The 54,852-nt window shown below is 64.7% G+C and carries 57 protein-coding genes and 1 pseudogene (2 of these 58 running past the window's edge); 29 read left to right on the top strand and 29 right to left on the bottom strand.

The genetic code is table 11. The features are described from left to right. On the top strand, positions 1-468 hold the 3' portion of the coding sequence (locus tag VB672_RS19790; RefSeq protein WP_329785922.1) for a histone deacetylase family protein. 444 nt of this gene lie to the left of the window's left edge; 468 of the gene's 912 nt are visible here — the last part of the coding sequence; its start codon lies beyond the left edge, outside the window; its stop codon occupies positions 466-468. Between the two features lie 4 nt (positions 469-472). Here the strand turns inward: VB672_RS19790 and VB672_RS19785 are convergent, their stop codons facing one another. Further along, a complete protein-coding gene (locus VB672_RS19785) occupies positions 473-1,396 on the bottom strand; it encodes a pseudouridine-5'-phosphate glycosidase (RefSeq protein ID WP_329785921.1) in 924 nt (307 codons plus the stop codon). After that, positions 1,393-2,334 (bottom strand): carbohydrate kinase family protein, encoded by a 942-nt coding sequence (locus VB672_RS19780; protein WP_329785920.1) that lies wholly within the window; start codon positions 2,332-2,334, stop codon positions 1,393-1,395. Before VB672_RS19780 ends, VB672_RS19785 begins: the two co-directional genes overlap by 4 nt. A 201-nt stretch (positions 2,335-2,535) precedes the next feature. Here VB672_RS19780 and VB672_RS19775 point away from each other — a divergent pair, with 201 nt between their 5' ends. Further along, positions 2,536-2,931, top strand: coding sequence for a DUF6455 family protein (locus tag VB672_RS19775; RefSeq protein ID WP_329785919.1), 396 nt, complete (start codon positions 2,536-2,538; stop codon positions 2,929-2,931). A gap of 12 nt (positions 2,932-2,943) precedes the next feature. Here VB672_RS19775 and VB672_RS19770 read toward each other — a convergent pair whose 3' ends face one another. The 3 genes from VB672_RS19770 to VB672_RS19760 all read right to left on the bottom strand — a co-directional run bounded on the left by VB672_RS19770 (position 2,944) and on the right by VB672_RS19760 (position 7,502). Next, positions 2,944-4,143, bottom strand: coding sequence for an alpha/beta hydrolase (locus VB672_RS19770; RefSeq protein WP_329785949.1), 1,200 nt, complete (start codon positions 4,141-4,143; stop codon positions 2,944-2,946). Positions 4,144-4,951: 808 nt separating this feature from the next. Beyond that, positions 4,952-6,061 carry an alginate lyase family protein gene (locus tag VB672_RS19765; protein ID WP_329785918.1) on the bottom strand — a complete coding sequence of 370 codons (1,110 nt, stop codon included), beginning with the start codon at positions 6,059-6,061 and terminating at the stop codon, positions 4,952-4,954. Between the two features lie 313 nt (positions 6,062-6,374). Then, a complete protein-coding gene (locus VB672_RS19760) occupies positions 6,375-7,502 on the bottom strand; it encodes a DUF2778 domain-containing protein (RefSeq protein ID WP_329785917.1) in 1,128 nt (375 codons plus the stop codon). Between the two features lie 304 nt (positions 7,503-7,806). Here VB672_RS19760 and VB672_RS19755 point away from each other — a divergent pair, with 304 nt between their 5' ends. Then, positions 7,807-8,427 carry a class I SAM-dependent methyltransferase gene (locus VB672_RS19755; RefSeq protein ID WP_329785916.1) on the top strand — a complete coding sequence of 207 codons (621 nt, stop codon included), beginning with the start codon at positions 7,807-7,809 and terminating at the stop codon, positions 8,425-8,427. A 60-nt stretch (positions 8,428-8,487) separates the two neighbouring features. On the opposite strand, the gene VB672_RS19750 is transcribed toward VB672_RS19755, so the two are convergent. Beyond that, entirely contained in the window at positions 8,488-8,640 is a 153-nt protein-coding gene (locus VB672_RS19750; RefSeq protein ID WP_442932124.1) for a DUF1127 domain-containing protein, read from the bottom strand. 175 nt (positions 8,641-8,815) lie between these two features. Further along, positions 8,816-9,001, bottom strand: coding sequence for a hypothetical protein (locus tag VB672_RS19745; RefSeq protein ID WP_329785915.1), 186 nt, complete (start codon positions 8,999-9,001; stop codon positions 8,816-8,818). 342 nt (positions 9,002-9,343) lie between these two features. Here VB672_RS19745 and VB672_RS19740 point away from each other — a divergent pair, with 342 nt between their 5' ends. Further along, positions 9,344-10,000, top strand: coding sequence for a class I SAM-dependent methyltransferase (locus tag VB672_RS19740; RefSeq protein WP_329785914.1), 657 nt, complete (start codon positions 9,344-9,346; stop codon positions 9,998-10,000). Positions 10,001-10,103: 103 nt separating this feature from the next. On the opposite strand, the gene VB672_RS19735 is transcribed toward VB672_RS19740, so the two are convergent. Continuing rightward, entirely contained in the window at positions 10,104-11,114 is a 1,011-nt protein-coding gene (locus tag VB672_RS19735; protein WP_329785913.1) for a zinc-binding alcohol dehydrogenase family protein, read from the bottom strand. A gap of 139 nt (positions 11,115-11,253) precedes the next feature. On the opposite strand from VB672_RS19735, the gene VB672_RS19730 reads away from it, so the two are divergent. The 3 genes from VB672_RS19730 (at position 11,254) to VB672_RS19720 (ending at position 14,248) form a co-directional block, all read left to right on the top strand. Then, positions 11,254-12,030: a hypothetical protein gene (locus VB672_RS19730; RefSeq protein WP_329785912.1), complete on the top strand. Its 777-nt coding sequence runs from the start codon at positions 11,254-11,256 to the stop codon at positions 12,028-12,030. 320 nt (positions 12,031-12,350) lie between these two features. Further along, positions 12,351-13,244, top strand: coding sequence for an NAD-dependent epimerase/dehydratase family protein (locus VB672_RS19725; RefSeq protein ID WP_329785911.1), 894 nt, complete (start codon positions 12,351-12,353; stop codon positions 13,242-13,244). A 107-nt stretch (positions 13,245-13,351) separates the two neighbouring features. Then, positions 13,352-14,248 carry a DMT family transporter gene (locus tag VB672_RS19720; RefSeq protein ID WP_329785910.1) on the top strand — a complete coding sequence of 299 codons (897 nt, stop codon included), beginning with the start codon at positions 13,352-13,354 and terminating at the stop codon, positions 14,246-14,248. A gap of 13 nt (positions 14,249-14,261) precedes the next feature. Here VB672_RS19720 and VB672_RS19715 read toward each other — a convergent pair whose 3' ends face one another. The 7 genes from VB672_RS19715 to VB672_RS19685 all read right to left on the bottom strand — a co-directional run bounded on the left by VB672_RS19715 (position 14,262) and on the right by VB672_RS19685 (position 21,950). Then, entirely contained in the window at positions 14,262-15,260 is a 999-nt protein-coding gene (locus VB672_RS19715; protein ID WP_329785909.1) for an ornithine cyclodeaminase family protein, read from the bottom strand. 9 nt (positions 15,261-15,269) lie between these two features. After that, positions 15,270-16,028: an iron ABC transporter ATP-binding protein gene (locus VB672_RS19710; protein WP_329785908.1), complete on the bottom strand. Its 759-nt coding sequence runs from the start codon at positions 16,026-16,028 to the stop codon at positions 15,270-15,272. Next, positions 16,025-16,987 carry an iron chelate uptake ABC transporter family permease subunit gene (locus VB672_RS19705; RefSeq protein ID WP_442932123.1) on the bottom strand — a complete coding sequence of 321 codons (963 nt, stop codon included), beginning with the start codon at positions 16,985-16,987 and terminating at the stop codon, positions 16,025-16,027. Before VB672_RS19705 ends, VB672_RS19710 begins: the two co-directional genes overlap by 4 nt. Then, positions 16,980-17,939 carry an ABC transporter permease gene (locus VB672_RS19700; protein WP_329785907.1) on the bottom strand — a complete coding sequence of 320 codons (960 nt, stop codon included), beginning with the start codon at positions 17,937-17,939 and terminating at the stop codon, positions 16,980-16,982. The genes VB672_RS19705 and VB672_RS19700 overlap by 8 nt, the downstream gene beginning before the upstream one ends. A gap of 106 nt (positions 17,940-18,045) precedes the next feature. Continuing rightward, positions 18,046-18,906, bottom strand: a complete 861-nt coding sequence (locus VB672_RS19695; RefSeq protein ID WP_329785946.1) for a siderophore ABC transporter substrate-binding protein — start codon at positions 18,904-18,906, stop codon at positions 18,046-18,048. A 119-nt stretch (positions 18,907-19,025) separates the two neighbouring features. Then, positions 19,026-19,787 carry a siderophore-interacting protein gene (locus VB672_RS19690; RefSeq protein WP_329785906.1) on the bottom strand — a complete coding sequence of 254 codons (762 nt, stop codon included), beginning with the start codon at positions 19,785-19,787 and terminating at the stop codon, positions 19,026-19,028. Positions 19,788-19,856: 69 nt separating this feature from the next. Beyond that, complete coding sequence (locus tag VB672_RS19685) at positions 19,857-21,950, bottom strand: TonB-dependent receptor domain-containing protein (protein WP_329785905.1); 2,094 nt, start codon at positions 21,948-21,950, stop codon at positions 19,857-19,859. A 377-nt stretch (positions 21,951-22,327) separates the two neighbouring features. Here VB672_RS19685 and VB672_RS19680 point away from each other — a divergent pair, with 377 nt between their 5' ends. Together VB672_RS19680 and VB672_RS19675 are read left to right on the top strand one after the other, a co-directional pair. Beyond that, on the top strand, positions 22,328-23,770 hold the full coding sequence (locus VB672_RS19680; RefSeq protein ID WP_329785904.1) for a glycosyl transferase family protein: 1,443 nt from the start codon (positions 22,328-22,330) through the stop codon (positions 23,768-23,770). A 364-nt stretch (positions 23,771-24,134) separates the two neighbouring features. Then, positions 24,135-24,290, top strand: a complete 156-nt coding sequence (locus tag VB672_RS19675) for a hypothetical protein (protein WP_329785903.1) — start codon at positions 24,135-24,137, stop codon at positions 24,288-24,290. Positions 24,291-24,594: 304 nt separating this feature from the next. Here the strand turns inward: VB672_RS19675 and VB672_RS19670 are convergent, their stop codons facing one another. Further along, positions 24,595-24,744 carry a hypothetical protein gene (locus VB672_RS19670; protein ID WP_329785902.1) on the bottom strand — a complete coding sequence of 50 codons (150 nt, stop codon included), beginning with the start codon at positions 24,742-24,744 and terminating at the stop codon, positions 24,595-24,597. Between the two features lie 226 nt (positions 24,745-24,970). Between VB672_RS19670 and VB672_RS19665 the strand changes: the two genes are divergently transcribed. Then, the gene (locus tag VB672_RS19665) at positions 24,971-25,150 is read left to right on the top strand and encodes a hypothetical protein (protein ID WP_329785901.1); all 180 of its coding nucleotides are present in this window, start codon (positions 24,971-24,973) and stop codon (positions 25,148-25,150) included. A gap of 929 nt (positions 25,151-26,079) precedes the next feature. Continuing rightward, entirely contained in the window at positions 26,080-26,253 is a 174-nt protein-coding gene (locus tag VB672_RS19660; protein ID WP_329785900.1) for a hypothetical protein, read from the top strand. A 266-nt stretch (positions 26,254-26,519) separates the two neighbouring features. Here the strand turns inward: VB672_RS19660 and VB672_RS19655 are convergent, their stop codons facing one another. Continuing rightward, positions 26,520-26,756: a DUF6894 family protein gene (locus VB672_RS19655; RefSeq protein WP_329785899.1), complete on the bottom strand. Its 237-nt coding sequence runs from the start codon at positions 26,754-26,756 to the stop codon at positions 26,520-26,522. A gap of 116 nt (positions 26,757-26,872) precedes the next feature. Between VB672_RS19655 and VB672_RS19650 the strand changes: the two genes are divergently transcribed. From VB672_RS19650 to VB672_RS19640, 3 genes are all read left to right on the top strand, one after another. Then, positions 26,873-27,025 (top strand): hypothetical protein, encoded by a 153-nt coding sequence (locus tag VB672_RS19650; protein ID WP_153885282.1) that lies wholly within the window; start codon positions 26,873-26,875, stop codon positions 27,023-27,025. A gap of 78 nt (positions 27,026-27,103) precedes the next feature. Further along, entirely contained in the window at positions 27,104-27,238 is a 135-nt protein-coding gene (locus VB672_RS19645) for a hypothetical protein (RefSeq protein WP_329785898.1), read from the top strand. A 477-nt stretch (positions 27,239-27,715) separates the two neighbouring features. Further along, positions 27,716-28,297 carry a Crp/Fnr family transcriptional regulator gene (locus VB672_RS19640; RefSeq protein WP_442932122.1) on the top strand — a complete coding sequence of 194 codons (582 nt, stop codon included), beginning with the start codon at positions 27,716-27,718 and terminating at the stop codon, positions 28,295-28,297. Between the two features lie 35 nt (positions 28,298-28,332). Here the strand turns inward: VB672_RS19640 and VB672_RS19635 are convergent, their stop codons facing one another. From VB672_RS19635 to VB672_RS19625, 3 genes are all read right to left on the bottom strand, one after another. Then, positions 28,333-28,929: a transglutaminase-like cysteine peptidase gene (locus VB672_RS19635; RefSeq protein ID WP_329785896.1), complete on the bottom strand. Its 597-nt coding sequence runs from the start codon at positions 28,927-28,929 to the stop codon at positions 28,333-28,335. A gap of 288 nt (positions 28,930-29,217) precedes the next feature. Further along, positions 29,218-30,540 (bottom strand): HlyD family type I secretion periplasmic adaptor subunit, encoded by a 1,323-nt coding sequence (locus VB672_RS19630; protein WP_329785895.1) that lies wholly within the window; start codon positions 30,538-30,540, stop codon positions 29,218-29,220. Positions 30,541-30,690: 150 nt separating this feature from the next. Further along, complete coding sequence (locus VB672_RS19625; RefSeq protein WP_329785894.1) at positions 30,691-32,604, bottom strand: type I secretion system permease/ATPase; 1,914 nt, start codon at positions 32,602-32,604, stop codon at positions 30,691-30,693. A 261-nt stretch (positions 32,605-32,865) separates the two neighbouring features. Between VB672_RS19625 and VB672_RS19620 the strand changes: the two genes are divergently transcribed. Continuing rightward, positions 32,866-33,591, top strand: coding sequence for a Crp/Fnr family transcriptional regulator (locus VB672_RS19620; RefSeq protein ID WP_329785893.1), 726 nt, complete (start codon positions 32,866-32,868; stop codon positions 33,589-33,591). A gap of 3 nt (positions 33,592-33,594) precedes the next feature. Here VB672_RS19620 and VB672_RS19615 read toward each other — a convergent pair whose 3' ends face one another. The 3 genes from VB672_RS19615 to VB672_RS19605 all read right to left on the bottom strand — a co-directional run bounded on the left by VB672_RS19615 (position 33,595) and on the right by VB672_RS19605 (position 36,882). Continuing rightward, entirely contained in the window at positions 33,595-34,524 is a 930-nt protein-coding gene (locus tag VB672_RS19615) for an adenylate/guanylate cyclase domain-containing protein (protein ID WP_329785892.1), read from the bottom strand. 103 nt (positions 34,525-34,627) lie between these two features. Continuing rightward, positions 34,628-35,995: a serine/threonine-protein kinase gene (locus VB672_RS19610; RefSeq protein WP_329785891.1), complete on the bottom strand. Its 1,368-nt coding sequence runs from the start codon at positions 35,993-35,995 to the stop codon at positions 34,628-34,630. A 116-nt stretch (positions 35,996-36,111) separates the two neighbouring features. Next, entirely contained in the window at positions 36,112-36,882 is a 771-nt protein-coding gene (locus tag VB672_RS19605) for a c-type heme family protein (protein ID WP_329785890.1), read from the bottom strand. A gap of 183 nt (positions 36,883-37,065) precedes the next feature. Between VB672_RS19605 and VB672_RS19600 the strand changes: the two genes are divergently transcribed. Continuing rightward, positions 37,066-38,415 carry a peptidoglycan-binding protein gene (locus VB672_RS19600; RefSeq protein ID WP_329785889.1) on the top strand — a complete coding sequence of 450 codons (1,350 nt, stop codon included), beginning with the start codon at positions 37,066-37,068 and terminating at the stop codon, positions 38,413-38,415. A 132-nt stretch (positions 38,416-38,547) separates the two neighbouring features. Continuing rightward, positions 38,548-39,204, top strand: a complete 657-nt coding sequence (locus VB672_RS19595; RefSeq protein ID WP_329785888.1) for a protocatechuate 3,4-dioxygenase — start codon at positions 38,548-38,550, stop codon at positions 39,202-39,204. Between the two features lie 23 nt (positions 39,205-39,227). On the opposite strand, the gene VB672_RS19590 is transcribed toward VB672_RS19595, so the two are convergent. Beyond that, a complete protein-coding gene (locus VB672_RS19590) occupies positions 39,228-39,692 on the bottom strand; it encodes a hypothetical protein (protein ID WP_329785887.1) in 465 nt (154 codons plus the stop codon). A 124-nt stretch (positions 39,693-39,816) separates the two neighbouring features. On the opposite strand from VB672_RS19590, the gene corA reads away from it, so the two are divergent. The 5 genes from corA to VB672_RS19565 all read left to right on the top strand — a co-directional run bounded on the left by corA (position 39,817) and on the right by VB672_RS19565 (position 45,179). Then, positions 39,817-40,830 (top strand): magnesium/cobalt transporter CorA, encoded by a 1,014-nt coding sequence (gene corA / locus VB672_RS19585; protein WP_329785886.1) that lies wholly within the window; start codon positions 39,817-39,819, stop codon positions 40,828-40,830. Positions 40,831-41,585: 755 nt separating this feature from the next. Next, complete coding sequence (locus tag VB672_RS19580; protein ID WP_329785885.1) at positions 41,586-43,919, top strand: putative bifunctional diguanylate cyclase/phosphodiesterase; 2,334 nt, start codon at positions 41,586-41,588, stop codon at positions 43,917-43,919. A gap of 286 nt (positions 43,920-44,205) precedes the next feature. After that, on the top strand, positions 44,206-44,388 hold the full coding sequence (locus VB672_RS19575) for a NepR family anti-sigma factor (RefSeq protein WP_329785884.1): 183 nt from the start codon (positions 44,206-44,208) through the stop codon (positions 44,386-44,388). Next, a complete protein-coding gene (locus VB672_RS19570) occupies positions 44,385-44,783 on the top strand; it encodes a response regulator (RefSeq protein WP_329785883.1) in 399 nt (132 codons plus the stop codon). Before VB672_RS19575 ends, VB672_RS19570 begins: the two co-directional genes overlap by 4 nt. Then, positions 44,784-45,179, top strand: coding sequence for a response regulator (locus VB672_RS19565; protein WP_329785882.1), 396 nt, complete (start codon positions 44,784-44,786; stop codon positions 45,177-45,179). A 57-nt stretch (positions 45,180-45,236) separates the two neighbouring features. Here VB672_RS19565 and VB672_RS19560 read toward each other — a convergent pair whose 3' ends face one another. Both VB672_RS19560 and VB672_RS19555 read right to left on the bottom strand, forming a co-directional pair. Next, positions 45,237-46,610 carry an HTH domain-containing protein gene (locus tag VB672_RS19560; RefSeq protein ID WP_329785881.1) on the bottom strand — a complete coding sequence of 458 codons (1,374 nt, stop codon included), beginning with the start codon at positions 46,608-46,610 and terminating at the stop codon, positions 45,237-45,239. A gap of 417 nt (positions 46,611-47,027) precedes the next feature. Then, positions 47,028-47,483 carry a hypothetical protein gene (locus VB672_RS19555; protein WP_329785880.1) on the bottom strand — a complete coding sequence of 152 codons (456 nt, stop codon included), beginning with the start codon at positions 47,481-47,483 and terminating at the stop codon, positions 47,028-47,030. 250 nt (positions 47,484-47,733) lie between these two features. On the opposite strand from VB672_RS19555, the gene VB672_RS19550 reads away from it, so the two are divergent. The 3 genes from VB672_RS19550 to VB672_RS19540 all read left to right on the top strand — a co-directional run bounded on the left by VB672_RS19550 (position 47,734) and on the right by VB672_RS19540 (position 49,102). Continuing rightward, entirely contained in the window at positions 47,734-48,099 is a 366-nt protein-coding gene (locus VB672_RS19550; RefSeq protein WP_329785879.1) for a hypothetical protein, read from the top strand. 423 nt (positions 48,100-48,522) lie between these two features. Continuing rightward, complete coding sequence (locus VB672_RS19545; RefSeq protein WP_329785878.1) at positions 48,523-48,891, top strand: DUF6894 family protein; 369 nt, start codon at positions 48,523-48,525, stop codon at positions 48,889-48,891. Between the two features lie 43 nt (positions 48,892-48,934). Beyond that, entirely contained in the window at positions 48,935-49,102 is a 168-nt protein-coding gene (locus VB672_RS19540; RefSeq protein ID WP_329785877.1) for a hypothetical protein, read from the top strand. A 2-nt stretch (positions 49,103-49,104) separates the two neighbouring features. Here VB672_RS19540 and VB672_RS19535 read toward each other — a convergent pair whose 3' ends face one another. Further along, entirely contained in the window at positions 49,105-49,239 is a 135-nt protein-coding gene (locus VB672_RS19535) for a hypothetical protein (protein WP_329785876.1), read from the bottom strand. 435 nt (positions 49,240-49,674) lie between these two features. Further along, the gene (locus tag VB672_RS19530; RefSeq protein ID WP_329785875.1) at positions 49,675-50,112 is read right to left on the bottom strand and encodes a hypothetical protein; all 438 of its coding nucleotides are present in this window, start codon (positions 50,110-50,112) and stop codon (positions 49,675-49,677) included. 179 nt (positions 50,113-50,291) lie between these two features. Here VB672_RS19530 and VB672_RS19525 point away from each other — a divergent pair, with 179 nt between their 5' ends. From VB672_RS19525 to VB672_RS19510, 4 genes are all read left to right on the top strand, one after another. Further along, positions 50,292-50,765 carry a MarR family winged helix-turn-helix transcriptional regulator gene (locus tag VB672_RS19525; RefSeq protein ID WP_329785874.1) on the top strand — a complete coding sequence of 158 codons (474 nt, stop codon included), beginning with the start codon at positions 50,292-50,294 and terminating at the stop codon, positions 50,763-50,765. A 125-nt stretch (positions 50,766-50,890) separates the two neighbouring features. Beyond that, positions 50,891-52,459, top strand: coding sequence for an MFS transporter (locus VB672_RS19520; protein WP_329785945.1), 1,569 nt, complete (start codon positions 50,891-50,893; stop codon positions 52,457-52,459). 21 nt (positions 52,460-52,480) lie between these two features. Further along, the gene (locus VB672_RS19515; RefSeq protein WP_329785873.1) at positions 52,481-53,566 is read left to right on the top strand and encodes an HlyD family secretion protein; all 1,086 of its coding nucleotides are present in this window, start codon (positions 52,481-52,483) and stop codon (positions 53,564-53,566) included. 25 nt (positions 53,567-53,591) lie between these two features. Next, entirely contained in the window at positions 53,592-54,239 is a 648-nt protein-coding gene (locus VB672_RS19510; protein ID WP_329785872.1) for a TetR/AcrR family transcriptional regulator, read from the top strand. 227 nt (positions 54,240-54,466) lie between these two features. On the opposite strand, the pseudogene VB672_RS19505 reads toward VB672_RS19510, so the two are convergent. Beyond that, a pseudogene (locus VB672_RS19505) lies at positions 54,467-54,852 on the bottom strand (pyruvate kinase) (its annotated part continues 256 nt past the right edge of the window); the annotation flags it as partial.

Raw genomic sequence — 54,852 nt, 5'->3', positions numbered from 1 at the left:
ATCCAACACGCGCTCATCGTCGATCTCGACGTGCATCAAGGCGACGGCACGGCCGATTGCCTGCGCGATGCGCCGGATCTCTTCACCTTTTCGATGCATGCGGAGAAGAACTATCCGGTCCGCAAGATCCCGAGCGATCTCGACATAGGATTGCCGGACGCCATGGAGGACGACGCCTATCTCGAGGTCCTTCGTGCCCACCTTCCGCGCCTGCTCGATGCCGTCGAGCCGGATCTCGTGTTCTTCAATGCAGGCGTCGATCCGCACCGGGACGACAAGCTCGGACGGCTCTGCCTCTCCGACGACGGTCTGCGCCAGCGCGACGCCTATGTGATCGAGCAGGCGCGCAGCCGACAGATCCCGCTGGTCGCCGTGATCGGCGGAGGCTACTCCGCCGATATCGAGGCCCTGGCCCAGCGCCATGCCATCGTGTTCGAGGCGATGGCGGCTTGGAACGAGAAGGGGTAGGGCGCTAGCGCGTCAGCGACACGGCAAGCTGCGCGGCCAGGGCGGCGTTGTTCTTCACCAAGGCAATGTTGGTGGCAAGGCTCCGGCCGCCGGTCATCTCGAAGAGACGTGACAGGAGGAAGGGCGTCACGCCTTTTCCGGCAACGCCGCGGGTCTTCGCCTCCGCCACGGCGGCGTCGATGAAGGCCTTCATCTCGCCTGCCGGGATTTCATCGGCCTCCGGAACGGGATTGGCGACCAGAACGCCGCCTCCGAGCTCTAATGCTTCCTTGGTGCGGATGAGATCCGCCATGGCGTCCGAGCTGTCGAGGCGCAGGGGGATGGGAAGTTCGCTCGTCCGGCTCCAGAAGGCCGGGAAGCGGTCCGTCCGGTAGCCGATCACGGGCACGCCGCGGGTTTCGAGATATTCGAGGGTTCGCGGCAGGTCGAGGATGGCTTTCGCGCCGGCGCAGATCACCGCCACGGGCGTGCGGGCCAGCTCGTCCAGATCGGCCGAGATGTCCATGGTATCCTCGACACCCTGATGGACGCCGCCGATGCCGCCGGTGGCAAAGACGCGGATGCCGGCGAGATGCGCGCAGATCATGGTCGCGGCCACCGTGGTGGCGCCATGCCGCCCGGAGGAGACCGCATAGGAGAGATCGGCGCGGCTCAGCTTCATCACGTCCTTGGCCGTTCCGAGCCAATCGAGCTCCGCGTCCGAGAGGCCGATCTTGATGCGCCCTTCGGTGATCGCGATGGTGGCCGGGACGGCGCCGTTGTCGCGCACGACGGCTTCCACCTCGCGGGCCGTGGCGACGTTCTGCGGATGGGGCATGCCGTGGGTGATGATGGTGGATTCGAGTGCGACGACCGCCCCGCCTCCGGCGAGCGTGGCCTGCACCTCGGGAGCGATGTCGAGAAAACGGCTGGCGATGGCGTGCTTCATGGGAGCTCCCGTGCCGGAGTTTGATCGGCTCTAAGCGACAACGTGGATTCCAGCAAGGCAAGCGACAGATCGGGCCGGACGCTCACCGGGCTCTCCACGGTCAGGGCGGCCGCGACGGCGCCAAGCCGTGCTGCTTCGGCGAGCGGGGCATCCTCCAGCATCGCCACGAGCGTGGCGGCGATGAGGGCGTCGCCGGCCCCAGTGGCATCGACGATCTCGGCCTTGAGCGCAGCGATCCTCTCGATCCCCGAGGGATCCGCTGCGACGAGCCCCTTGCTTCCCAACGTCAGGACGACCTGTTCCGCTCCACGAGCGAGCAGGGCTTCTGCTGCTCCCTCCGGCGGAAGCTCGGGGCGGTCGAGATAGACCCTAGCCTCGTCGAGATTGAGGAAGAGCAGGCCGACCCCGCCGAGATCCCGCGGCAGGCGCATGACCTTCGGCGTCGAGACGGCGTCGAGCGCCAGCATCAGGGCTCTTTGCCGGGCAAGGCCGATGAGTTCATGGAGGGTTTCCGACGGCAGGTTGCAATCCGCGAAGAGCCAGGCCGACCCGAGCTCAGGTTCCAGCCGGCGCAACAGGGCAGGGGTGATCTCATCGAAGATCGCCATGTTGGCGAGCCCGACGGCCAACTCCCCGTCGGGCTGCAGCACGGCGACGTATTCCGCCGTCGCCTGTGTCCCGGACAGGGTCACGTGCCGGGTATCGATCCCGAGGCGCTTGAGGTCCTCGAGCAGTGCGAGGCCGTTGTCGTCGTTTCCGACGATCGAAGCCAGCGACGTTTGCGTTCCGAGCCTGGCGACGTTCTCGGCGACATTGCGCGCAACGCCTCCGAACGACCGCTCCGAGACGACGGGATTGGAGGTTCCCGGACGGATCGTGGCCAAGCCGCGGTACTTGCGATCGACGGCCGCCCCGCCGATGCAGACGACCCTGCTCATTCCCGGTTCCATGTCGAAGACCTGCCTTCCCGACCCTGTCGCTGCACGGACGGTATGCCGAAAGGCAGGCCCTGCCGCAATGGCGAATGGTCACTCCGGGGCATGATCGATCCGGTCGCACAGGGAGCGGACCCGATTTGCGATGGATCAAGGACGGGACGGCGCATCCCGGTAGATTCGTCCGGCAGGATGGAGGAAACCATGGATCTGGCGTCAGCGATCAAGCGATGGCAAACGAACTGGAGCCGAGCAGATGAGTTCGGCTCTCTCGATCAGGATCAGAGGGAGGCACTGGCCCGCGACATCGGCGTTTCGCCGGACATGCTGAGACTTCTTGTCGAACGCGGTCCGGAAGCGGCCCAGGAATTGCCTCGCCTCATGCATGCGCTCGCGCTCGATGCCGACCGCATCCGGCACGTTCATGCAGACCTGATGCGCGACATGAGCGTGACTTGCTCGGGATGCATGGCGGCGGTCCGGTGTCAGCACGATCTCGATCAAGGGCGATCATCTGCTCGTTATGCCGAATATTGCCTCAATGCCGAGACTCTTCGCGAGCTGCGGGGCGAAGACGCTTCGCGGTCCGTGCACGACTGATCTTGTCACCCTCTACGGTGCGAGCGTTCCCGACACGGCCTGCCCCAGACCCTCGACATGGCCTTGGAAATTTTCGCGCGTCCGGGGATCGACGACGGCCACCGGGGCCGAGACGGCGAGGCCCGCCGCGGTGCCCACGGCGGCTGCGGCACCGGCGGTGACCTGGATGATCCGGTCGCCGACGCCGACGCGGGAGTCGGTCAGGGTCTGACCCTCGGCCAGTTCGCGCCCGATGATGCGCACGACCTCCGGGCTTTCGGCGAATTTCGAGTGGTTCAGGGGATCGCCCGTCCTGAGCTTGGACAGGTTCAGGACCGTGATGCCGGATTTGTCCAACTCGCTGCGATAGGGCTCCTGATCCGGATCGATGGCGCCGAGCCGCACCGCATCGCCCCAGATGCGCCGCGAGATCGCCAGCGCCCGGTCGTCCTGCGACACGAAGAGCGTGAAGGCCGGGCGGTTCCTGCCCATGTCGACCACCGCCTCGCGGAACAGGTCGACGTCCACGTCGGGCGCGGCGAGCAGCACGTTGCGGATCTTGGGGGCGATGCGTCCGTCGCGGATCGCCATCTGGCGCAGGGCCTCCAGGGTGACCCAGTTGCCCATGGAATGCGCCAGGATCGAGATCTCCCCGACGGCCGGATCGCTCGCCAGCGTGCGCAGGGTGCTCTCGAGGGCGTTGCGGGAGTAGGTGTTGCTCTCGCGGTCGTAGCCGTAAGCCAGGACGCTGCCGCGCGACGGCCAGGTGAACAGCACCGGAACCACGGGCGTGGCGGCATCGTGCACGATCTGAGCGAAGCGGAAGACCGCATCGTCGAAGCGGTTGTTGAAGCCGTGGATGAACACGAGCACGCGCCGCTGCGGCACGGTGCGGACGGTGCGGTGGAACCAGGCGGTCGCCTGCTTGCGGTCGATCACCTCGGCCTTGAGCGTGACGAAATCGGTCGCGGGGTTGCCCGGGGTGCTCTGCGGCCACTGCACCTCGCCCTCCTGGCGGTTGGCGGCGGGCGGGATCGAGACCGTGAACTGGGCGAAGGACAGCTCAGGCCCGCGGCCGCCCGAGAAGAATTCCTGCGGGTCGCTCGCCCGCATGCGGGTGGTGGCCACCAGCATGTCCACCGTGCTCGCACCCGGCACCGTGCCGGCGACGGGCAGGAGGGTGCCCCTCGGGCTGGCGCACCCAATCAGCCCGAGGGCAATGGCGCAGGCCATGAAACGGCGGCCGATGGACGTGAGGGGACGCCGATCCCGTATCGTCTGCTCGGCTCTCCTCGCAGGCTTCGCGCGCAATGCGCGATTCTCGCAAGCGCGCACCGGATCGATCCCGAATGGGAATTCGGCTCTCGAGTTCGGGGCTCGAGCGCCGCCATTGTGCCCTGACCGTCGCATTCGGCTCCCGTTCCCCGTCTGATGTGCTCGGGCAATCTTCATCAGGTCGTCGCGCTTGTCGAGCGTGGAAAAGCAACACGCCTTGTCAAAGAGCCAGCACCTTGGGGCCCGCAGCTTGCGCTGCGAGCCTTGCGGATGATCGAGGGTGGCGCGAGTGGCAGCCCGGCTCGATGATGATGGGAAGATGGAAGAGCCAGGATGCCTCTTCGCACGCGGTACTTTTAGGCGTTTAGACTTGGCCGGTGACAGCCAAGGGCCTCCCGCCGGCCGGCTTGCGAAACCTGCCGCGGGACCGCTCCTGGCCTCACCCTTGCGACGCCTCGCGAGCGCGCCCCCGTCAGGCCGGGATGACAAACGATATAGCCCAGGTGCAACAGAGTGTCAAGAACAAAGTGAGAACATATCGTTGCGCTCTCACCCACACCCTCGACGCCATCACCGGCCCTGTGCCGGTGATCCCGATGGATTGAAGCGCCATGCCTTTCCGATCGGGATGGCCGGCACAAGGCCGGCCATGACGGGGCGGGGGCAGGCCTGCTGCCCCGATCGGAGGAGCGCCGCTCAACACAAGCGAGTTGGCCGGGACGCGCCCGGCCATGACATGGGCGATGTGACGAGGGGGGGTTACAGGTCAATCCACGCCGTGGAACAGCAGCGTGGTGTTGCCGCCGATGCCGCTGGAGGCGACCGGCCGTTTGGGGCCGAGAACCGCCTCGACCTTCGGCGAGGGATGACGGCTCTCGTGGATCTCGAGCCACGCGATGCGATGGGGCGGCACGGCGCCGTCGCCGGGATAGGGCTCCTGCGGCATGCCGGCGGCCTTTTCGAAGAAGGCAGGATCCTCCAGGGATTCCACCACGCGATTCACCAGCCGGGGCAGGGCACCGCCATGCTCCGCATAGAGATTGACCCCCTGGCTGCGCGCGAGTTCCGCGGTGGCGACCAGGGGCTCCGCGGCGAAGATATGATAGTCGCGTGCACGCTTGCCGCGCTTGATCTCGAGCGGCAGGGTGCCTTCCGGCGTGACCTGCGCAAGACCGATGCGGGCGCTGTCGATGCCCCAGTTGGTCAGCCTCTTGTCGCCGCTGGCAATGCCGGCCGCCGTGGCGCTCAGGCCAGCCCAGTACCGGTGGTTGTTGCGTCCCGAAACGCCCTTGCCCACATCCTTTGCGCCGACGATCTGACTGCCGAGCGCCTTGAGCCAGGATTCCACGCGCTTCTTCTGCTCGCCGTCGAGACCGGGTGCGTTGCGGATCTGCAGGTAGGCCAGGGCGAAGCCGCCGAGCGCCTGGCCCAGATTGAAATGCGCCTGCCGCGAGCGCAGATCGGTCATGGCGTTTGCCGAGGCCCAATGATCGAGCCAAGTGAGCGCGCAGGCTGCGGCTGCCGAGTTCTTCGGGCTGGACTTCACGTAGGCATTGGCGATCCGCACCAAGCTCTTGCCGTAGTCGCGCAGGGGCTCGACGGCTTCGGAATAGGCCTCCTCGGCTTCCTCGTCGATGGTCGCACGCCGGGCGTCGTCCTGCCGGTACTTGCTCTGCGTGTCGAGGGTGATCACCGGGGCGTCTGGTGCGTCGCATTCATATTTCGGCTTGGCCTGCACGTTGTCTGCTGCCGGCGCCGGAACGAGGTAACCGGCGCTCTCGGCCTGGGACGGAGCGGTGCTCAGGAACGTACCGAGAAAAACCGCGCTGGCGAGGGTCGACCTCCATCCGTGACGCGACACAGCCCGTTCCATCATTGCCCCCAAATCCCTGTCATGCCGGCCCCCACCGGCGGGGCCGATCATGAACTAGGCACTGGAGCGTGCAAAGCCAGACCACCGAACCTTCGGAGGTAGAGTGATCCATTGGGGGTAGACGTCCCGCCCTTTTCGGTGTCGTCCCCGGCGGTCCGCAGGACCGGGAAGGGGATCCACGCTCAGGCTCGACACTCTGGACTCCCTTCCTCTGCGATGGCTGCGCCATCTTTGGGCCGGGAATGACAACGTAATATTTCTCGCAATCGAGATCACCGGCACAAGGCCGGTGATGACGGGCGGAGACCGTTCGACGTCAAATCGCCCGAGCGGAGCGCCGGAGATTGCTCCTGTTGACCATGCGCGGCAGGAGATCCTGTCCGCGTCCGGCGGTGACGATCAGGCGCTTCACCTCGCCTCGGAGATAGGCCTGAAGGAACCGGTCGTAGTTCTTGAACGACACGCATCCGTTCGAATCCCCACGCGGGCCCAGCATGTAGGTGTGGGCGAGAATGCCGTCGCGTCCATAGATGGCGGGGCTGCCGCCGACCGGGGTGAGGCGAAGCGCCCGCACGCCGTGGAAGAGCCGTTCGCGCTCGGTGATGACGTAGGTTCCGGGCGGAGTGGCGCCTTTCATGCGCACGTTCACGTAGCGCGGGTTGTCCATCATGTCGCCGAGGCCGGAATGCGCTTCCAGCCTTTCGCCGTTCGGCATGATGACCACCTGCGCGGTGATGTCGTAGACGGCGGTTCCCGCGCCGGATTCGGGGGCAGGGACGAAGCGCGATGTCGGCGAGATGCTGCCGGTGCCGTTGTCGAGCGCGGCATAGCTGAGCGCGGCGTCGGGCGGAGAGGAGGGTTTCACCCCGAAGAGCTTCTCGATGAAGGAGCGGTTGTCGACGGGAGCGCTGACCGCAGCGCTGGCGGTAATCGCGGCCCTTTGGGTCATCGGCGAGCGCGCCGGCACGCTCGCCAACTGCGTCGGCACTGCAGGCTTCGATGGCAGCAGGTCTGCCGGACGCGGCGCGGGCAGGGGAACGGGCGCGATAACGGGCTGAGCCGCTTCCGCCACAACCTGAACAGGTGCCGGAGCAGCGGGCGCCTCGGGTGGCGGTGCCGACGGCGCGACGCTCGCCTGGCGCTGGACCGGCGGCGCGAACGCCGTGTGGAGCGGAGCATTGCGATTGAGGTGAAGAGCCTCTGTCTTCATGAGGGGCGTCGGATCCACCAGCGCCGGATCGTAGGTCGCCATCTGCCGAGCGGGCGCGGCGACGCTGCTCACATGCTCGACGGGCGGGTCGTCGCGTTCGTGATGGAAATCGACGAAATAGGCCAAGGGGCTCATGGAGATCGCCACCAGCACCGCCGTCGGAAAAAGATTGCGCCGCTTTCTGCGCGGAGAGCGCGGGGCGCGGCCGCCCGACGGATAGGACTTGTGCAACATGGCGAACTCTACGCAACAACTCGATCGCGCATGAGCGGCCTCGGGCTCGGAAGGGCGCGGAAATCGGACGCCGGAGCACTCGGGGCCTTCATGCGTGAAGCAATATCTTCACGAGAGCCGATTAAACGACGCCTTGGTTAAATTAGGGATAATCGAATGTGCGGCATTCGAAAGAACGTGGCGCCCGTGGGCATCCGTTCACACAAGCGAGACCGCGTGCGCTGGCTCACAGATCGCAGGCCCGGCAGAGCTTATGGATAGGAAAGGGGGCGACTTTTCCAAACATCAAACGGGAGACCTCGGCATGGGGTTCTACGCACGTCATATCGGCCCGCGCTTCGTCAGCTGCCTGTGTTCGATGGAAGGCATCACGGCCGAGCGCGAAAAGGTCGTACCGCAGGCCTCCGGCGTAGTGCTGGAGATCGGAATCGGTCCGGGACTGAACCTCCCGCTCTACGACCCGTCCCGCGTGACGCGCGTGATCGGGGTCGATCCCATCGCGGAGTTTCTGGACTTGGGACGCGAGCGCCGCCGTCACTCACCGGTTCCTCTGGAGGTCATCCGGGCTCCTGCCGAGTCTCTGCCTCTCGCGGACGGCATCATCGATACGGCGGTGATCACCTATACCCTGTGCTCGGTCGAGGATCCGGCGCAGGCCCTGCGCGAGGTGCGGCGCGTGCTGAAGCCGAACGGACGGGTGCTGTTCCTGGAGCACGGCCTGTCGAGCGATGCCGGCGTGGCGACCTGGCAGCACCGGCTCAACCCGATCTGGCGCAAGCTCGCCGTGGGTTGCAACCTGACCCGTCCCGTTCAACGGCTTCTCGACGATGCGGGATTCACGATCCGCCGCATCGAGCACTACTATCTCGACGGCGCGCCGCGGCCCGTCGGCTTTCTATGCCAAGGCGTCGCCGAGGCCGCCTAAGGCCTGCGTGAAATCTCGAACGCTTCGTGCGATCCGCTGAACCGTTCGCCCGTCGGGACCTTACCGGGCGGCCTCGCGGGCGACGGTGCGGATGTCGCGGCGGCCGAGACCAAGATCGGCCAGTTCGCGGTCATTGAGCGCCGCAAGCTCGCGGAAGGTCTGGCGATAGCGGCGCCAGGAGGCGAGGCGGGCGAGGATCATGGACGTGATCATGGGTGTATCTCCTTCAGCGGGATCCGGTGTTTCGGATCACCAATCGAGGTGGGGGTGACGGCGGGCGGCCTCGCGCTGCATCTGGCGGGCTTCGGACAGGATGCTGCGGAAGAGGCGGAGGAAGCTGACGATGATCATGACGGTCTCCTGAAGGCTTGTCGGGGTTGTGCAGGACTCAGATGCGGTCGGCCGCGATGCCGTAGCGCCGGGCGACCCGGGCGATCTCGCGCTCGGCTCTCCGGCGGTTGGTCTGGGCGAAGGCATCGACCACGGCACGAAGAATCCGCAGCACGGGTGCCGGACGGCTGGCGGTGGCTGGGCTCTGCAAGGCAATCGGGGTGCTGATCTGCAACGTGCTCATCGGGTCTGTCCTGGTCCGGCTCAACCGGTCTTATACTTTGGTCTAGGTAATATGACGTGTTTTGTGCGCCGCAACAGATGGATTGTTGGAATGCGACATATGCATTGATCGCATGCCACATTGGTAAAGGATTTATTGCTATGCGCTCAGCGCCCGGTTCTGCAGCAGATTGCCTGTGAAATGAGCAGACGCGCTCGCGGAGCATCTGAACGTGGTCGGCCCCTGACGAACTATGTGTCTGTCCACGGCGACCCGAGGGGCGCCTCCTGAACCATATCGCCGGGAACGCTGTTGATCCGGCATAGCAGGCAGCCTGCCCATCCATTCTGAGCGAGGCCGAGAATGACGAAAGTCCGTGAGGCGCTGGTGAGCAGGATGTGGCGCGGCCAGGATCCGTTCCTCAACTATCCTGGCCGTCTGTACCGGCAGGATCACCAGGGCTGGGGCTCGCAGCATCCCTATCTGACGGAAGCCATCGAGGCGCTGCGGCCATCGGTGGTGGTCGAGATCGGCGTCTGGAAAGGCGGCTCCGTTATGTCGCTCGCGTCCAGGATGAAGGAGATGAACCACGACGGGGTCGTGATTGCCATCGACACCTGGCTTGGCGCCTGGGATCACTGGAACAACGACGAATGGTTCGCACATCTGAACTTCGTCAATGGCTTTCCCGCGCTCTACCACACCTTCGCGGCCAATATCGTCGGCGAGGGGCTGCAGGACTACGTCCTGCCCCTGCCGCTCGACTCGGTGAACGCGGCGCATGTCCTGCGGCACAACGATGTGCGGCCGGACGTGGTCCACATCGACGGCGGCCACGACGTCCACGCCGTCACGTCGGATCTGCGCGAATGGTGGCCGATGGTCCGGCCGGGCGGCGTGCTCATCGGCGACGACTACCCGCACTGGCCCGGCGTGAAGCAGGCCTTCGACAGCTTCTTCGCCGCCGAGGGCAAATTCCCCTTCGAGTTCGAAGAGCCGAAATGCCGGATCTTCAAATAGGGCTTGCTTCGAGACCACTTGCGGCTTTGGCGGATCCTCGGCGGGGTTCCCGTGGGACAGTGCCGGAAGCGAGCCGCGAGGCCGAGTGGCATGCTCCGCCGCACTAGATCTCGACCAGCGCCTTGATCACGCCGGCCTCGGGCGCCGACCACACCGGAATGAGACCCGGCGCGTCGTCGAGACCGCCGCGGTGGCTTGCCAGCGCGGCGGTCGGCACTCCGCCGCCGCGCATGAGGTCGAGTACGGTCTCGAAATCCTCCCGCGTGGCGTTGCGGCTGCCGAGCAGGGACGTCTCGCGCTTGTGGAATTCCGGGTCGTTGAACGTGATGTCGGCGCGCACGATCGACAGGAGCACGTAGGTGCCGCCGTGGCCCACATAGGAAAAGCCCTTCATCATCGCCTTCGGGCTCCCGGTAGCGTCGATGACGATGTCGAAGAAATCGCCGTCCGTGATCGCCTTGAGGCGCTCGTCGACGTCCGACGACACCTCGACCACATGGTCGACGCCGATCTCGTCCCGGCAGAAGGCCAGCCGACGGGCGTTCATGTCGAGGACGGAAATCTCGGCACCGCGCGCCTTCGCGAAGATCGACGCCGCAATCCCGATCGGCCCGGCGCCCACGACGGCGACGCGGCTTACCGGACCGGCGCCTGAGCGCCGGACGCCATGGGCGCCGATCGCCAGGAACTCGACCATGGCCGCCTCGTCCAGGCTCAGGCCCGTCGCCGGCACGATATTGTGTTCGGGCACGGCGATGTATTCGCAGGCGCCGCCGTCCCGGTGAACTCCCAGCACCTGCAGACGCTGGCAGCAATTCGTCTTGCCCTGGCGGCACGCGCGGCACGTGCCGCAAGAGAGATAGGGTTCGATGCAGACGATGTCGCCGGTCTTGAACGCGCTGCAGCTCGGCGCCTCGGCGATCTCGCCCGCGAGCTCATGGCCGATCACCCTCGGGTATTCGAGATAGGGCTGGTTGCCCTGGAAGATGTGATAATCGGTCCCGCAGATCCCGACCCGCCGGATGCGCACCAGCACCTCGCCCGGGCCGGCCCTCGGAACGTCCCGCTGGATCACGCTCAGACGGCCAGGCTCGTCGCAGCGAAGGGCTTTCATCGGCGTCTCTCCCAACGGATGCCTCGGTTCGTGTCCTGTGAGCTTATGGCGAGGGCGGCAAAGCGCAATGCCGATGTTCACCTGCGGGCGTCTTGCCGCTACAGACGACGTGGCGATTCACACGAGGCGGCTGATCCGGATGTCCACCTGGCGAGACGAGAAGAACCAGAAGGCGCGTGCCCGGCTCGAGAAGCGTCTCTCGGCTCTCTTTCCGCCCTGCGTCCTGTCTCATGCCCTGCGGCAGCCGCTGATCCCGCCGACGCAGCGCCGCGCCGTGGAATCCTACTGGCGCCATCGCCCGCTCCTGGCGGACCGGCTCGCGCGGGCGCTGGCTGCCAAAAGCGGGCAGCCGGCCGGCTGGCAGTGGCGTCTTGGTTCGGACAAGGAATCCGGTCTGCCGATGTCCTTCCGCGTCCCGCCGGCTCCCTACCGGGAGGCGGCCTTCGCCCGTGGGCCGGGGCATTGCTGCGTCTGCGGGCAAGCGGTCTATCGGCTGGGCTGGCACCGGGATCTCTGGGGCGACGGCAAGCCGAACCGGAACGCCACATGGCACGCAGCCTGCGTCGTGGCCTGGCAGCTCTGGACGGCCCCGCCGGATCACCTCAGGGCCCTCAAGCTGCGCCAGCAGCGGCGCTGCGCGACGAGCGGGCGCCGCCTGCTCAGGACCGCGGAAGTGGACCACCGCGTCCCGCTCTTCGCCGTCTGGTCCGAGCACCGGTCGAAACCCTGGCCCGAACTGCTCGCCTTCTGGGGCGCTCCGAACCTCCAGGTGATCAACAAGACGGCCCACCTGGAGAAATGCGCCGAAGAGTCCGCCGGCCGGGCCAGGCGGCGGATTCTGTCGCCCGATCTACCTCAGGAAGAAGAGTTAGCCGCCCCCCTTGCGGATCGGATTTCGATCCCCATATCAGGCTGACCCAGCGGACATTGTTGTGGACTTCGACAGCGGCGGGCGTCACCGCCAGCGTCGATGAGTCCGTGCCAGGACGGATGTACTCCGGCATGGACCGTTCCTGCGCCTGCCTGACGATGCAGGTGCCCGACTGGACCCTATCAGCCCAGGCCCGTAGCAGGCGCGGCAGGAGATGCGGAGGCATCCCGCCCGTTCGCCCCGGAGCCTGGGCTTTTTCATGACCGTTGCAGATCGGTCCACCATCCGCGATCGGGCCGGTTTTCCGCGTCGAACAATGCTCTAGCTAAGAAGGCGCACGTTATCTTTGGAGCGCCAGTTCGATCATGACTTCCCACAAGCCGGTTCGATCGGTTCTCATCACAGGCGCGGGAGGCAATCTTGGCCGCAAGCTGATGGCGCATCTCCTGGCACAGGATTGGTGCGAGCGGATCGTGGCGCTCGATCGCGCGATCCCCGCCTCGCCGATATCTGAGGATCGGGTGCAATGGGTTGCCGGGAACCTTGCGGATCCCTCCGACGTGCAATGGCACGGGGCCTTGGCCGGGATCGGTGCGGCGGTGCATTTCGCAGCCCAGAACCCGTATCCCGATGCGGCGTGGAGCGATGCCTGCGCGTCCTTCGACATGACCCTAGCCCTGCTGGGAGCGGCCGGTCGGGCGGGCCTGCAGCGGATCGTGTTCGCCTCGTCCAACCACGTGATGGGGCAGTACAAGGACGCGCCCCTGGCCGACAGCCTGACGCCTGGCGGCTTGACGACCTCCCTCGCGCCGGGGCCGGGAACCCGCTGGTTCAACGGCAGGGAGATGCTCCAAGGCACGGCCTATGCGGCATCCAAGCTGATGGGTGAGCGCGCCTGCCTGGCCGAGGCGCATCGGTCGCGCGGCGCGCTGACCGCAATCTGCGTCCGGATCGGCTGGTGCCAGCCGGGAGAGAACAGGCCGGAGACGATCAACACGTCCGGCCTGCCGGGCGAGGAGACGAGTACCGGCCCGGACACGGAGCGCGATCTGCGGTGGTTCCGCAACATGTGGCTGTCGAACCGGGACTTCACGGCCGTCATGGAGCGGGCGCTTCTCGCGGATACGGAAGCCTGGCCGCAACCCGGCATCGTGGTCAACGGCATGTCGGCGAACCGCGGCATGCCCTGGGATGTCGAGACCACCCGCCGGCTCATCGGCTACGAGCCGCAAGACGACATCTGGGATCATGTCGCCTAAGTCTGGTCGTGGAAGGCATTTGACAGATTGTTCCGGACCGGCCGGAGCATGGCAGCCCTTCCGACCCGGCATTTGTGGCACCTTGCAGAGCCGGGTTATCCAGCACCATGGCCCTGCGTGATTTTTCCCTGATGATCCTCGTCTGCTTTCTGTGGGCGGCCCATACGGTGGTGAGCAAGATCGTCGTCTCCGACATGGCGATCCCGCCGCTGTTCTACGCGGCGATCCGCTACGGGATCGTCGCCTTGCTGGCGCTGCCCTGGCTTCTGCCCATGCCGCGGCCGACCTGGCGCATCCTCATGGTCGGGTTCCTGATGGGAGGCGGCGGCTTTGCCCTGTTCTTCTTAGGCATCAGGACGGCGAGCCCGTCGAGCGCCGCCATCGTATCGCAGCTCGGCCTGCCGATCACGACCCTCCTGTCGGTCGCCATGCTCGGAGAGAAGGTCTACTGGAGGCGGGGCTTGGGCATCGCGCTGACATTCATCGGCGGCGTGCTCGTGATGTGGGATCCTGCGGGGGGCTTTCCCATCTCCGCCGGGCTCGCTCTCATTCTGGGCTCCGCGGCGGCAGGCTCGCTGGCGGCCGTGTTGATGAAGCAGATGGAGGGAGTCAAGCCGCTGCGGTTTCAAGCCTGGATCGGTCTTGCCTCCGTGCTGCCGCTGACCTTCCTCTCGGCCGGCCTCGAAGCCGACCAGTTTCCCAAGGCCGTGGAGGCCGGGTGGTCCTTCCTGGCGGCCCTGCTGTTCTCGGCCCTGATCGTCTCCCTCGTGGCCCACACCATCTATTACGGGCTTATCGGGAAATACCCCGCCAACCTGATCGCGCCCCTGACCATCATGAACCCGCTGATGACCGTGACCCTCGGGCTTCTCATCACGGGCGATCATTTCGATCTGCGTATGGCGATCGGCACGGGGATCGCGCTCTGCGGCGTTCTGATCATCACCCTGAGGCGCAACCACGTGATGCCTCTGGCGGCCCTCGTGTGGGATCGTCAGCGGTAGCGGGCGCCCCCGCTCAATCGAGCGATGCCTCGACGCCGACGCCCCGGGCTCTCGCCTCATGAACGCAGTGGGTCGCGCAGGCGAGATCCTGGGCGGCGACGCCGAGCGAGCGGTAGAGCGTGATCTCGCCGGCCGTCTCCCGACCTTCCGCCTTGCCGGAGAGAACCTCGCCGATCTCGGCCCGCACGTGCTCCGGGCCGATGCGGCCGCTCTCGATGGCGCGGATGACCTCGCCGGCCTGAGCGAAGGTGGAGGGGCGGTAATCCACGTAAAGCCGCGAGCGCGCCACCATCTCCTCGTCGATCTCGCGCTTCGACGGGATGGAGGCCCCGACCACGTTCAGATGCGCACCCGGTGCCACCCATTCGCCCATCAGGATCGGCTCCGCCGAAGAGGTGACCGTGCAGACGAGGTCGGCGCCCTCGACGGCGGAGCGGACGTCGTCGAACACGCTGATGGCCAGACTGGGACGGCGTGCCGCGGCATGGGACGCGAAGGCCTCGGCCTTCTCGCGCCGGCGCCCGGCCACCCGGACCTCCCGAATCGATGGCCGCACGCAGAGCATGGCCTCAAGGTGATGCTCGGCCTGCTCGCCGGCTCCCACCAGCGCGAGCGTGCCGCAATCCGGCCGGGCGAGCGCCCGCGTCGCCACCGCGCTGGCGGCGGCCGTGCGGATGGCGGTCAGGAGGCCCGCATTCATCATGGCGATGGCCGAGCCGTGCTCCGGCTCGAAGAGGACGATCGCTCCCTGGTGCGACGAGTACCCTGCATCGGGATTGCCGGGAAACAGGCTCACCAGCTTCACGCCGAAGCATGCCTCGACCAAGCCGTTGCCCGGCATGAACGCACCCGGCATGACGCCCATCCTGTTGGGTTCTCCGACGTCGACGACCGAACGCAGCGGCAGGTTGGCCGCGCCGGCGGAGACGGCGATCATCGCCTTTTCGACGATTTCGATGGCATCCGTCATCGAAAGCAGCGAGCGGAGATCCCGGTCGGAGAGGACGATCATGTCGTGAACTCACAGATAATAGTTCGAGATCCTATAGCCGCGAATCTCCTGGATTTCGACATCCATGTCGTAGACGGCGCGGATGACGGGGCCGGTCATGATTTCGGCCGGTGTCCCGTGATGCACGACAGTGCCGTCGCGCATGGCGACGAGATAGTCCGAATAGCAGGAGGCGAAGTTGATGTCGTGGAGCACGAGGACGATCGTCTTGCCCAGGTCGTCGGCAGCCCGGCGCAGCAGCTTCATCATGCCCACCGCGTGCTTCATGTCGAGGTTGTTCAGGGGCTCGTCGAAGAGCACGTATTCGGTGTCCTGGCACAGCACCATGGCCACATAGGCCCGCTGGCGCTGGCCGCCGGACAATTCGTCGAGGAAGCGGTCGGCCAGCGGCTCGAGATCGAGGTATCCGATCGCCCGGGCCGCGTGGGCGCGGTCTTCCGGGGTGAGGCGGCCCTTGGAATAGGGATAGCGCCCGAACTCGACCAGATCCCGGACCGTGAGACGGGACGAGACTCGATTGTCCTGCCGCAGGATGGACAGCCGCTTGGCCAGGATGTCGGACGGCGTCTGCGTGACGTCGAGCCCGTCGACCGTCACGGTTCCAGCCGTCATGGGCAGGAGGCGGCTGATCATCGACAGAAGCGTCGACTTTCCCGCGCCGTTCGGGCCGATGATGGAGGTGACGCCGCGCCTCGGCAGTATGAGCGATACGTCGCGCACCACGATGGCGTCGCCATAGGCCTTGCTGAGTTTGGAGATCTCGATCAACGGGCCGTTCCTCTGATCAGGAGGGCCAGGAAGACGATCCCGCCCAAGAATTCGATGACGATGCTGAGCGCCGTGTCGAAGGCGAAGACCCGTTCGAGGACGAGCTGGCCGCCGACGATGCAGATGATGGCGAGCAGGCTTGCGACAGGCAGGATGAAGCGATGCTTGTGCGTGCCCGCGATCTGATACGCGAGATTGGCCACGAGGAGACCGAAGAAGGTCACCGGTCCCACCAGGGCCGTGGACACGGAGACGAGGATCGCCACCAGGATGAGCACGACAGTCGTCACCCGGCTGTGGTCGACGCCCAAATTGATGGCAGCCTCGCGGCCCAGGGCCAGCACGTCGTAAGCAGGCGTCAGCCGCCATGCGACGATCGATACGGCGACGACCGCAGCCGTGGAAATGGCAAGCAGGTTGGCGTCGACGCTGTTGAAATTCGCAAACAGCCGGTCCTGCAGCACCACGAACTCGTTGGGGTCGATGATCCGCTGCATGAAGCCGGACAGGCTGCGAAACAGCACGCCGAACACGATGCCGACGAGAAGGAGCAGGTGAAGGCTCCGGCTGCTGCCCGAGAAGAGCCAGCGGTAGAGCAGGCTGGAGAACGCCACCATCGCGGCGACCTCGATCCCGAACAGCAGGCGCGCGTCGAGGGCCGTGAGACCGGCCGAGCCCATGGTGAAGATCAGGCCGGTCTGGATCAGGACATAGAGGGCATCGAAGCCCATGATCGAGGGCGTCAGGATCCGGTTGTGGCTCACCGTCTGGAACAGCACGGTCGAGACCGCGACCGCATAGGCGACCAGGACCATGGACAGGACCTTCATGCCGCGGAAGGGGAGGATGAAGTCCCATCGACCCTTGGCATCGAGCGTCATGAACAGGACGATCACCGCGGCCGCGACGGCCGCGAGGATCAGGAGCACGCAGATCGGTCGCAGGTCTTTCTTACGCAAGGCGCTGCCGTCCCTTGAGCAGAAGGACCAGGAAGAGGGCGCTGCCGATGATCCCCATGATCGTTCCGATGGGAATCTCGTAGGGGTAATACACCACGCGCCCGACCACGTCGCAGGCCAGCACGAGGCCGGCGCCCAGCACGGCCACCCAGGGGAGGGTGTGACGCATGTTGTCGCCGATCAGCATGCTCGCCACGTTCGGCACGATCAGGCCGAGGAACGGCATCATGCCCACAGTGACGACGACGGTCGCCGTGACCATGGACACGATGACGAGGCCGAAGGACACGATGCTGCGGTAATGCAGGCCCAGATTGGTGGCGAAGTCGCGTCCCATGCCGGCGAGGGTGAGGCGGTCGGCCGCCCCGTAGGCCAGAAGGGTCAGGACGAAGGTCACCCACAACAGCTCGTAGCGTCCGCGCAGAACCCCGGAGAAGTCGCCTGTCGTCCAGGCGTTCAGGGATTGCATGAGGTCGAACCGGTAGGCGAAGAACGTGGTGATCGCGCTGATAATGCCGCCGAGCATGATGCCGACCAACGGCACGGTCAGGATGGAGCGCAGGGGCACGAGGCGGAGGATGCGCAGGAACAGGGCCGTTCCGGCGAGAGCGAAGGCTGCCGCCACGAGCATTTTCCCGATGACCGGGGCATCGGGTGCGAACAGCGTCACGACGAGAAGGCCGAGAGAGGCCGACTCGACCGTACCCGCCGTGGACGGCTCGACGAACCGGTTCTGGGTCAGCATCTGCATGATCAGTCCGGCCACCGCCATGGCCATGCCGGCCAGGACCAGGGCGACGGTCCTTGGAATGCGGGACACCACGAGGATCTGGGCGGCGCGATCCCCCTCCTGGCGGAAGAGATCGGCGAGAGACAGATCGCCGGCTCCGATCAGCAGGCTGATCAGGGCCAGGATGATCACGGCCGCCAGGGCAAGGGGGAGGGATCTCACGGTCGCTCGGGCTTCAGGCGGGCCATGTCCGGCCTGGGGTTTCACATGCAAAAGCGGATCGTCCAGGGGGCGATCCGCGTTCGATGATGATCTGGATCGAAGCGGCTTACTTCTTCGCGACCGCCTTGGCAATCTGGTCGACGCTGGCCTGCAGGGCCGTGAGCCCGCCGCCGACCAGGTACCAGTTGACCGGATCGAGGTAGACGACCTGACCCTTTGACCAGGCGGTGGTCTTGGCCACAAGCTCGTTGTCCAGCACCTTCTTGGCCGCACTGCCGCCGCCACGACCTGCGACCACGTCCCGGTCGATCACGAACAGCCAGTCCGGATTGGTCGTGAGAATGAACTCCGCCGTCACGGCCTGGCCGTGATTGGTGGTGGCGAGCCCCTCGACGGCGGGCACGACCCCGAACTCGCCGTGCAGGATCCCGAAGCGAGAACCCGGCCCGTAGGCGCTCATCTTGCCGCCGGTCGTCAGCACGAGCAGGCCCTTGCCGGCCTTGGCGGTCTCCTGGCGCAAAGCAGCCATGGAAGTTTCGAGCTTTGCGAGCTGCGCGTCGGCCTCGGCCTGCTTGTCGAAGATCTTGCCGAGAAGCCGGACGTTGCGCTTCACGCTGCCCATGAAGTCCTTCGGGTCGACCGTGAGATCGATGGTGGGGGCGATCTTCGCTATGTCGTCGTATTTCGCGCTGGAGCGGCCGCCCACGATGATCAGGTCCGGCTCGGTCGCGTTGACGGCCTCGTAATCCGGCTCAAACAGGGTGCCGACCTTCTGGTATTTGTCCGAACCGTACTTCGCCAGATAGTCCGGGAACCGTGCCGTCGGAACGCCTGCAACCTCGACGCCGAGCGTGTTCAGCGTGTCGAGGGAGGCCATGTCGAGGGCGAGAACCTTCTTGGGCTTTGCCGGGATGGTGGTCTCACCCTTGCTGTGCTGGACCTTCAAGTCCTGCGCCTGAGAGGCCATCGTGAGGGCGCCGAGGGTGAGGGTTCCGGCAACGAGAGCCGCCAGGGGGCGGGGGCAACGGGCAGTAAAAATCATCATCCATCAATTCTCCGGTTGGGGGTATTTCTTGTTGCGCGATTTCAGTCGTCCACGTGGTCGTGTCCACCGATCCGCCCAGGGCGCCAATAGCCTTCCGATGAGATCTGCTCGCGGGTAAGGCCCCGTGCGACAAGGGTATGGCGCTGGCGGCGAACGTTGCTGGTCTCGCCGATGATATAAGCGTGGCCTTTGCCCGAAAGCAGGGCGAACTCCGTTATCATGCCGTTCATCAGCTCGCTCGGGCCCGCCGGTGCGCCATTGCGATGCACCCAGCGGACGAGCGCATCCGCCTCCGTCTTCAGGTCGATCTCGCCGTTCCCGTCATCGACTTCGATGAAGACGAAAGCCTTCGCTCCGGCCGGTATCGTCTCGAGGATGTGGGCGATGGCCGGAATGCAGGTTTCGTCGCCCGTGAGAAGATGCCAGTCCGCGTCCGGGCGCAGCACGGTGCCTCCGCGGGGGCCTCGCGCTTCGAGTCTGTCGCCGGGCTTCGCCCGTCGCGCCCATGTAGGGGCGGGCGTATCGCCGTGGAGCACGAAATCTATGCTGATCGTTCCGGCCGCACGATCCATGCTGCGGATCGTATAGTCCCGCCGCCCGGTCTCGCCGCCGGGCCCGGGGATCATCAGGACGAGGGCTTGGCCCGGTTTATAGGTGAGATCGCCGATGTCGTCGGCCGTCAGGACGACGCGGCGCATGTTCGGCTCCACGTCGAAGCTGTCGACGACCTGAAGATCCCAGCTCCTCAGCGGAGGCCGCTGGCGCGGTCTCTCCTGAGTGATCGGCGTGCTGTCGTGTGTCATGCCTGTTCCTGTTCGTGGCTGTCGCATGGCCGAAGCGGCCGGGAAGGGGCCTCCACCCCCTCTCGAAAACTAGAAGGTTGAGGACATGCCCACCCAGAGGCGGCGCCCCTCGACCACCGTGTTGTAATCGGTGGGCTCGATCTCCTTGTCGAAGATGTTGTAGATGGCGGCGTTCAGGGCCAGCTGGTCGGTGAAGTTGTAGGTGAAGCCCGCGTCCATGGTGGCATAGGCGTCGTATTTCCGTCCGGCCGCGCCGTTGATGATGACCGGCGTTCCATTGGTCCCGATGCGGGCGCCGCCCACGATCTCGGAGCCGTGGTAGTTCACCGAGGTCCAGGCGGACAGGCCCGTCACCGGCGTGACCCAGTCCAGGCGCGCATTGGCCATGTGCTTGGGCGTGCGGGCGAGGGGGAAGCCGGCGAAGTCCCCGGTCTGCTGCTCGGAATCCGTGAAGGTGTAGCTGCCGCGGATCGAGATCTCGTCCGTTGCCTTCCAGCTGGCGGCCAGCTCGACGCCCTGGATGATCGCATCGTCGATGTTGTAGTTGTACCAGAGGCGGTAGTTCGGGTCCTCCGACCAACGCACCGGATTGCCGGCATCGTCCAGCACTAGCGCGTTGCTGATCTTGTCCTTGAAGTCGGTGTAGAAATACGTTGCGCTCGCCGTGAAGCCGTTGAGATTGTCCCAGAGAGCCGCGACTTCGTAGCTCGTGCTCGTCTCCGCCTGGAGGTTGGGATCGGCCAGGATGACGCCGCAGGTCCCGTTGGGCCCATAGGTGCAGCCTGCACCGCCCGTGGTATAGGCGTAGCCCGGCGCGATCTGGCGGATCTCAGGAGCCCGGAAGCCGGTCGAGACGCCACCCTTCAGAGTCAGGTTCTCGGTGGCATGCCAGACCGCGTAGCTGCGCGGGCTGTAATGGGCGCCGTAGATCTCGTGATGATCCATGCGCAGCCCGTTCGTGAGCGAGAAGGTGTCGGTCAGACGCCACTCGTCCTCTGCGAAGAGGGCCCATTGGTTGATCGTGAACGTCTCGTCGATGCCGGTGCGACGGCCCGGATTCTGATCGGTCAACGATGCGTTGAACCATTGGCCGCCGGTCACGAGGGTGTGGCTGCCGAGGAGATCGAAGGGCGTCGTGAACTTGCCGTCGACAATCGTGTTCCGGATCTCCGGAGAACGGGGGTTCTTGGCGAAGGCCGAGGTGCGCGGATTCTCCGTGTAGCTCCGGCGCTCCGCCCATTCCTGCTGGATGGAGAAGTTCGACGTGGTGGGACCCCAGCGCCCCTCGTGAGACAATGACCAGTATTTGCGGTCGTTGTCGTTGTACGTGTCGTTGCCGGTGGGCTCGAGCGTGCCCCATTTGGAGGCGTTGCGGCGGATGCGCGTGAAGCCGCTTTCCAGCATGATGTCGTGGTTCTCGTTGGGCGTGAAAGTGAGCCGCCCGCCGGCATTGCCTTCGCGTGCCCCCGTGATTCCGCTCAGGAAATCATCTTCATTGCGGCCGAAGCCGCGGCCCCAGAGCTGAAGGCCCAGCATGCGGTGGATGAGCGGGCCGCTCGTGTAGAACGAGCCCTGAAGCGAGTTGCCGAAATAATCGTGCTGCTGCAGGGTCCCGTCCGCCGTGAACGCGCCGGTCCAGCGGTCGGACACTTTGCGGGTGATGATGTTGATGACGCCGCCCATGGCGTCCGAGCCGTAGAGGGAAGACATCGGGCCGCGGACGACCTCGATCCGCTCGATCGCCGTAACCGGGGGGATGAAGCTCTGCTCGAAGCCTGAATTGCCGTTGGTCCGGGCATCGCGGGTGCTCTGCCGCTTTCCGTCGACGAGGATCAGAGTGTAGGTGCCCGGAAGACCGCGGATGAAGATGTCCTTCTCGTTGGCAGCGCCGGTGACCGAGACGCCCTGAACCTCCCGCAGGGCGTCCGTCAGGTCGCGGAAGGAGCCTTTTTCGAGCTCCTCGCGGGTGATGACGGAGATGCTGGCCGGCGCATCCTTCACGGTCTGCTCGAAGCCCGCCGCCGTCACGACCACCTGATCCAGGCTGATCACATCGTCGTTACCGGATGCCACCGCATTGTCGGTTGCCTGCGCGATGGCCGCGCTCGGGCAGAGGAGAAAAACGGTCGAGAGGCTCGTGCAGGCAAAGAGCGCGGCGATCATTTGGCTCGTCCGGCGTCCCGCACGCGGCAGATTCTGCGCAGCGGATTTCGAATTCTTAAGACAGCGTGCGCTAGCCGTGTAGGCTGCCATTTCCGTCTCGGAATTCTGCCGAACCGATGCTTCGATCCCTCTCATCTGTCTCTAAGCCCCTCACTTCGCTGAATGATGAGGCAGCTACTAGGTTTGGCGGGAGAGCAGGGTCAACGCCTATATTTGAGACTCATTCTGAGTTCAGAAAAACGCAAATTATAATGGCTCTAAAGTTGTTTCGTGGAGCTTGAAAGATTTTCCGGAATGGGGAATAGCCACTTCGACCGTGCGAGACCATCATTTGGTTGTCCGGCACTTTTCGAACGGGATTTGAAGACAGAACTATTGTGGCCACCGCACCCGAAGAACCGTCTCTGAAACTCGGTCAGCTTCGTCTCCTCCTGGCACTGGACGCTCTGCTCATGGAGGGCAGCGTCAGCAGGGCCGCCGAACGGATGGGGATGGGAACGCCCGCCATGAGCAGGCTCCTCGGACAGATCCGCGAGGTTTACGGCGACCCGATCTTCATCCGCTCCTCAAGACGCCTGATCCCGACGCCGTTCGCCGAATCCATGCGCCAGCGCATCCGCGCCCTGGCCGCCGAGGCGGAAGCGCTCCTTCGGCCGCAGGAACGAACCGCCGCTAACCCCACCGTCGATCCCGCATCATGGTCAGGAAGCCCAGTCATCGAAGCAGCGCCCCTGACGACGCGGCCGAGCGTCCTGCTCGAGGGCGAGCCGTTGCCCGAATCTTTCGCGCGCAAGCTCGCGGCCATCGGAAAGGCGGAGGATGCGCGCAAGCGGCTTGCGAAACATATCGCAACGATCGGAGCCGGGATCGGGCACAGCCGTCCTTTGACGACGGGAGAGGCGGAAGATGCGTTTTCCACTATTCTCGATGGGGAGGCGGATCCCGTGCAGGTGGGTGCCCTGCTGTCCCTCATGCATTTCCGTGGAGAGACCGCCGCCGAACTGGCGGGCTTTGCCCAAGCCGCCCACGCTCACATCGGACAGGCAGAGCTTGGATCATTGTCCGTCGATCTGGACTGGCCGGCTTACATCTCGCCGAAGTCGCGAAGGATGCCTTGGTTTCTTCAGGCCGCCTTGCTGCTCGCGCAGTCAGGCTGCCGCATCCTGCTTCACGGCAACGATGGTGGCGGCAACACCCGAGGCAGCCTCTTGTCCGCAGCGCGGGCCATCGGCATTCCGGTGTGTGCGACCCCCACGGCGGCTCGCGATGCGATTGCCGAGCGCGGGATCGCCTATATCCCGGTGGCGGCCCTGTCGTCGCAGATCCACCGCCTGCTCTCCCTCTACAGCGTGCTCGAGACGCGTTCGTCGATCAACTCCCTCATGCCGCTCCTCAATCCTTTCGGCGCTCCCGCGAGCATGATGGGCGTCGTGCGTCCGGCCTATCGTGACTTGCATCGCGACGCTGGGGTTATCCTCGGACGCGGCAACATGACCATTTTCGGCACAAGCCGCGACGCCGCAGAGGCCACTCCCTTCCGCTCGAGCACGCTCCTTCGCCTTGTCGGCGGAACAGCAGAGGATCTCTTCGTTTCAGCGCTGCCGGAGCCGAAGGCTTATCCTCTGACAGGTATGACGAGCCTCGAATATTGGTGCGCCGTGTGGGCCGGAACGATCCGCGACGAGCGTGCAACAGAGATCATCGTCGCGACGGCTGCGACGGGCCTTCTGACGTTCGCGGGAGGACAGGCGGACCGGTACGAGGCATGCCGGTCGCGGGCGAGAGAGATCTGGAATGCCCGGAAAAAATCCGTCCCCTGAAGACGACTCTGCCGTGCACGAAAGGATCGTCGGGGCAGGACGATCCGGATTGGCCACGCCGCAATCCTTTGACCGATCGGTCCGCCGCTTCCATTCGCACCCGTGCTAGGGGGTAAAAAGGAGCGCCTCGGTAGGAAGCCGAGGCGCTGAGGTGAGGGAGGACCACGAGGATGCATTCATCCTAGCAAACTTATCGCCGGACGCTGTGAGCCAGTTCACACGAGTCGCCGCATTGCGGGTGACGAGGTCGCCGGTGCCGCGGCGTTCTCGAACTCCGCTCAACGCAGCCTCGTGCGTTGTGTGACTTTCCTCGCAGATCGCTCCGCTCCTTCCGGGTACCATCAAAGGAATTCAGGAGGTCGACATGTGGGTCATCTCGCATATCGTGTTCGCGTATCTTCACTTTGTCCCGGGCGGCAACGGGGGCTGGACGCAAGGCAGCGACTATCCTCTGTTCTCGACGGAAGAGCGGCGGGGCATTGCAATTCCCTTCGAGGGCTATTGGCGGCGCGTGAGCTGAGGAATGGCAGACGGATCGGCCCGGGTCCTGGCGGGTTGTGTCGCCAGGCCCTGGTAAGGAGGCCCTGATCAAGGCTGGAGAATAACGTTAACGACGTGCTCCGCATTAAAAGGCGTTCTGCACGTCGCTCGTCCGTGGGAATGTGGCGCTGGATCGCCGTGACCCACGGAGTTTCAAAATCTGCGCGATCTGCAACCCTTAGAGATCCCGACCCCGTCAGGCCGGCTCGTCATTGATCGCCGGGGGATCTCGCCTGAGGGACCTGATGGTTCAGGTCCTGCTCGCATCAGCCGGGGAACGGTTCTCAACCGTTCTTTCTCGGCAGAATTCCAGCCCTGACGTCTGCCGCCGTTACGACTTTGCGGAACACGGCTTCCCGGAGATAGATCGAGTCGAAGACCGACTTGAAGTCTCTTTTACGAATGGACACGAAATGCTTCCGATTGTGCTTCATGAAATGCTCCCATGTCAGGATGAGACATTGGTATCCTGAATCGGTCTGGAGGACTGTGCCGGGTGTCACAGTGCCGGGTTCGGAACATATTTTGCGGGCACGTCTTCCGGTTTCGGCGGTCACTGCGATGATTGTTATCCCGGCTCTGTGACGCCGGTTACAGATGCCGAAGCGGCTTTGTGGCATCGATATCGGGACTGGACTCTCGCACGCAGGAGGGAAGGCCATGGACAAGTGCAGCCGATGCTGGGCCCGCTATATGTATACGATGGCCCTGTCGCGTCAGGTCACTGACCTGTCGAAGCGCCGGGCCTTGATCAGAGAGGCCTACATCTGGCTCCAGCGTTATTTCGATGCCGAAGAGCACGAACTGTCCCGGCGACGCAGCGTGCTGGTGCAGAGATAGGATCAATCGAGGGACAAGGCAGACTCATCCATGATCCAGCGGGGCTGCGCCGTTCGCCGGACCGTCATGGCCGGACAAGCGTCAACGTCGGTTAGGGGAAATCGGTCCTGGACGCGTGAGGGGCCAGGACCGTGAGCTGCTCAATGGCAAGGCTCCGGTCCTGGCGAAGGCGATTACCGGCGGTGATCCCGCACGATCGGGCGGGAGCGGTGGTCTCGTATGATGGGACCGCGGGAGGTCTCGGTCACCATCACGCCTCCTGGATAGGAGCTGACGGGTCGGCGATGGTCTCGCACCACGGGGCTGGGCCTGCCCCACAGGTCTCCAGGACGTGTCGTGACCCGAGGATCGCACGCCTCGGCGGTTGTAGCACCATATCCGCTCAACAGAACGAGGGACAGCATGGCCCCAATTCGGGTTCGAGAAGTCTTCGTCATTTCAGGTCTCCTGTGAAAAGGTTACTGCACCTTTCGACCTTACACAGAAGGATCTTCGGTCAATGTGAGGCGGGTCACACACATACAAATCGACCGAGTCGAAGCCGCAGAAGAGCCTGATGAGCAAGGGATCTCGCGTCGCCGTCCGCCTGCTCGGGAAACCGGCCAAAAGAAAAGCGCCCGGAAGTGGATCAGGGCGCCAAGTTGACAGGGAGGAAGGCTTTCAAACTATCCCGGTCGTTTCCGATGCGCTGTGCGCTGCATCACATCGGAATTGTGTGATGCAGGTCACGGAACGACGGCAGACTTCGGGTCATCATGGACTCAATTGCAGGAGATCATCATGACCATCACCATTCTCGACCCGCGGTCCGGCCAGCACGTGACCATTTCGCTTCCCGATAAGCCGACAGGCTGCGTGAAGACCTGATGCACACATGTACCGAGCGCTCGGCCCGAAGGCTGGCCGCTCGTGCCCTGCGGGACAGTACGATGAACCTCAAACAGCACTACCAGGAGAAGGCCGCCAAGGCTGACCGTTTGGCGGACGAGCCGTATCAGAGGGCTGAGCTGCGCGTGGAGCTGCGCTCGACGGCGCGCAGATGGCGGCATTTGGCCGAGCAGGCCGATTGGCTCACCCGCCGGATCCGCAATCCGAAATCGTGAGGCCGCTGACACGAATTTTTCGAACGGGACGATAGCGTCTTTCTGCGCCACGCAGCTGTTGCCAAGAGTGCGGCCGGCTTCGGGAATGGTCGCGCTTGTCAGGAAATTTCAGCTGCTGATCGTGAGCCCTGGTGGCATCGCCGCGTAGAGGAGGTCGGGCTCTCGCGACGCGTGACGCCGAAATGGGCTTGAAGGTTTTGTCGGCCGCCAGTGGCGGGGCAGGAGCCTTGCGAGCCTGCGCTTGCGCCGGATCCTGCGGCCCCTTCCTAGTGGATGGTCGGCATGACGTCCGAGAATGGGATCAGCAGCACTTCGTCATCATCGTCATCACTGACATAGACGTGCCAGTCGGCGAAGTCGCGCGTGCCATAGGCTTTCTCGACGAAGGTGCGTGCCAAGGTAAGAGCCCGATCGCGGGCCTCGATCAGGTCCAGAACCTCGGCTCCCTGACGGTCGATCAGAAGCTCGCCGGGGCCTGCGCAGTGAAAGTACAGATGGAACATGTGAGCCTCCAACTTGATGGCCCCACTGTGACACGCCGGGGTCCAGGCTTCTGTGCTCATGATCACGGTTCCCGCGCCCATCCGGTGGCATGGTCGATCTCACACGGAGTTCGATCATGTCCCGTCGCATCCTATGCCTCCTTGCTCTTCTGTTCGTGGCCGACGCCATCGCTGTGAATGGCCGTGCCCCGCGACCGGTCGTGCTGTCCGGCAAGGAAATGCTCGATGTGACCCGGCTCACGCGTCTCCAGGTCTCGCTCGCCGTCTAATGGTCTCATCTGTGTGACTCGCGTCACAGAAACGGGAACGAGTTTCAGAGAGCATGGTAAGGAACAGAGGAGGTCGTCATGGTTCTCATCGTCCTGGATCGCTTGACCGATCAGCCGGTGATCGTCTCCGTCCCCGTCCGGCCAGCCGTCCGGAAGTCGGAGCCCGCCATCGTCATCCATCCCCGCCAGTTCGCCAGCAGGAGGCCCTCATGAAACCGTCGAAACTCTCCGCCATGCGTAGGGCGCGCCGCCGGATTCTTCAGGAGCTGGCAGATTCCAAGCGCTAGCCGAGCCGAGCAGGGTCGATCCGTCAGGCTCGCACGCCGCTCCGACTGGATAAGAATGCGGCTTTTGCTCCTCGCCGTAGGATAAGATGCCGATCCCCTACATCACGGGCGGAGACGCAGACCTCGCTTCCGGTACTGTTTTCCGTTCCGATCCAAGGGTGATCGGAACAGTGTCCTCTCAGGTTGAGACAATCCCCCCATTCGTCTATAATTGCTTGGCTTTCGGCTCGAATGACGCGTTCTTTCCGCGAAATCACGCAAAGGAGGCGCAAAGGTGCGTCTCGGTGGGGAACAGATCCAAAAGGATTTGCCGTTTCTCTCGGCTCTCTCCGTGAGTTCGTTCTTTTCTGCGCTCGGGCATGATGCGATCGCACAGATCGCATCCTTGTGTACATCCCGGAAGATGACGAACGGAGAAACATTGTTTCTAAAGGGCGATCCGGGAGATGCCCTCTACGGGGTCAGGAGAGGCCAGATCGTCATCACGACGACGACGGATGCAGGCCGGCAATTCACGCTCAATATCCTGGGACCCGGCGACATCTTCGGCGAGATTGCCTTGCTGGACGGGCGGCCCAGGAGCGCCGATGCGGTCGCCTCGGGCAGCGTCGAATTGTACATGATCCGGCGAAGCGACTTTCAGGACCTTCTCAAGAGGCAGCCGGAGATCACCACCCGCATCATCGAGCTGCTGTGCGAGCGCCTCCGCTTCTCGAGCGAGCGCTTGGAAGAGGCCTCTCTCCTGTCCCTCAAGTCCCGACTGGCGCGGCGCCTGCTGAAGCTTGCCGAGGATTTCGGTGAGGAGATCGACATCACGCAGGAAGAGCTCAGCGTCCTTGTGGGCGCGGGTCGGGAAACGGTCAACCGGCAGCTGCAGAAATGGCGGAAGACCGGAGTCGTGGAGCTCGGACGAGCCCGGGTGAGGATCATCGATCCTCGACGCCTGCAGCAGGAAGCCACCGAGCGCGACCGGGACACCGGCTAGGTTGATCCTTCGGCGGTGGTGCCGAAGTCTGCATGCTACCTGTCGGATGAGGACGTGAGCGACGTGCCGGCGGGTTCGAGGGTCAGGAAGACCCAGCCCGTGGTCTCGGCGCTCTCCCGCTTGATGTACCGGTAGTTCGTCCTGAACCACTCGAGCACGTCGTCCGTCTTGTTGTCCAGGATGAGATCACCCCGGTCCGTGCGGACGGTCAGGACCGCATGACCCTCGCCGTTCTCATCGATGACGACGGTCATGCGCAGGGCCCGTCGCGGAAGGCCGGCCTCGATCAGCAGCTTGCGCTTCAGGAGCTGGTAGTCTTCGCAGTCTCCCATGCCGTCGGTCGGGTAGCTCCACAGATCGACGACGCCCCAATGATTGCGATCGGTGACAGGGATCAGGCCGCGGTTGACGGTAAGGTTCACGGAGGAGAGGAGGTCGGCAAGTTCCTCAGTCATCGGGAGGGTTTCGGGTTGCCGCGGATCGACGACGCATTCCTCCGGGTTTCGTCTGCAGAACGCGACCCAGCCCGGGAGGGGCGGAGCTTCGTCATCACGAAAGAGATGCGGGCCAGCCGACACGCACTCCATCGCCGATAGGAGAAAGGCCAGGACGATCCAAATCCGTCTTCCCATGTCAACCTCCGGCGGGAGATGGTGATGTCAGACCGGGGAGGGGCATTCCCTTTGGCCTGAACGGCTCATGGGATTAGATTGACTTGTTCCGCTTGGTCCTTCTGTGCACGTGGTCACAAATTCCAGTTTGGGCTGATGGACGGCAGTGCTCACGCCGGCTGCCGTTAGAGGTGGCTCAGGACACTGTGGGTGCAGGATCGCCTTTCCTGCGCGATCCGCCATGAGCGCAGATGACGATGCTCATCGTCCCTGCTCTCATGGCGCTGATGCTGTCGGTTGAGGGTGAGATCACTCTTCGCGGAAGGTGACGGCGAGCCGGTCGGTGAGCGGCTGTGTCAGGTAAGAGATGATGCGCCGGGAATCGCCGCGGATCAGCACGTCGGCGGGAAGCCCCGGCGTCAGTTCCTTCCCTTCCAGCTTGCGCCGTTCTCCCGGAGCGATCGCGATCTTCACGGTGAAGTACGCCTGTCCGGACTGGCCGCTGACGACCTGGTCCGGCGAGACATTGGTGACCACTCCTTCGAGTTCCAACGGCGTCGGGAGCTTGAACGAGCTGATGTGGATGGTCGCCGGCTGGTCGATATGCACCTGATCGACCTCCTCCGGCCGGATTTTCGCATTCACGATCAGCGGTTCAGCGCTGGGGATGATCGACATCAGCTTCTGGCCTGGGCCGACGATGCCGCCGATCGTATGGACCATGAGTTCGTGAACCAGCCCTGTCCTGGGCGCTCGGATGTCGAGCCGCTGAAGCCGGTCCCGCGCGGCCGAGAGCTGCTCCTCGGTTTCGGCAAGCCCCGCCGTGACGGATTGAAGCTGTCGCAGGACCTCAGAGCGCGAATTTTGCGTGAGCTCGGCGATTTTGAACTGGATTTCGGTGAGTTGGGAGCGTGCGCCCGCGATACGGGCGTCGATATCGCCCATCTCGCCTTTCAAGCGGCTCACCTCGCGTTCCGTCTGACGCAGCACCGGACGTCGGATCAGCCCTTTGCTGTCGAGCATGCGCTGATCGGCAAGCTCGGCCGTGACCTGGGCGAGTTCTTCCTTGAGCGCCCTGTATCTCTCGTTGAACCCATCGATCTGCCTCTCGACCTGATGCTTGCGCTCCTGATGCTGGGAGAGCTGGCTCATCCGCGTGAAGCGTCGCTCGTTCATGAGGCTTTCCTCGGCCGCGAGGGTCGCTCTCAGAGCGCTCTCTGCCTGCTTGGACGGGACAACAGCGAGCTCGGGCCGGGCGATCGTCGTGCGGTCCATGTGCTCGGCCTCGAGGCGTGCCTTCTGGGCGGTAAGCTCGATCAGCTTGCGCTCGAGAATGCTCGCATCGGCCGTGACCTTGGCGGCGTCGAGACGGACGAGCACTTGCCCCTCCTGCACAAGCTCTCCCTCCTTGACGAGGATTGCCCCGATGACCCCGCCCTCCAGATGCTGGACGGCCTGGGCGCTGGATTGCACCGCGAAGGTTCCCGACGTGACGACCGCGCTGTCGACCTTGGCGGCGACCGCCCAGCCGCCGACCCCGAAGAATACGACGAACGAACTCAACATGAACCAGCGCATCAGCCGGCGCATGGAGGAGGAATTGGCGACGAGATCGGCTTCGAACTCGGTCATGGCGCGCTCCGCTGTGTGGTTCCCGTCGCCTGACGGGGCCGAGGAATCGGTTGTCGGGATCCCGCGCCGATCCGAAGACCGACGCTTGGTCCTGCATCAGGTTGGCATGCGGCGCCTCCCACGGCTGTGGCCCAGTTCACACTTCCCGGCTCAGGAGGCGCTTGATCGTTGCGCCCGGGTGGCATCCAGGCTGGTGACGGTGGCGGTCGCCGGGCTGTCCGTTCGGCCTTCTGGTTCCGCAGATGTCCCGCTGGGATCGGACTGGGTGGACGGGGCAGCCTGAGGCTCGGACATGATTGCGCCCGGCCCGGGCTGGGCGGCCGGTGTTCCGCCGGTCGATTGTCCGCCGGTCACCTGGGACGGTTTGTGCGGCTGCCCGATGCGAGGGAACAGGGCGGCGAGAACCTGCTCCTTCGGCCCGAACATCTCGGCGCGGCCGCCGCGGACCGACAGGATCTTGTTGGCGGCGAAGATGGCGCTCGGTCGGTGCGCCACGATGACGACGATTTTCCCGGCCTGACGCATCTGGTGAATGGCGTCGTTGAGCGATTGCTCGCCGAGCGGATCCAGATTGGAATTGGGCTCGTCGAGTACAACCAGGAACGGATTTCCGAACAGCGCGCGGGCAAGGCCGATGCGCTGGCGCTGGCCGCCCGACAGGATCGCGCCGCCTTCTCCAACCGGCGTGTCGTATCCTCTCGGGAACGACAGGATCATGTCGTGCACGCCGGCCATCCGCGCGGCCTCGATCACCTGGTCAGAGGTTGCATCCTTTTGGAACCGCGCGATGTTCTCGGCAATCGTTCCGTCGAACAGCTCGATGCTCTGGGGAAGGTGGCCGATCGCATCGGCAAGGGCATCCGGCGAGTACTGGCCGATCAAGGCATTGTCGAAGCGAACCTCGCCCCGGGCCGTCGGCCAGGCGCCGACCAGGGCGCGGACGAGGGTGGACTTTCCGCATCCGCTCGGTCCGATGATCCCGAGGGCGTCGCCGGCCTCGATCTCGAACGAGACCCCGGCGACGGTGGCGACGGCCCCACCGGGAGGCACGATCGCGATGTCCCGGACCGACAGGGTGTGGCGCGGGCGCGGCATTCCGTGCTGCTGCTGAACGGCTTTCGGAAGCTTGGAGGAGAGGGTGCGCAGCCGCCGAAGGGCCTGCCAGGTAGCCGAGGTGTTGCGCCAGTTCCCGATGACCTGATCGATGGGCGTAAGCGCCCGTGCGAGGATGACCGAACTCGCGATCATGGCACCAGGCGACATCTGCGCCTCGATGACCAGATAGGCTCCGAGCGCAAGCATCGCGGATTGCAGGACGTGCCGAACCGTCTTGGAAATCGCGCCGAAGACGCTGGCGTGATCGGCGAGGTCGCGTGCATGCGAGATCGAATTCACGTAGCCGGTGCCCCAGCGCTTGCACAGATCGTCGCCCATGCTCATGGCGGCCGCCGCCTCGGAGTTGCGCCTGGCATCCAGCAGAAGGGTCATGGTGGCAGCGTGCACTTGGTTGGCGGTCTTGACTGTGCCTTTGGTGACCAGTTCGTTGACCAGACTGAGGATGACGAGAAACAGGGCGCCGGCTCCGGCGGCGACAAACAGGATCGGATTGACCAGAAACAGGATTGCGAAATAGATCGGCATCCAGGGAAGGTCCAGGAGGGCGCCCGGCCCCGGGCCCATGAGGTAGTTGCGAATGGACGCAAGATCCTGGAGCGGGTCGTGATTGCGTGCATGCGGTCCCAAATGGAGCGGCAGCTTCAGCGTCGCCTCGAACAGCGTGGGAGCCAGCCGGTGGTCGAAGGTGATGCCGACACGGGCCATGAGCTTGCCGCGCAGCCCTTCCAGGAGCCCATAGAAGGCATAGAGCAGCAGGGCGAGCAGGGAGAGGGCGGCCAGCGTCGGAAGGCTCTTGCTCGACAGAACCTTGTTGTAGACCAGCATCATGAACATGGGTCCGGTCAGCATCAGGACGTTTCCGAGGCAGCTGATGGCGCTGATGCCGATCAGCGGCTTCTTGAGCGTGCGAAGGGCGGCATGAAGTTGGACTTCTGCGCTGTTCCTCATCCCATTTTTCATCGCAAGCGTCCTTGTTGCGGCCGTGAGCGCCGAGGCCGGCAGTAAGCGGGGCAACGGCGAAGCGGTGTCTGTGGCATGATCATGGGCAAGCGCAGCGCCGAAGACTGTGACGTGGGTCACAAACGTCCGTGTTGGCGTCCTCTCTGCCCTCGGGTCGCCCGAACGCCATCGCAGATAGGCTACCTTTGCACCTTCCCCGTCGACCGTTATGCTGAGGGGCCTCGTGCTCCACTCTGTGGGAAACCGACCATGGCGTATGTTCAGTCGTCAGGCGCAGCGACCGATGCAGACAGGTCGGTCAAGCTCGAAACGCTCGACATCTTCAAGGGCATCGATCCGTCGACCGTCGAGCAGATTGCCCGCAAGGCCCAGAACCGCACGTTGGACAAAGGCGAATTGCTGTTCAACGTCGGAGACACTTCCGATGCGCTCTACGTCGTCGCCGACGGCCGGATCCGGATCTGGACCGTCTCGGCTGCGGGTGCCGAGGTGACGCTCAACGTTCTGACGAATGGCGCAGTGTTCGGCGAGATCGGCATGCTCGACGGAGGCGTGCGGACGGCAGGCGCGTCCGCCATGCTGCGGACGCGCCTGACAAGTATCGCCCGTCGTACCTTTTACGAGGCGCTGGACCGGGACCCGCAATTGGTGCGCAACGTGATTGATCTGCTGTGCCGCCGCCTCCGATGGACCAGCGCCCGGATGGAAGATGCAACCCTGCGCCAGGCGCCGCAGCGTCTCGCGCGCATTCTCGGCCATCTCGCCCGAGATCACGGCAAAACCACCCCGAGGGGGATCGAAGTCGTTCTCAAGCTGACTCAGAGCGAGATGGCCCAGTGGACGGCGATGTCGCGCGAGGGCTTGAACAAGGTTCTGAACCGCTGGGCCGAGGAACGCCTTCTGATCCAGGATCGAGGCGGGCTGATCGTTCGCGATCTCGAGCGGATCGACGAAATCGCGGAATTCGGCGAGTAGGAGTCAATGGCGCCGCCGCGCCACGATCTGCTGAGCGCGACTGAGAAACTGCAGGCGCTCATCCTTTGCCGGGATCTCACGGGCAAGGTCCTCAACGAGCTTGGCCAGATCCGTCAGGTCGGCCGCATGCCGTTTCACGAGCAATCCCGCGACAGGACCGAGATAGGTGGTCAGTGTCTGGGCAAGCTCGGCAAGGCAGGCCTGAAAGGCCGCGGAATTTGCAGGAGCAGGATGGAGAGAGTGGCTCGCTTGCGCAACGCGTTCGTCAGATGGCGATGTCGCAACCGTCGAATGGACTGGAACGACCAAGGGGGCGGCCTTGGGCAGTGAGATGGTTGGTGGCTCCGGGCAGGCGGGGGAGGGCGATGGAGCGCTGCCACTTCCTTCGGTCCGTACGGAAGCCACCGACAACACCGTCCGGTCGAGAGGCTCGATCAGGCTGAGCGTCGCGTTCATATCCGGTGTCGAAGGCGGCATCGCCACGCTGAACGTCGTGATCCGCCGCGGGCTGTGCTTGAGGTCGAACACGCCACGCTCGCCGAAGGTCGCCGAAATGCGCGGTGCCACGGCCTCCATGACGGCAGCCGAGACGAGGATGCCTCCGGGATCCGCGAGACTTTCCAGTCGTGCCGCTATGACGAGAGTTTCGCCGAAGGGCAGGTCGTCCTGGAACAGGACGTCGCCGAGATGGATGCCGATCCGCAGGCGGACCGCGTCCAGTTTCGTCATCGATGCAAGGCGGGCCTGGGTCTCGAGTGCGCAACGAACGGCGTCGACGGCGCTCTCGAAAAGCGCGAAGATTCCGTCGCCCGGCATCCCGAAGAGCCATCCGCCATAGGCGGCCAGCTCCTCTCGGGCGATGCGCCGGGTCGCCCAAAGGACGTCGAGGGTATTGGTCTCGTCGACGGAAACCAAGCCGCCGAAGTTTGCCATGTCGGCCGCGAAGACCGCCCGTAAACGTCGGACTCGTTTGCCTGAAGGCTGTGGTGCATCAGGTGCCGGATCGTCCATCACTCTTACATCGAGTACCTACATGTCACTGTTTGGTCTCACCGATTTTACCACGGATCTCGAGAAAGCGCGCCCGATCCCGTTCGCTAGGAATGAAGTCGGAAAGACGGCGATAGAAATCGTCCCGCCCGACTGATTTTTCCGCCTGGCGGGCGACGAGCGTCGGGGCAACCGGGCCGATGAGCGGCAGAAGCACTTCCGTCACGGCTCGAACTTCCGTCTGCGAGATGACGGCTTCCATCTGGGCAATCTTGAAGCCCTTGTCGTCCCGCAGCATCTGCTGCGCCACCTTCCGGAACGTCGCCGCTTCGGCCTCGGTCTTGATCTGCTCGACCAGCAAGTCGAGGAAGGTGTCCACGTCCATGGTCTCGTGGGAGGCCTGCTTCACCAGGAGGTGCCCGATCGGGCCGAGCGAATGGGCGAGCGAGCGCCCAAGCGCATCGATCGTTGTGGGCGTAAGCACTTCGGCCATCGTCTGGTTGAGTTGCTCTTTTGCAGGCGCCGGCTGCTCCTTGCTCGGCAAGTGAGAGAGCTCTGTCAGGTCGAGCGGCGGGAGATCAGCGCTCGGGCGCATCTCGATCGATGCATTGAGCGCGACGATGAACTCATCCGCAGTCTGAAAACGGTCCTCGGGATTGCGGGCCAGGGCCCGCTGCGCCACGTCGTCGATCTCGGGCCAAAGCTCCGGCCGATAGGTCATGATCGCCGGCGGCGGATCGTTCATGAGCTTGCGCATCAGTTCGGGCAGGTCGGCGGCAACGAACGGTTTCGCTCCGGTCAGCATCTGGAAGAGGATGACGCCGGCGGAGAAGAGATCTGCGCGAATATCGGCCGGACGCCCGAGAAAGCGCTCCGGAGCCATATAGTTCGGTGTGCCGATGGGAATGCCGCCGGGCTTCGTCAGGTCGAGTGCATCCACATGGGCGACGCCGAAATCGGAGACTTTGATCGAGGCCGCCGAAGGACAGAGGATGTTGGCCGGCTTGACGTCGCGGTGAATGACGCCCTTGGAATGAGCATAGCCGAGGGCGAACAGGAGCTGCGCCATGATCTCGCCGACCTGCCGGATCGGCAGCAGCGTGCCTCGCCGGATCACGTTCTCCAGCGTGCCCGCGTTGACATATTCCATGATGATGTAGGGAGCGCCATCGTGCTCCACGAAATCGAACACTGTGACGATGTTCGGATGCAGGCATCGCGCGGCGGAGCGTGCCTCGGTGGCAAAACGACGGAGAAGCTCGTCGTTCTCGCTCAGGTTCTCCAAGATCTCCGGACGAAGCGTCTTGATCGCCAAGGGCCGGTCGATCTGTTCATCATAGCCTTTGTAGACGACTCCGATTGCTCCACGGCCAATGACATGGTCGAGACGATACTTGCCGACTCTGACAGGCATGCCTTTTGATCCGCCTTGGCTACTGCCTGTCCTCAGATCCTTGTCTGCAGTCATCGGATGCAATTCCATGACGAGCGGTAAACTGGTTCTGTTGGGCCAGGGATCAATCGCGTTGCTCACTTTTCAAGCATCTTCAATGCACTATCCAGGCTCCTGCGCATCCGGTTGAAGGAGCGCGATAGGGATGCGATCTCGTCCGAACCGGGATATTCGAACTCGGCAACGGATGCGTCGCCCATGCTGACGGCCTCTGCCGTCTTCGCCATGCGGGTCACCGGGCTGATCACATAGCGGTTCAGCAGGATGTTGAGCAGGACCAGAAGGACCAGGAAGATGACGCTCGAGGTGCCGACGAACAGAAGCAGGTTTCGCCAGATCGATCCTTCGGCGATGTCCATGGGCACAGATATGATCTGGGCGCCGATCGTCTCGTTAAGCTTCCAGCCGAAGCCATTCTTGTTGCCGTAAAGAGCGACCATCGAGGGAGGAGCCCTGTCCGGTGTCGAATGGCAGACCAGGCAAGACTCGTCCTTGATCACCAGCGGGTAGGTCGCCGTGTAGTGAGAACGATTGTCGATCGTCTGGAAGCTGACGTCCTTGGTCAGATCAGGATTGGTCCGGAGCTTCTCGATGACATCGCGCTCCCAATCGCGCGCAAGATCGGCCGGATTGGTGGGGTTGAGCGCAGCTTCCTTGTAGAAGAACTGCGGGTAATAGGTTCTGAAGTTCCGGAATGCGGTCTGCGCCGAAAAGGACGGAATCGTCTGCGGCAGGAACTGGACGCTTGAATGTTCAGCGAGCAAGGGCTGAATCTCTTCCGAGGTATAGCGACGTATGGACAGAGCTTGCGCTCGCAGAACGTCGATCTGCGATTGGAGTTGGTCCATGGCTTCCTGTCGGGAAATTTGATAAAATGGATAAATCGACAGGCTGAGCCCAAGCAGATAGCAAACGGCGAGAATGATATTGAATTTCAGCCGTAATCCCACGGGAGATCTCCAACGGCTCGTGAGGTAAGTTCGCGTTACAACTACCGGATTTCATAATAGTGCAAGTCTTGGAGACGTGCCATGCATTTCGGTCAGACAAGTGGATCTGCAGGCAGGTCTACTGTGCGCAAAAGCACATGGGGACAGCTTAGTCGGACGCACGCGATACTCATTATGGGGAGGGTTGTCTTTGCATTCTCCTTGCTGCTTGCGAGCGTCTTTACTGCTCACGCGGCCGGCAGGGTTGCTTTAGTCCTAACGGCGGAAGATTATCAGAAGCTTCCGAAGTCCAACATCGGCACGAAACGCGGCGCCGAGATTGCTGAAGCCCTCAAGGCCCGCGGTTTCGAGGTCATCGTCAGCCCCAATCCGACCAATGCCACGGCCAGAGCCAGCCTGCGAGATTTCGCGGCAAAGGCCGAGGGCGCCGATCTGGCCGTCGTCGTTCTGATCGGGCACGGCGTGGCCTGGGGCGGACAGACGTTTTTCCTGGCAACCAACACCGAACTCGGTCGAGCGACCGACCTGCTGTCGCGCGCACTCTCGACAACCAATATCGTGCAAATCGTCGCGCGAGCGCAGACGGGAGGCGTATTCTTCTTCCTGACGTCGCCGAGTTTCGAAAGCGCCATCGAAGGGTTGGACGCCAGGCCGCAATTCGCCGGCGATGTTCCAAAGAACGCCGTCACGACATTTTCGAGCTCCGCTCGAATTCCCGTGTCGCGCATCGATGCGGCGGGCGAGCAGGCTGCGGAGGCGCTGACCAAGCTCCTCCAGCAGCCCAGTCCGTCGTTGAGCGAAGCCGTCAAGGCCGCCTCGAACGGCAGCATGGGGGCTGTGTTTGGGCGCGTCGACGAGATCAGCCTCGCAAAGCCTGCGCCCGCACCTGTCGCGCAATCGGTCGCGTCGACCTCCCCACAAGCTGTCCCCGTGGTCCAGAAGACGGAAGAAGCTGAGGGAAGGCTGGAAGCGGAGCGTCGCGCGCGGGAGCAGGCGGAGGCCCGGGCCCGCGATGAACAATTGCGGGCCGAGCGGGCCCAAGCTGAGGTGCTGAAGGCACAGGCTGAGGCCAAGAAGGCGCAGGCGGACGTCGAACGGGCCCAGGCCGACGCCGAAAAGGCGAAGCAGGAGGCCAAGCGCGTTGAAGCCCAGGCACAGATCGCGGCCGCTCAGGCAGAAGGGCTGAGGCACGCATCCGTGGCGACGCCTGTGACTGCTTCCATTGAAGATGCGCAGCTGGGGCAAAAGCAGCGCCGCCTGATCCAACAACGGCTCAGGGATCTTGGTCTCTACACGGGCCCGCTTGATGCCATCATGGGGCCGCTGACCCGGGAGGCGATCATGGGTTATCAGAGGAGCCGCAATGCCGCCGTCACGGGATACTTGACGCCCGAGCAGTTCGACGCTCTCCTGCCGAAGGAGATGCAATAAGCGATCTCTCCTGCCGTCTCCTCGTTTCGCGCGGAGCCGCTCATCACGTTCATGCGATATCGGCTCCGATGACCTGGCATGCGGACGGACCTGGTTTATCCTGGAATCCGTCAACTGACTTTCGAGGAGCCCATGGCCGATCCGTCCGTTGGACCTTTCAATCGGCGATCCGTTTTGCTCCAGGCCGGAGTGGTGGCTGCAGCGGCAGCTGTTCCGAGGATCCTGAGCGCTGCCGAGCTTGTCGCAACGCCGGGGCAGACCGAGGGGCCTTTCTATCCGGTCGCGTTTCCCACCGACCTGGACAACGATCTCGTCCGGGTGACGGGCCAGGCCGCGCGGGCGCTGGGGCAGGTGATCCATGTGTCGGGACGCGTGCTCGATCTGCGTGGGCAGCCCCGGCCCGGAAGCGTGGTCGAGATTTGGCAGTGCGACGCCAACGGCATTTACCGTCATCCCCGGGCGGCCGGGCAGGGGAGCATCGACCACGCTTTCCAGGGTTATGGCCGCACGCAGGTCGACGAACAGGGACGTTACCGCTTCCGCACCATTCGGCCCGTGCCCTATCCCGGCCGGACGCCGCACATCCATTTCGCCGTGCATGTGCCGGGGCAGGGGCGCCTGGTCACACAGATGTATATCGAGGGCGAGCCTCTGAACGCCCGCGACGGCGTTCTGAACGGCATCCGCGATCCGAGCGCCCGGCGCAGCGTCATCGTCCCGCTGCTGGCCGGCCCGTCGCCGGAGCCCGGTGCCCTCCATGGACAGTTCGACATCGTCGTTGCCGCGTGATCGCAGGCGGGCAGCCGGTGCGTCTATTCCTGCGCCGGGTGCTCCGCCTTGCGCGGCTGGATGCGGATCCGGCCATGGGTGATCTCGACCACCCGGTCGGCATCCGCCCTGGTCTGCGTCCTTTCGGGGGATTCGATGAGATCCCCTGCCTGCTCCGCGGCTTCCGTCCCCTCCCATCCCTCTGAACGCCAGGCGACCTGCTGCTCGTCGAGATCCAGAACGCCTTCCCGGTCCAAAATGCCCACGACCTCGTCGACCCGGGATGCGTCGCATTTCACGATCACCACGGAGCCGCCGCGGATCACGCCCTCCGCATAGGCATAGGCATCGGCGCGCGACACGCCGAGATCCTCCAGGAGAGGAGCGAGATTGTGCGGCGTGGTCCAGATGTCGATGTCGTCTGCCGGGATGCCCGCCTGCTTCAGGTGGTTCGCAGCCGTATTCGCGTGATGGTCGCTGTGGAAGAGGGATGTGACGGTCTTGGTCATCGGACGATCCCCTGCAAGAGGCCAATCTACCACGGCCGACCAGGATCGACCACTTGTCCGTAGGAATGCCGCGTGAGCGGCAAAGGTCCCGGCACCAAGCCGGGCGGTTGTGCGTTGGATCGGCATGGCAAAACCGCTCAAGCTCGTCTCCGTTCCGTCCGTGGACATGCCCGGCATCGTCGCTTCGGCGGTCTATGCCGGCGGCCGGCGCGTGCGGGAGATCCCGATCGAAGAGGCCGGGGACTGGTCCAAGAAGCCCGGGCACGTGGTCTGGATCGGCCTGCACGAGCCCGGTCTCGATCTCCTGAGAAGGGTTCAGGCGGAGTTCGGCCTGCATGAGCTCGCCATCGAGGATGCCCTCAAGGCGCACCAGCGGCCCAAGCTCGAGCAATATGGCGAAGCGCTGTTCGTCGTCGCCCGGACGGCTCAGATGGTGGAGGGGCGCATCGCGTTCGGCGAGACCCATCTGTTCGTCGGGCACGGCTACGTGGTCTCGGTCCGCCATGGCGCCTCGACGAGCTACGCGCCGGTGCGGGAGCGCTGCGAGGCGGCGCCGACGGCGCTTTCGGAAGGCGAGGACTTCATCCTCTATGCGATCCTCGACTTCATCGTCGACAACTACATGCCGGTCATCGAAACGATCCAGGCGGAGGTTGAGGAGATCGAGGACAGCATCCTGGGGACGAACCAGCCGCAGGAGCGGATCAGCCGGCTCTACCAGCTGCGTCGGGATCTCCTGCGGCTGCGCAATGCCGCCGTTCCGCTGGTGGAGGTCTGCCGCCGTCTCGAGCAGCCGGGGCTGCCCGGGATCGACGCAGCGATGCAGCCGCTCTTCCGCGACGTGTCCGACCATATCCGCCGCGTGCAGGAGGAGATCGAGTCCCTGCGGGAGATGCTGGCCTTCGCGTTCGAGACCAGCCTGATGACAGGTCAGGCGCAGCAGAACGAGATCACCCGCAAGCTGGCAGCCTGGGCGGCCATCCTGGCCGTCCCTACCGCCGTGGCCGGCATCTACGGCATGAACTTCGACGTGCTGCCCGAGCTGCATTGGAAATACGGGTATCCCTTCGTGCTGACGGTGATCGCGGTGGTCTGCGGCTGCCTCTACTGGCGCTTCCGCCGGAAGCGCTGGCTTTGAAGGCGCCAGCACCTGTGGGCCCGGAGCCGTGAGGCTCCGAGCCGAAAGGTGATCGAGGGTGGCGCGAGTGGCGGCCCGGCTCGATGGCTATGGGAAGATGGAAGAGCCGGACGGCGCCTCGCGCACGGTTTCTTTAGGCGGACAGGAGCGGCAGGCTCAGTCAACCGCCGCAGGCGTGGTCCGTCTCGTGCAACGGGGGCCTGCGACCGGTCCCGACCACCCACCGGGCATCCTGGGCCTCCTGTCGGGGCGGCGTGCGAGACCACCCCACAGGACCGTGCCTGCTCCCACGCTGCGACGCCTCGAGCGCGCCCCTCACAGGAGCAGATCTGAGCAAGGGTCTAACCCATATGCAACACAGTGTCAAGAACAAAGAGCGAACATTGTCCACATCCTCAAGGTCATCACCGGCCCTGTGCCGGTGATCCCGATTAAGTGCGATGCTCCAAAAAGATCGGGATGGCCGGGACTGATCCCCGGATCACGTCTGGGGACGGCCATGATGTCCAGGGTGTCAGGGCCGCTGATCGCGACCGGACAAGCATCCCGCTTCACGGTGGGCCGGTCCGCGTGGATCCTCGACTCACGTCCAGCCCGGCCATGACGAGGAGGGTGCAGACGGACGTTGTCTCCCTTGAATCCAACGCGGGAGAAGCGACAGAACCAGTGCCGCGCGAATCGAAGCTTGGCCATTTATCGCCAGCAGACAGAATTCCTGTCGGAATTAACCGAATAACGACGACTGACGAGGAAATGTGGCGGAGATCGTCGCGAGGAACGAATCGAAGCCCGTTGTGCCGGATTATGTGATCATCACCCTCAGCATCCTGACCGCCACGACGGGGATCCTCGGCGCAGCGTTCCTCTTCGTGCGCGGGTACAACGACGATCTCGCGAAAGCCGAGGGCGATCTCGCCAATCTGGCCCTTGGCCTTCGGGAGCGGGCGGACGCCGCGTTCCAGTCCATCGAGAACGTCCTGCGCGACGTGGTTAGCCGCATTCCGCAGAACTGCCTTCAGGCGCACGAGTTCGACGGGTTCGCCGCGGCACAGACCACGAAGGCCATTCTTGTCGGCGCCTGTCATTCGCTGCCCCAGATCGTCCGCATCGATCTTCTCAACGCCCGGGGGCGGATCGTCGGCACGTCCACGCCGCGTCCTCTGTCGGAACCGATCTACCTGAAGGATACATCCTACTATCGGACCCTCGCGACGGATCCGTCGCTCACCCTGTATCTCGGCGAGCCGATGAGGATCCGGGCGATGGAACGAAAGGTTCTCTCCCTCGCCCGGAAGATCGAGGACACGGACGGAAACTTCCTCGGCATCGTCGTGGCCACGATCGACCTCAGCCACTTCGAGCGGATCTTCAAGGATCATCTCAGGACCCGCTCCCAGGCGATCACGCTCTACAGGCGCGACGGCACCATCCTGGTCCATTGCCCGATCTCGGAGCGGGCGCTCGGACGGCGCATGTGGCGACCCAACACCCCGCTGCAGCGCCTGATCGCGAAGAACATCCCCACGCTGATCCGTGACGTGAGCTGGATCGACCGGAAGGAGCGCGTGGTCGCTCTCCATCCGCTCGCCCATTACCCAGCGGGCATCGCCGTCAGCAGGACCGTGGCGGAGCTCATGGCGGGACGGCGCCTCGAAAGCCGCATGGTCGCGTTCTTCGCCTACCTGATGGATATCGGGATCGAGGCCGCCACCCTGCTCGGCCTGCGGCATGTGAGAACCGGCATCCTGAGGGCCGCGAGCGAGAGCTACCTGTCGCGCCACGACGTGCTGACCAAGCTGCCCAACAGATTGCACTTCGTCGAGGACCTGAAGAGAACGTTCCTCGCCTCCCAGAGATCCGGCACGGATTTCGCCCTGCTCCTGCTCGATCTCAACCGGTTCAAGGACATCAACGAGAGTTTCGGCCACGGGGTGGGTGACGAGATCGTCCAGACGGTGGCGCGGCGCCTGCGCGAACGGCTGAGGAAGACCGACCTCATCGCCCGTATCGGCGGCGACGAGTTCGCCATCATCCGGCGGCCGGTCAGGACCCGCCAGCAGGCGATCGACCTCGCCACGGCCATCCAGGCCGCCATGCGGGTCCCGTGCACGGCCGGCAGCACGGAGATCGAGGTCGGGCTCTCCATCGGCATCGCCATCGCGTCCACCGACGGCAAGACCTCGACCGAACTCATGAAGGCGGCCGATATCGCCCTCTATGCGGCGAAGTCCGATTCCAGCAGCAGCTACCGGCTCTACGATGCGAACATCAAGGATTCCCGCGCGGAGCGCCGCGCCCTCGAAGGAGCCCTGAAGAGTGCCCTGGAAAACAGGGAACTCGACCTGTTCTACCAGCCCATCCTCGATCTCGCCACGAACCAGATTTGGGGCTGCGAGGCGCTGGCGCGGTGGAAGCACCCGACCAAGGGCATGATCTCGCCGCTGCAGTTCATCCCCACGGCAGAGGAATCGGGCCTCATCGGCCCGATGGGCGACTGGATCCTCGAGGATGCCTGCACGACGGCCATGACCTGGCCGCAGCCCCTGAAGGTCGCGATCAATCTCTCGCCGGTGCAGTTCAGGAGCCGGGACGTGGTCGCGAGCGTCAGGAAGGCCCTGGAGGTGTCCGGCCTGCCGGCCCAGCGCCTCGTCCTGGAGATCACGGAGTCGGTCAAGCTCACCGAGGAGGCCACCACGGCGCTGAAGAAACTGAAGGCGCTGGGGGTCTCGATTGCCCTCGACGATTTCGGCACGGGCTATGCCTCGATGAGCTATCTCAGCAGTTTCCCGTTCGACAAGATCAAGATCGACCAATCCTTCGTGCGCAACATGCTGGCGTCCGCGGACAGCCGCGCGATCATCAAGGCCACCATCGGCCTCGCGAAGGACCTGAACATGAGTACGACCGCCGAAGGCGTCGAAACCGAGGAGCAGCTCAACGCCCTGCGCCTCGCCGGCGCCTCCCAGGCCCAGGGCTATCTGATCGCCAAACCGATGCCCCGCGAAGCCATCGCGGCCTTCATCGCGGAAACTCAGAAGCCTCAGTCGAGGAAGCGGGACGACCAAGCTCCAGCCCGGGCCGTGGCGTAAGGGATCGGGTCGACGCGAGGACCGATTGCCCGTCGTCTCCGGTCCCAAGGGCACGGACGAAAAACGACACAGTCCTTCAGCGGGTCCATAACAGGAGAGGGCGGACACGATGCGCCAGCCGCCTCCTGATCGTCGAAAAATCGACCTGAAGGCATGGGGCCGTGGCCGAGGATTTCTGCCGCCACGCTGAAACCAGCCGGCGCGTCGGCGATTCCCCTTTAACTTATGATATTTTGACCGCCCCGATCTGCTGCGGCTGGCAGGGGACCCAACCAGGAGAACACTGATGCCTCATGGCGCCCCAGATGACGTGCGCCTGCCGCATGTCGACGAGCTCCCTTCGGACGTCGCGACCATGATGATCGCTCGCGCCTTCGCGGAGATCTACCGGGATGTGCTGGAGGAACCGGTGCCCGAACGGCTGACCGCCATCCTGCGCCGGATGGACCGCCGGGGAGGCCGATCATGAACGAGAACCAGTTCGAACCGCACATCGCCCTGGTGGTGGAGGACGATCCGGACGTCCGGACGCTCGCGGCTGCCCTGCTCGAGGAGACGGAGCTCGACGTGGTCGAGATCGAGCGCGCGGAGGATGCCCTGAGCTATCTGCAGGAGCATGGCAGCGATGTGGCGATGATCTTCGCCGATATCCGCCTGGCCGGCCCGATGGACGGGGTGCAGCTGGCCAAGGCGGCCTGCACGCTCTGGCCGACGGTCCGGATCGTGCTCACGTCCGGTGCCGGGAACGACGGGCTCGACGACCTGCCGGATTGCGTCACCTTCATGCCGAAGCCCTGGCGGGGCCTCGACGTGCTGGTCCAGGCCGAGAAGGCCGTTCACCATCCGCAGCCGCCGGTGGCGTGAATGGGAGGCGAGGGGCAGGGCATTCCGGCGCTCGTCCTCGTCGTCGACGACGAGCCGCTGGTGCGCATGACCGCGGCCGACGAATTGGAGGAGGCCGGGTTCCGGGTGCTCGAGGCGGCCAATGCCGACGAGGCCCTGGCGATGCTGAAGACGCATTCCGACGACGTGCGGGTGCTCTTCACCGACGTGAACATGCCGGGCTCCATGGACGGCATGGCCCTGGCCGCCCAGGTGCACCGGCGCTGGCCCCATGTCCGGCTGCTGATCTCCTCCGGCTATGCCCGGCCGCATCCCGACCAGATCCCCGACGACGGACGGTTCGTGCCCAAGCCCTACCGGAGCGCCACGCTGGTGCGCCACGTCACCGAGATGCTCGGGAGCGCCCCGGAGGCCTAGAGCGGATCGAGCGCCCGCCGGGTGGACCGGCGGGCTCTCACGCTGGTCGGCGTCCTCTTACGCCGCCTGCTGCGCCGAGAGCTTCTCGGCTTGCTCGTCGGCCCGTTTCGCGGCGGGCCGGTTGACGTGCCTTTCGCTGTAGATCTCGAAGACTCGGCGCTTCTCGATCATGCCCGACATCATGCCCCATTGCAGGTGGCTGGCGAGCACGACGTCGGCGGCGGTGAAGCGGTCGCCCGCCACATAGGTCCGGCCTTCGAGCCAGGCGGAGAGCGTGTCCAGCACGCGCGCATAGGAGCCGTAGCCGAAGCGGCCCTCCATGTCGGGCGAGGGATCCCAGCCGATCACATGGTTCGAGGCGGCGGGCTCCAGGCAGCCGGCGGTGAAGAAGAGCCAACGGTAATAATCGCCGCGATGTTTCGGCTCGGGCGCAAGGCCTGCCTCGGGGAAGGCGTCGGCGAGATAGGCGCAGATGGCCGCGACCTCCGTCACGACGGTCTCGCCGTGCCGGATCGCCGGCACCTTGCCCATGGGATTGATGGCGAGGTAGTCCGGCGCCTTCATCGTGGTCGTGAAATCCAGCACCTTGAGGGTATAGGGACGGCCGATCTCCTCCAGCATCCAGTGCACGATGGCGCCGCGCGATTGCGGATTGGTGTAGAAGACGAGGTCGTCGCTCTTGCTGTGCGTGCTCATGGGTGTCTCCCTGGTGTTGCGTGAACGGGAGACTGAATAGCGCACGCCGCTGTCAGATTCTGGCAGCAGTGTTTGCTGCCACTCCTTCATGAGCTGGCGGCGGGGCCGGGGCACGCGCTCGGGCAGGATCTCGGCCGCCTCGATCCGGTCGGTGCGGAAATGGCGGAAGCCGCCGCGCAGCTCGCACCAGGCCACCAGCACGCGGGTGGTCTCGAAGAAGCCGAGCGACACGGGCCAGATGATCCGCTCGGAGCGCGCGGCCTTCTCGTCGGTATAGGCGATGGACAGTTTCCGGCCCTCGTTCAGCGCGCGCCTCAGGACTGCGAGGTCGACCGCCTGCGGCCGGTCCCAGCCGTGGCCGATCACCAGGGCGTCGTCCTCCATGCGCTCGCGCAGATCGGCGGGAAGGACGGCGGCGACCTTGGCCATGACGTTGCGGGCGGCCTGTCCCATGTCCTCGTCGGTGCGCCGCCCGACCCATTGCAGGCCGAGCGCCAGCGCCTCGATCTCCTGGCCCGAGAACATCAGGGGCGGGAGCAGGAAGCCGGGCTTGAGCACATAGCCGAGCCCCGGCTCGCCCTCGATCTCCGCGCCGAGCGCCTGCAGCGAGGCGATGTCGCGATAGAGCGTGCGCAGCGAAATCCCGGCCTCGCGCGCCAGCACCGCCCCGCTCACCGGGCGGCGGTGACGGCGCAGGATCTGCAGCAGATCGAAAAGGCGTTCGGCGCGGGACATGGGGGGAGCTTAGCACGGGATGGTGACAGCCTGTGACAGCAGGGGCCGGATGAGCGGTGGATGACGGGAGATCCCGGCCCTCGGCAGCGGCGTTTTCGACGCCTTGCCGCCTCCCGTCCTGCAGCAGCCGCCGGACGGGCTGACGATGCTTCAAGGATTTCTGATCATCAGCACGTAGACCGCCACAACGACGGCGATCAGCATGACCGCGTAGAGGGACTGGGACAGCATCACAGGAATCCCAGGATCACCGCCGCGCAGAACAGAAACGCCAGACCGGCCACGGCCAGTGCTTCGTTCTCGAAGGAGAGATAGGCTCTGATCCGCGTCATCATGGCAGCCTCCTGGGCTGCCGGCATTATGCGCGCATGGGGGCCGGAAAGATACGACTATCCCTGAAGCCCGGCCTTGCGCCACCTATCGCGATCCTTGGCCCAGAAGCCCGTTCAGGAACGCGATGTGCTCGGAGGCGGGCAGGGGCGTGCCGTTCGGCCCCTTGGGTCTGATCTCCCCGACGAGCAGGGTATCGGGATGCCGGGTCGGGATCGCTTCCAGATCGATCAGAAGCCGCTCCTCGCCTGTCCCGCAGGCGATGTTCACGCCATGGGCATACGTGTCGGCCCGGCAGGCCCGACCGGCCCGCTCCAGCGCCGCCATGACGGCGCGCAGCTTTCCGAAGGAATGCCGTTCGTAAGGCTCGCTCGCCTCCACGACCATGTCGAGCGCCCAGAACGGATGCCGGCGGGGCGACAGGGTCTGGGCGTCGGCCGGGCCGGCGAGGGCCGCGAGGGCAACGAGGAGGAGGCGGTGCAGGGGCATGGTGCTGGACGAGCCTTGGAGCGTTGCGGCGGTGGAGCGAGGGGCGTGAGGCATTGACCCTTTACCACATCCGCGTGTTATCTCGTCACCGGAACCGGGCGCACCCGGTTCCGGGGCGTCAGAACCTCAACCCGAGGCGGCCGGTATCGGCCGTCAACGATGCCTTCCCAACCTTACGGTCGGGGAGGCGCTGTCGCATGTCCAGGGCGAAAGCCTAAAGGGCAGCGCGGTCGTCCTCGGGCGACTTCTGAACTCCCCGGCCACCAGGGCTCCTGGTGGTCGCTTCATTCGAGGGAGTTGCCGCATGGACCAGCCTTACAGCCTGTGGGCCGATTGGCTCTCGAAGTTCCACACCTGGCCCGAGCCGATCCAGGCGCTCTGGCTCGTCGCCGTGCCGCTGACGGTTCTCGGCCTTACATGGCTGGTGCTGCGCGGCCTGCGCGAAATCATCCGCCTCTCGCGCGGCGAGCGCGGCCACAGCGGGTGGCGCGGCCACGGCGCGTGGCGCGGTCACCTGGTCTACGGCGTCTACCAGGACCCGCAAGGCCGCTGGATGGTCTACTGGCATGGGCGCGCCCCGCAAGCGGTCGATTGGGAAAACCCGCCGCCGGAGCTGATCGGGCGCGGCACGGTGGTGCAGGGCGTGTTCAGGCGCCCGGAGAACGGCTGATGGGTCTGATGTCAAAGAGCCTGCTCCGTGAAGCCAGCACCTTGGGGCCCGCAGCTTGCGCTGCGAGCCTTTCAGGAGATCGAGGGTGGCGCGAGTGGCAGCCCGGCTCGATGGTGATGATGGGAAGATGGAAGAGCCGGACGGCGCCTCGCGCACGGTTCTTTTCAGGCGGACCAGCTGGGACGACACCCAAGGTCGGCCTCCTGCGCTCCCAGGCGTGCGAGGCCTGCCGCAGGACCGTGCCGGCTCCCGTCACTGCGACGCCTCGCGAGCGCGCCCCTCGCAGGAACCGATCTGGGCACCACCCTAGCTCAGGTGTAACCCTGTGTCAAGAACAAAGTGAGAACATAGCGTTGCATTGCGCCCCTGGCTCCTTGTCCGCCAAGCCATCAAAAAGCCTGTAGGGCGCGCTATTCTCCCATCATGAGCAAGGCCTCGAAGCATCCGGGCCCGCGTGAGGCTCTCAGGCGGTGGGACAACGAGGGCGGCGCGCCCCGATCCGGGCGTCCTTTGCCTGGGTCCGCACCTGTCGGGGATCAGGGCGAGCATCACGAGCTCTACTACTTCAACATCAGGACGGCAGGCGGCGTGATCGAGGATCCGGAAGGATCCGCGCATCCCGATCTCCAGGCCGCCCGGGAGCAGGCTCTCTCCGAGGCCCGCCGGATCGTCGCCGAGGGGGATCGGCAGGGCGAGGATCGGCGGAGCTGGAGCTTCGAGATCATGGATCGAGCCAACCGGCCGGTCCTGACGATCCGTTTCTCCGACCTGGGAAGAGCCGCCGGCCGGTGACCGGGACACCCTCTGCCGCACGCACAGGAAAGCGAGTTCGATCATGAGCAGGAAACCCTTCGAGGTCGCCCAGGGCATCGTTCAGGCTATCCGGAAAGCCGCGCAATCCTTGAAAGGCGCGCCCGTTCCGCCGGAGCGGGTGAAACTCAACGGGCGGCGCGGCTACGGGGACAACGACATCCCGTCGCCGGACCGGGAGCACGATACCTGATTCTAAGCCGGTCGGAGCGCTCGCAGAGGCGCCACCCGCTTTTCCCATCCGATGCCTTTGGGATTTCCGATCATCGGAATGCAGACCGCCAGAACCACGGCGATCAGCATGACGGCATAGAGGGACTGAGACAGCATCACAGGAATCCCAGGATCACCGCTGCTCGGAACAGGACCGCCAGACCGGTTACGGCCAACGTCTCGTTTTCGAAGGAGATGCAGGAATTGATCCGGCCATCCACGCCTTGAACCCGCCGTGCCGAAAAAGGCGTGGATACCCGCGACAAGCGCGGGCATCACGATGGAGGATACAAGGCCACTCAGTATCATCGGCCGATGCACAAGGGCGGCTGGGTGTAAATTGACTGAATAATAATCACAACGGGCGGCTAGAACCCTTATTTTCTGGGACCTGACTTCGGCCTCTGACGCATTACCTCTTCGATTTGACTCGCCAACACGTCATCGATTTCAGCGTCGAACGGGGACGCGGCACCCATCGTCAAGCCAACAAAAAACCCCCGAGGAATTCCTCGGGGGCTTGCCGCTTGATCGGTTGTGAGTGCGTTTAAGTCATGCGGGAACCGCGTCGCGCCGGAACAGCAGTGTCCGCTTCGCGGCCTCTATCACGATGGCCGGCTTTATGCCGCGCGCGGCAAGCATCCGTTGCAACGCCTCCCGCGACTGTTGCCGCTCCCGGGCAAGCCGCGACAGGGTGACGGTCTCGGCCTCGAACCGCGTCATCTCCGCCTCGGTCACCACCGTCTGGGGACGGCGGTTGACCGGGTTGACGGCAATCTCGGTTGCGAGATGCCCGCCGGCGATCAGACCCCTGAGGGTGGAGGTGTGAATGCCGAGGCGACGCTCGACCGCGCGCAACGAGAGGCTGCCGTGATCCGGACGGCGCACCGCTGCTCGGGCCTCCTGCACATTCACAAGCACCAATAGGTAGCCGCGCGTGTCCGTCTTCTGGCCGATGAACGACAAGCGCCGCTCGAAGATCGCTGTCACGATTTCCCGTGCCGAGCAGTTCGCCCGCTTGGCGGCGTCGGGAGAGGGTATGGGATCGTCAGTGCGTGACCCAAAGCGGCCGTTCGGCCAGCGGGTTATGCTCCAAGCAAATCCAACCCCTCTTGCAAGCTTACGCGTCAACGAGTATATAGCTGCCATATAGATAGGAACCTATCAATATGGTACCTAAGCAAGATGAGCTGACCGCCCTGCGGGCCGGGTTCTTGGAGGAGCTGTCGATTGCCAGTCGCAAGCTGCGCACCCTGTTCGATGCCCGGGTCCGCGCCAAGGGTCTGACGCTCGCCCGCGCCCGCACTCTGATCCACCTCGCCCGCAAGGACGGCATGACCCAGACGGAGCTTGCCGAGATCCTCGAAGTCGAAGGCCCGACCCTGGTCCGTCTGCTCGACGGGCTCGAGGCTCAGGGTCTGACGGAACGCAGGCCTGTGGAAGGGGATCGCCGCGCCAAGCATATTGCCCTGACCACCGAGGGTCACAAGCTCGCCGCGGAGGTGACCCGGCTTGGCAACGAGCTGCGTGAGGAGGTACTCGCCGACATTCCGGAGGCCGACCTGATCGCGGCCGCGGCGACCATGCGCGCGATTGCCGGGAAGATTTCGACCGCTGCCGGCTGCCAGACGGACGCCGCATGAGCGCCGCGCCTGCCGTCCGCCAAACCAGCTCTCCTGTGACCGACGCCGAGGACGAGACCCCTTCACAAGCGCCGGAACGCCAGGAGCCGCAGGCGCCGCCCCAACCTCCGGCGGCGCCTGCCCCCATGCCCCCACTCCGGGCGGCGAGCTACATGCTGGCCTCGGTGCTCCTGGCGATGACTCAGGGGCTCGGGATGAACCTGATCTCGGCCAACCTGCCCCAGATCCAGGGAGCGCTCGGCGCGACCACCAATGAGGCTCTGTGGTTGATGGCCGCCTACATGGCGCCCTACGCCAGCCTCTCGCTGATCCTGATCAAGGTCAGGACCCAGTTCGGCCTGCGCAACTTCGCCGAATTGGCCATTCTGGCCTTCCTGCTCGTCGCGCTACTGCATCTGTTCGTCGACGACCTGCGCTCGGCGATCATCGTGCGCTTCTTCAGCGGCGTCGTGGCCGCGCCCCTGTCGGCGCTCGCCTTCCTCTACATGCTGGAGCCGTTTCCACCGGCCAAGAAGCTCAATCTCGGGCTCAGCCTCGCCCTGACCAACTTGGCGCTTGCCCCGAGTGTGGCCCGGCTGATCTCGCCCACGCTCCTGGATATCGGCGGGTGGCACGGCCTCCATGTCCTGGAGATCGCCATTGCCATGGTAGCCTTCGGGGCCGTCTACCTGCTGCCCCTGGCGCCCCAGCCGCGTGCCAAGGTCATCCAGCCCCTCGACGTCGTGAGCTACCTGTTCATTGCCGCCGGCTTCGGACTGGCCGCCATGGCGATGACCGTAGGCCGGTTCTATTGGTGGTTCGAGGCGCCATGGCTCGGGCTCATGCTCGCCGGTGCGATCATCGCGGTGACCTGTGCGGCGATCATCGAGCTCAACCGCGTCAACCCGCTCTTGGACATCCGCTGGCTCACCAGCCGGGAGGTCTTGCACTTCACTGCGGCTCTGCTGATCTTTCGCATCGTCCTATCCGAGCAGACCAGCGGCGCCTTCGGCTTGTTCCAGGTGCTGGGTCTCCAGAACAGCCACATGGCGAGCCTGTCCTGGATCATTCTCGGCACGACCATCGCCGGTGGATTGACCTGTGCTGCTGTGATGAAGCCCGGCCGCGAGCCGGCCATTCATATGGTGGCCCTCACCCTGCTGGCGGCCGGCGCGTACATGGACAGCCAGGCGACGAACCTGACCCGTCCGGCCGAGATGTATCTGAGCCAAGCCCTGATCGCATTCGCCGGCGCCCTGTTCCTCCCGCCCGCCCTGGCCTCGGGCCTGATGTCGGCCCTGAAGAAGGGCCCCAACTACATCCTGAGTTTCGTGATCGTCTTCCTCACGACCCAGAGCATCGGCGGCTCGCTCGGCTCGGCGGTGGTCGGCACCTTCGTCACTTGGCGCTCCAAGGTTCATTACCAGGCCGTGGCCGAGCGCATCACGCTAACTGATCCCATCGTAACCCAGCGCTTGGGCCAGCTCTCGGGCGCCTATGGTCGCGTGCTCACCGACCAGGCGCAGATGAGCACCCAAGGGCTGACCCTGCTCAACCAGCAGGTGATGCGGGAAGCCAACATCCTCGCCTACAACGACGCTTTCCTGGCCATTGCCCTGCTCGCCGCGTTCGCGCTCGCTGCGCTGATCATCCACGTTGCGGTGGTCGCCATCGGCAAGCGGCTTGCGACGGCTCCTCACCCCTCCCTTGCCTGACAACTCCTTAGATTGATCCCCATGCTGAAGTTTCTCAGATCCACCGCCACCCTTGTTGCCGTCGTGATCGGCGTCGCCGGTGCCGCGCTCGTTCTTTACGCGTGGCGCCTGCCACCGTTCACCAGCTCGGTTGAGACCACCGACAACGCCTATGTGCGCGGACAGGTGACTCTCATCAGCCCGCAGCTCACCGGCTATATCGCCGAGGTCCCGGTTCAGGACTACCAGAAGGTCAAGGCCGGCCAGTTGCTGGTGCGCATCGACGACCGCATTTACGAGCAGAAGCTCCAGCAGGCGAAGGCGACATTGGCTGTCCAGAAGGCAGCCCTGGCCAACTCCGAGCAGACGCGGCGGTCGAACGAGGCCAAGATCAAGTCGAGCGAGGCCCAGGTCGACAGCGCGCAGGCCGCGCTTAAGGCGGCCGACGCCAGTTGGGAGCGCATCGAGCCTCTGCTGTCCCGCGGCGTGACCACGCAGAAGGAGGCCGATCAGGCTCGTGCCAATCTGGATCAGGCCAAGGCGGCGCTGAGTCAGGCGCAGGCCGCTGTCGAGGTCGCGCGCCAGGACCTGGCGGCGACCCTGGTGAACCGGTCTTCCCTGGAAGCTGCGGTGCAAGGCGCCGAGGCTGCCGTGCGCCTGGCCGAGATCGATCTTCAGAACACCCGGATCGTGGCGCCTCAGGACGGACGCCTTGGCGAGGTCGGCGCGCGGGTCGGACAGTATGCATCCGCCGGGACGCAGTTGCTGGCAGTGGTGCCGGAGAGGATCTGGGTGGTGGCCAACTTCAAGGAAACGCAGCTTCCCGGAATGAAGGTCGGCCAGCCGGTAACCTTGAACGTCGATGCTCTGGAGCATGCGAGCCTGTCCGGCCGCATCGAGCGGTTCTCGCCGGCGGCCGGCTCGGAGTTCAGCGTCCTCAAGGCGGACAACGCCACCGGCAATTTCACCAAGGTGGCCCAGCGCGTTCCCGTGCGCATCGCCGTCGATCCCGGTCAGGATTTTGTCGAGCGGCTTGCCCCGGGCATGTCCGTGGTGGTCAGTGTCGATACGGCCAGCAAGGAGACGTCTGACGCCGTTGCGTCCACCGGCGCCGTGCGTAGCGAATGACCTTCCGGGATGGTTTGGACCACGAATGGACCAGGGCTTGGGTCAGGCGATGACCGCAAGGGCTGAGAAGAAGCGAGCCCAGATCCTGGATGGGGCTCGCGCTGTTTTCCTGGCCGAGGGATTTGATGGCGCCAGCATGGAGGCGATTGCCCATGCCGCGGGGGTGTCGAAGGGAACGCTCTACACGTACTTCAAGGGCAAGGACGAGCTCTTCACGGCTTTGGTCGCGGCCTGTCAAAACAGGAGCCTTGAGGAAACTTTCAGGAGCTTGAACAAGGCGTCCGATCCCCGCGGGAACTTGGAAACTCTGGCGCGTAACTATCTCGACAGGGTGCGCGAGCCGGAAAACCTCGCACTGCTGAGAGTAGTCGTCGGAGCATCCGCGAAGTTTCCGAGCCTGGGACAGGCCTTCTACGAAACCGGCATGCGGCCTCCTGTCGAGCGCTTGGCGCAGTACCTCAAGGATAATGCCTCGCCGAGGGCGGCGAGTGCTTGGGATGTCGAGCTCGCGGCGGTGCAGTTCTTCGCCTTTCTCCGGGCGAGCGTCGCGATCCCGATGCTCATCGCTCACGAACCGTTTCCATCCCCGCGGAGGTGTTCCGCGATTGTCGCTCAAGCCGTAGGCACGCTGCTGCGAGATCTCGGTGAGCAGCCCGCAAGTGCGGAGGCTTAAGTTAGGGCATCAAGACTGGGGCACGGTGCCGAGGTTGACCAGGGTGTAAGGGCCGCAGGTGGGCGAAACAAGGTCGGCTCCTGGCACGGAGCAGAAGTAGACCGAAAGTCTGCTCAGGTGGGGAACACCGGACGCCCCTGCCGTGAAAGGAATTTCCCCGGATGACCCCTTCCGGACCTTGGCCCCGGTACGAAAACATCGATCAATCAAGTCTGGTCCACGCGCAGTTACACGATTCGAAGGTTATTGGTGGTCCCAGCCGTTCCGAATGGCATACGGGCCACAACGACGATGAACTCGGGGGAGTGGGCCAAGCCCTCGGACCGTGCATGTGCTTCGGCCTGTTCCACCATCTCCTCATAGGTGTAGATGTCCTCCGAGTGGACGCTGTGGGCACCCCGGAGCAGGCACAGACGCCGTGCCACGTTCCCGTCCGGCGTGACGGCGAGGATCGCGACATCCGGCCGGGTCCGGGCGATGCGGCTCGCGGTGGTGCCGCTTGAGGTGTAGGCGACGATGCAGGGAGCGTGGATTGCCTGAGCCAGATCAGCCGAGGCGCTGGCAACGGCATGGGGCGGGCTCTCCTCGATCTCCGACCGGAGAGCCGTGACGA

Origin of the sequence: Microvirga sp. CF3016 (assembly GCF_036314085.1) — a bacterium.
Lineage (GTDB): Bacteria > Pseudomonadota > Alphaproteobacteria > Rhizobiales > Beijerinckiaceae > Microvirga.
The sequence above is the reverse complement of the archived record's forward strand: the minus strand, read 5'-3'. Positions and strand labels throughout refer to the sequence as shown.

What these genes read in the sequence shown, in the direction of transcription:
- VB672_RS19645 (WP_329785898.1), top strand. Translation starts at nt 27,104, where the DNA reads ATGGTTCTCATCGTCCTGGATCGCTTGACCGATCAGCCGGTGATCGTC.
- VB672_RS19765 (WP_329785918.1), bottom strand. Translation starts at nt 6,061, where the DNA reads ATGATGGAACGGGCTGTGTCGCGTCACGGATGGAGGTCGACCCTCGCC.
- VB672_RS19745 (WP_329785915.1), bottom strand. Translation starts at nt 9,001, where the DNA reads ATGAGCACGTTGCAGATCAGCACCCCGATTGCCTTGCAGAGCCCAGCC.
- VB672_RS19540 (WP_329785877.1), top strand. Translation starts at nt 48,935, where the DNA reads ATGAGCAGGAAACCCTTCGAGGTCGCCCAGGGCATCGTTCAGGCTATC.
- VB672_RS19730 (WP_329785912.1), top strand. Translation starts at nt 11,254, where the DNA reads ATGTCCACCTGGCGAGACGAGAAGAACCAGAAGGCGCGTGCCCGGCTC.
- VB672_RS19625 (WP_329785894.1), bottom strand. Translation starts at nt 32,604, where the DNA reads ATGAGGAACAGCGCAGAAGTCCAACTTCATGCCGCCCTTCGCACGCTC.
- VB672_RS19615 (WP_329785892.1), bottom strand. Translation starts at nt 34,524, where the DNA reads ATGGCAAACTTCGGCGGCTTGGTTTCCGTCGACGAGACCAATACCCTC.
- VB672_RS19510 (WP_329785872.1), top strand. Translation starts at nt 53,592, where the DNA reads ATGGACCAGGGCTTGGGTCAGGCGATGACCGCAAGGGCTGAGAAGAAG.
- VB672_RS19770 (WP_329785949.1), bottom strand. Translation starts at nt 4,143, where the DNA reads ATGGCCTGCGCCATTGCCCTCGGGCTGATTGGGTGCGCCAGCCCGAGG.
- VB672_RS19720 (WP_329785910.1), top strand. Translation starts at nt 13,352, where the DNA reads ATGGCCCTGCGTGATTTTTCCCTGATGATCCTCGTCTGCTTTCTGTGG.
- VB672_RS19785 (WP_329785921.1), bottom strand. Translation starts at nt 1,396, where the DNA reads ATGAAGCACGCCATCGCCAGCCGTTTTCTCGACATCGCTCCCGAGGTG.
- VB672_RS19675 (WP_329785903.1), top strand. Translation starts at nt 24,135, where the DNA reads ATGTGGGTCATCTCGCATATCGTGTTCGCGTATCTTCACTTTGTCCCG.
- VB672_RS19690 (WP_329785906.1), bottom strand. Translation starts at nt 19,787, where the DNA reads ATGACACACGACAGCACGCCGATCACTCAGGAGAGACCGCGCCAGCGG.
- VB672_RS19595 (WP_329785888.1), top strand. Translation starts at nt 38,548, where the DNA reads ATGGCCGATCCGTCCGTTGGACCTTTCAATCGGCGATCCGTTTTGCTC.
- VB672_RS19560 (WP_329785881.1), bottom strand. Translation starts at nt 46,610, where the DNA reads ATGTCCCGCGCCGAACGCCTTTTCGATCTGCTGCAGATCCTGCGCCGT.
- VB672_RS19780 (WP_329785920.1), bottom strand. Translation starts at nt 2,334, where the DNA reads ATGAGCAGGGTCGTCTGCATCGGCGGGGCGGCCGTCGATCGCAAGTAC.
- VB672_RS19525 (WP_329785874.1), top strand. Translation starts at nt 50,292, where the DNA reads ATGGTACCTAAGCAAGATGAGCTGACCGCCCTGCGGGCCGGGTTCTTG.
- VB672_RS19775 (WP_329785919.1), top strand. Translation starts at nt 2,536, where the DNA reads ATGGATCTGGCGTCAGCGATCAAGCGATGGCAAACGAACTGGAGCCGA.
- VB672_RS19660 (WP_329785900.1), top strand. Translation starts at nt 26,080, where the DNA reads ATGAACCTCAAACAGCACTACCAGGAGAAGGCCGCCAAGGCTGACCGT.
- VB672_RS19650 (WP_153885282.1), top strand. Translation starts at nt 26,873, where the DNA reads ATGTCCCGTCGCATCCTATGCCTCCTTGCTCTTCTGTTCGTGGCCGAC.
- VB672_RS19555 (WP_329785880.1), bottom strand. Translation starts at nt 47,483, where the DNA reads ATGCCTCACGCCCCTCGCTCCACCGCCGCAACGCTCCAAGGCTCGTCC.
- VB672_RS19740 (WP_329785914.1), top strand. Translation starts at nt 9,344, where the DNA reads ATGACGAAAGTCCGTGAGGCGCTGGTGAGCAGGATGTGGCGCGGCCAG.
- VB672_RS19755 (WP_329785916.1), top strand. Translation starts at nt 7,807, where the DNA reads ATGGGGTTCTACGCACGTCATATCGGCCCGCGCTTCGTCAGCTGCCTG.
- VB672_RS19550 (WP_329785879.1), top strand. Translation starts at nt 47,734, where the DNA reads ATGGACCAGCCTTACAGCCTGTGGGCCGATTGGCTCTCGAAGTTCCAC.
- VB672_RS19575 (WP_329785884.1), top strand. Translation starts at nt 44,206, where the DNA reads ATGCCTCATGGCGCCCCAGATGACGTGCGCCTGCCGCATGTCGACGAG.
- VB672_RS19565 (WP_329785882.1), top strand. Translation starts at nt 44,784, where the DNA reads ATGGGAGGCGAGGGGCAGGGCATTCCGGCGCTCGTCCTCGTCGTCGAC.
- VB672_RS19535 (WP_329785876.1), bottom strand. Translation starts at nt 49,239, where the DNA reads ATGCTGTCTCAGTCCCTCTATGCCGTCATGCTGATCGCCGTGGTTCTG.
- VB672_RS19570 (WP_329785883.1), top strand. Translation starts at nt 44,385, where the DNA reads ATGAACGAGAACCAGTTCGAACCGCACATCGCCCTGGTGGTGGAGGAC.
- VB672_RS19635 (WP_329785896.1), bottom strand. Translation starts at nt 28,929, where the DNA reads ATGGGAAGACGGATTTGGATCGTCCTGGCCTTTCTCCTATCGGCGATG.
- VB672_RS19760 (WP_329785917.1), bottom strand. Translation starts at nt 7,502, where the DNA reads ATGTTGCACAAGTCCTATCCGTCGGGCGGCCGCGCCCCGCGCTCTCCG.
- VB672_RS19590 (WP_329785887.1), bottom strand. Translation starts at nt 39,692, where the DNA reads ATGACCAAGACCGTCACATCCCTCTTCCACAGCGACCATCACGCGAAT.
- VB672_RS19715 (WP_329785909.1), bottom strand. Translation starts at nt 15,260, where the DNA reads ATGATCGTCCTCTCCGACCGGGATCTCCGCTCGCTGCTTTCGATGACG.
- VB672_RS19630 (WP_329785895.1), bottom strand. Translation starts at nt 30,540, where the DNA reads ATGACCGAGTTCGAAGCCGATCTCGTCGCCAATTCCTCCTCCATGCGC.
- VB672_RS19610 (WP_329785891.1), bottom strand. Translation starts at nt 35,995, where the DNA reads ATGCCTGTCAGAGTCGGCAAGTATCGTCTCGACCATGTCATTGGCCGT.
- VB672_RS19520 (WP_329785945.1), top strand. Translation starts at nt 50,891, where the DNA reads ATGCCCCCACTCCGGGCGGCGAGCTACATGCTGGCCTCGGTGCTCCTG.
- VB672_RS19640 (WP_442932122.1), top strand. Translation starts at nt 27,716, where the DNA reads ATGACGAACGGAGAAACATTGTTTCTAAAGGGCGATCCGGGAGATGCC.
- VB672_RS19545 (WP_329785878.1), top strand. Translation starts at nt 48,523, where the DNA reads ATGAGCAAGGCCTCGAAGCATCCGGGCCCGCGTGAGGCTCTCAGGCGG.
- VB672_RS19655 (WP_329785899.1), bottom strand. Translation starts at nt 26,756, where the DNA reads ATGTTCCATCTGTACTTTCACTGCGCAGGCCCCGGCGAGCTTCTGATC.
- VB672_RS19695 (WP_329785946.1), bottom strand. Translation starts at nt 18,906, where the DNA reads ATGGCCTCTCAGGCGCAGGACTTGAAGGTCCAGCACAGCAAGGGTGAG.
- VB672_RS19515 (WP_329785873.1), top strand. Translation starts at nt 52,481, where the DNA reads ATGCTGAAGTTTCTCAGATCCACCGCCACCCTTGTTGCCGTCGTGATC.
- VB672_RS19600 (WP_329785889.1), top strand. Translation starts at nt 37,066, where the DNA reads ATGCATTTCGGTCAGACAAGTGGATCTGCAGGCAGGTCTACTGTGCGC.
- VB672_RS19750 (WP_442932124.1), bottom strand. Translation starts at nt 8,640, where the DNA reads ATGATCACGTCCATGATCCTCGCCCGCCTCGCCTCCTGGCGCCGCTAT.
- VB672_RS19685 (WP_329785905.1), bottom strand. Translation starts at nt 21,950, where the DNA reads ATGATCGCCGCGCTCTTTGCCTGCACGAGCCTCTCGACCGTTTTTCTC.
- VB672_RS19620 (WP_329785893.1), top strand. Translation starts at nt 32,866, where the DNA reads ATGGCGTATGTTCAGTCGTCAGGCGCAGCGACCGATGCAGACAGGTCG.
- corA (WP_329785886.1), top strand. Translation starts at nt 39,817, where the DNA reads ATGGCAAAACCGCTCAAGCTCGTCTCCGTTCCGTCCGTGGACATGCCC.
- VB672_RS19725 (WP_329785911.1), top strand. Translation starts at nt 12,351, where the DNA reads ATGACTTCCCACAAGCCGGTTCGATCGGTTCTCATCACAGGCGCGGGA.
- VB672_RS19605 (WP_329785890.1), bottom strand. Translation starts at nt 36,882, where the DNA reads ATGGACCAACTCCAATCGCAGATCGACGTTCTGCGAGCGCAAGCTCTG.
- VB672_RS19735 (WP_329785913.1), bottom strand. Translation starts at nt 11,114, where the DNA reads ATGAAAGCCCTTCGCTGCGACGAGCCTGGCCGTCTGAGCGTGATCCAG.
- VB672_RS19665 (WP_329785901.1), top strand. Translation starts at nt 24,971, where the DNA reads ATGGACAAGTGCAGCCGATGCTGGGCCCGCTATATGTATACGATGGCC.
- VB672_RS19670 (WP_329785902.1), bottom strand. Translation starts at nt 24,744, where the DNA reads ATGAAGCACAATCGGAAGCATTTCGTGTCCATTCGTAAAAGAGACTTC.